The following is a 53367-nucleotide window of genomic DNA, read 5'->3' as shown; positions in this document are numbered from 1 at the left end:
TGTATACCCCGCGGTCTGCGAGGCTCCGACACCCCGCGGTCCTACGCAGAGACGCTCCGCCGGGATCGGTCAGGCCCAGCCGTAGGCCGCCGACCAGCGCACGATCTCCCCGAAAAAGCGGGCGCGCGGCTCAGGAGCCGAGAGCGAGAGGTCGTGCATCCCGCTTGGGATCCTGACGATGGTGACGACCCGACCCAGGTGCGCGGAGCGGCGGGCCAGCGGCTCGACGTCGAGCACGATGTCGGCGGACCGCATGTCCTCGGACCAGCGGGTGCTGAACAGCGACTTCTCGGCGAGGAGCACGAGCACGGGGCAGTCGATGGCGAGTCCGGCCGCGACGCGGGCGTGGCCCGAGATGACCGCGCGCAGCCAGCCGGCGCGGACGGGGAACGACGGCACGGGCCGCCAGGCGTCGTCGATCACCCAGGCGCCGTCGTCGCGGTCGCGCAGCGTCCGGGCGTAGTAGCCGGGGTCGACGTTCGGCAGCGGGGCGCGCGGCTGGAACCGCGCGAGCTGGCGGATCGCGGGGCCCGAGACGGTCCGGGCGACCGACGATCCCTGGAGCTCGAGCCACGGGCTGTTGAGCACGAGCCCCCGGACGACGCCCGGGTGCCGGTGCGCCCAGAGCGCCGCGACGAGCCCTCCGGTGGAGTGCCCCATGAGCATGATCGCGGCGTGCGCGCCGAGGTCCGCCCGGACGACGTCGAGCGCGGCGGCGATGTCGGCGTCGTACTCGGTGAGGTGGTCGGCGTACCCGGGCGTCTGGTGCGGGCGCAGGCTGCGTCCGTACTTGCGGAGGTCGACGGCGTAGAACGCCGCGCCGAGCGCACGCCACGTCTCGGCGAGCTCGGTCTGGAAGAAGTAGTCGCTCCAGCCGTGGAGGTAGAGCACGGCACGCGCCGGCCTGATCGGCTCGTCGGTCTTCGGCGCGTGGCGGACCACGGTCACGACGACCTCGCCCTCGTCGTCAGGCTCCAGCTCGACCGTGCGCTGCTCGTACCCGGCGCCGAGGACGTCCGGGCCCCAGCCCGACGACGTCACGGCGTGAGCACCACCTTGCCGAAGTGCTCCCCGGCGGCGAGCCGCGCGAGACCGTCGCGAGCCTGCTGCAGAGGCAGCACCTGGTCCACGACGGGCCGCACCTCGCTCCGCGCGAGGAACCGCAGCAGCGCCGCGAGGTCGTCGCGCGTCCCCATCGTCACGCCCTGGATGCGGATCTCGTGGAAGAAGACGCGGGTCAGCTCGGCGGGCGACGCGTCCCCGCTCGTGGCGCCCGCGACGACGACGGTGCCGCCCGGGCGGACCGAGCGCAGCGAGTGGCGCCAGGTCGCCTGGCCGACGGTCTCCACGACGACGTCGACCGGCGCGGGCAGACGAGCGCCGTGCTCGAACGTCGCGGCCGCCCCGATCCGCGCGGCCCCGGCGCGCTTGCCCGCAGAGCGGGACGTCACCCACACCTCGAGCCCGGCGGCCGCGCCCAGGGCGACGGCCGCCGTCGCGACGCCGCCGCCCGCGCCCTGGACGAGCACGCGGTCCCCGGGCGCGGCACCACCGGCGGTGAAGAGCATGCGGTACGCCGTCAGCCAGGCGGTCGGCACGCAGGCGGCCTCGACGAACGTGAGCTCCGGGGGCTTGGGGACGAGGTTGCGCGTCGGGACGGCGACGCGCTCGGCGAGCGTGCCGGGGTAGCGCTCGGAGAGGAGCGACCGACGCTCCGTAGGCCCGACCCCGTGCCCGTCGGCCCCGATCACCGCGTGCACGACGACCTCGCTGCCGTCCGGGGCGATGCCCGCGGCGTCGGTCCCGAGGATCATGGGGAGCCGGTCCGCGGGCAGCCCGACCCCGCGCAGCGACCACAGGTCGTGGTGGTTGAGCGATGCGGCGCGCACGTCGACGGTGGTCCAGTGCTCGCGAGGCTCCGGTTCGGGACGGTCCCCGACGACCAGCCCGGCCAGGGGGTCGTCGGGGTCGAGGTGGTCGGCGTAGGCGGCGAGCATGCCCCCAACCTACGGTCCGGTCCGCGGCTCAACCACGGGAGAGTGCGTGCCGCGCGTCACCTCACCGGTGTCGCCGTCAGAGCAGCGGGAGCATGCGGCCGAGGTCGGGGACCGCCTCGGAGGTGTGCACGGGCTCGAGGGCACGCGCGAGCTCGTCGACGTCGTAGGGGACGCGGCCGCACGCGAGCCGCAGCCACAGGCGAGGGTCGCGGACTTCGAGCGCCCAGCCGCCGCGCGTGACGACGACGTGCAGCAGCTCGGCCGCGACGGCGTCGAGCGCGCGGCGGTCCACCGGGTCGGTCACGACGCCCGGGAACGTACGCGCGAGGTCGTCGGCGTGGACGACGAGCTCGAGGACGCGCGAGCGCACCATGTCCTGCAGGGTGATGGGGCCGCGGCGCGCCTGCACGACGTGCTGGTCGCCGAGCTCGTCGAGCCGGGCGAAGCCGGCCGCGGCGAAGGCCTCGACGCGCCCGAGGCGGTCGTCGGCGATCTCCGCGTCGAGGGCTCGCGTCGCGTGCTCGATCTCGTCCGCCCGCTCCGGGTACGTGCCGAGGTACTCCGCGAGCGTGAGGGGCACCGTCCCGGCGGGGACCGGACCGCACAGCGCGAGGGTCTCCATGACGCGGCCGAGGTGGGTGACCAGCTCGCCCACGGTCCAGCCGTCGAGCGCGCTCGCGCGACCGGCGTCGCGGTCCAGCTCGGCCCCGAGGTCCGCCAGCCACCGGTCGAGCCGGTCCCACTGGGTGCGCAGGTGCTGGGCCGCCTCGGTCACGTCGCCGTCCATCTCTTCATCGTGCCAGGACGGGGCGGGCGCGCCCGCCACGGCGCCATCTCGTGGACAGGTCGGTCGACCGGTCAGTCGCGGACGCGCGCCGGCTCGCCGAGGAAGTCCGCGACGATCGGGCCGAGCTGGTCGAACTCGATGAGGAACCCGTCGTGCCCGAAGTCGCTTCTGAGCGTGCGCAGCGGCTCGGCGCGGGGGATCCCGGCAGCGATGCGCGCGCAGTCCGCGGGCAGGAAGAGCCGGTCGGAGTCGACCGCGACGACGAGCGCGTGCGCGGCGATCTGCGCGAGCGCCGCCTCGACCCCGCCGCGGTCGCGACCGAGGTCGTGCGTGAGCATCGACTCGGTGAGCACGACGTACGAGTTGGCGTCGAAGCGGCGCGCGAGCTTGTCGCCGTGGTGGTCGAGGTACGACTGCACGGCGTACCGGCCGTCGGTGAAGGGGTCCTCGCCGCCCTGCGGGAGCCGGCCGAACCGCTCGTCGAGCTCGCGCGCGGACCGGTAGGTCGCGTGCGCGATCTGCCGCGCGATCCCGAGCCCGATGTGCGGGCCGTCGCCGTCCGCGGCGTCGTAGTAGTCCCCGCCGCGGAAGCCGGGGTCGGCGCGGACCGCGCCGAGCTGCGGGTGCGCCCAGGCGATCTGGTCGCCGGTCGTCTGCGCGGTCGTCGCGATCGCGGCGAGCGAGACGACGTCGATCCCCGCCTCCGGCCCGAGCAGCGCCCACTCGAGGACGCGGTGCCCGCCCATCGAGGCACCGACGACGAACGCCCACGACGTGATGCCGAGCGACCTGGCGAGCTCGATCTCGACCGCGACCTGGTCGCGGGTCGTGACGCGCGGGAAGCGGCTGCCCCACGGGCGGCCGTCGGGCGCGGTGGACGCCGGGCCGGTGGTTCCCTGGCACCCGCCGAGCACGTTGGGCGCGACGACGAACCAGCGGTCGGTGTCGATCGGCGCGCCAGGACCCACGAGCGACTCCCACCAGCCCGCGGTGGCGTGCCCCTCCCCGGCGGGACCGCTGACGTGGGAGTCGCCGGTGAGGGCGTGCAGCACGAGGACGGCGTTGGAACCGTCCGGCGCGAGCGTGCCCCACGTCTCGTACGCGACGCGGACGTCGGGCAGCCGAGCGCCGGACTCGAGGTCGAACGTGCCGACGTCGGCGAACTGCCGCCGCCCCGCCGGGTCCCCGTCCCGCCAGGCGCCGGTCGCCGGGACCGGAGCCTTCACCCGCGCGCGCGACGGCGCGACGCCGCGCCCCGAGGGGTCCGCGCGGTGGTCGCGCCGGGCGCCGGGGGCGGGGGAGAGGAGGTCGTCGTTCGCAGGGCTCACCGTCGGCCACTGTACGGCCGGGGCGCGCAGGGCGCCCCGGCTGTCCAGATCCGTCATCGCAGTCCTCGTCGTCGTCCTGGCGGGCGTGCTGGCGCCGCCGCTCAGGCGCCGAGCGACGACTTGGCGGCGGTGAACCCGAGCTCGAGGTCGGCGAGGATGTCGTCGACGTGCTCGATGCCGACGGCGAGCCGGACGAGGCCCGGCGTCACGCCGGACTTCGCCTGCTCCTCGGGGCTGAGCTGGGCGTGGGTGGTCGAGGCCGGGTGGATGACGAGCGAGCGGACGTCGCCGATGTTCGCCACGTTGGAGTGGAGCTGCAGCGCCGAGACGAAGGCCTGGCCCGCCTCGCTGCCGCCGTCGAGCTCGAACGCGAGCACCGCACCGGCGCCACGCGGCAGGTACTTCTGCGCGTTGGCGTGCCACGGGCTCGACGCCAGTCCGGCGTAGTGCACGGTGCGGACGTCGTCGCGCGCCTCGAGCCACTCGGCGACCTTCTTCGCGTTCGCGACGTGGCGCTCCACGCGCAGCGACAGCGTCTCGATGCCCTGCGCGATGAGGAACGCGTTGAACGGCGAGATCGCCGAGCCCAGGTCGCGCAGGAGCTGCACGCGCGCCTTGAGCACGTAGGCGAGGTTCGCGCCGAGGATGCCGTCCACGCCGAGGTCGCGTGCGTACACGAGGCCGTTGTACGACGGGTCGGGCGTGTTGAAGTTCGGGAACCGCTCCGGGTACGCCGCGTAGTCGAACGTGCCGCCGTCGACGATCACGCCGCCGATCGCCGAGCCGTGCCCGCCGAGGTACTTCGTCGCCGAGTGCACGACGACGTCCGCGCCGTGCTCGAGCGGCCGCAGCAGGTAGGGGGTCGCGACGGTGTTGTCGACGATCAGCGGCACGCCCACCTCGTGCGCGACCGCCGCGACGGCCTCGATGTCGAGGACGTCGGCCTGCGGGTTGGGGATCGTCTCGCCGAAGAACAGCTTCGTGTTCGGGCGCACGGCGTCGCGCCAGGCCTGGGGGTCGTGCGGGTCGGTGACGAACGTCGTCTCGACCCCGAGCTTGGCGAGCGAGTACTGCAGCAGGTTGTAGGTGCCCCCGTACAGGCTCGGCGAGGCGACGACGTGGTCGCCCGCCTCGGCGACGTTGAGGATCGCGAACGTCGTCGCGGCCTGCCCGGACGCGAGGAGGAGCGCGCCGACGCCGCCCTCGAGCGACGCGATGCGGTTCTCCACGACCTCCTGGGTCGGGTTACCGATGCGCGTGTAGATCGGGCCGAGGTCCTTGAGCGCGAAGCGGTCGGCGGCGACCGACGCGTCGGGGAAGACGAACGACGTGGTCTGGTAGATCGGCAGCGCGCGGGCGCCGGTCGTCGGGTCGGCGGTCTGGCCGGCGTGGACCTGGCGCGTCTCGAAGGACCAGGCGGGGGCGTTCTCGGTGCTCATGGTGCTCTCCTACGGGGTGGTGGGGTGGGACGACGGCGCACGGTGCGCCGGGCGGACGGGTGCCGTGGGAGACGAGGAGGCGGGAGGCCGGCCGTCGACCGCGGCGAGGGGCGCACACGGGACGGGATCGCACGGCGAGGGCGTCGTCGACGACGGCTCGCGGGCAGGCGAACGTGTGCTGGGGTCAGCGACACATTCGACGGGACATGCTGGTGAGGCTAGGCCCGATCCGCGCCGCCCGACAGGGGTGTCTCGCGATGCGAGACCACATCCTGAGAAGGGCGGCAGCACTCCGATGGCGCATCGCGGACCTTCTGGGCAGACTCGTGCGAGTGCTGTCAACGGGACACGCCGAGCGACCGGTCGAAGGAGGATCGATGGACGACGCGACGTCGGCGCACGCTGCCCGGCCGGAGGCGCTCGGCGAGGCGCGGCGTCGCCCGGCCGCCGGGCCCCGCCGGTTCGCGTCCGCGACCGCGGCGGGCCTGCTCGCGCTCGTGCTCGGCGTCGGGCTCGCGCCCTCCGCGTCGTCCGACCCGCCGTCGGACGACGACGTCCGCGCGGCGCGCGAGGCCGCGGACGGCGCCGCCCGGGACGTCGAGTCCGTCGAGCGCGAGCTCGCGTCGCTGCGGGACCGCCGGTCCAGCGCCGAGGCGGCCGTCGAGACCGCGGCGGAGGAGTACGCAGCCGCCCAGGACGCGCTCGCGACGGCCGACGCGGAGGTCCGCGACGCCCAGGAGGCGCTCGCGGCCGCCCGGACGGGAGAGTCGGAGTCCCGCGCCGCGGTCGGTGCGCTGTTCCGCGCGTCCCGGCAGGGGTCGACCGACCTCGACGCGTTGCGTGCCGTCCTCGACGCGGACGGGGTGGGCCAGGTCGTCGAGCGGGAGAACGCCGAGCGTGTCGCCGGCCGCACCGCGGGACGCGCGGTCGACGCGCACGCGACCGCGCGCGCCGTCGCCGACACCGCTCGTGCCCGGGCCGACGCGGCGCTCGCGCACCAGGGCGAGGTCGAGGACCGGGCGCGGGACGCGCTCGCCGCCGCCCAGGTCTCGTCCGACGCGCTCGACGACGCGGTGCAGGAGTCCGCGACCCGGCGGGAGGCGCTCCTCGCCGAGCTCGCCCGCGCGCGGGCCACGAGCGTCGACGTCGAGCGCCAGCGCCAGGACGCCCTCGACGCGCAGGCAGCGAGCGAGCGCGAGGCCGCGGCCCGGGCGCGCGTCGAGGCCCCGTCGGGGGCGTCGTCGGGCGCGCCCGCGGCGCCCCCGACGAGCAGCCCCGCACCTGCGAACCCGGCGCCGGCACCCGCGCCGGCCCCGGATCCCGCACCTGCGCCGGCCCCGGATCCCGCACCCGCGCCGAACCCCGCACCCGCGCCGACCCCCGCACCCGCCCCGACGCCCGACCCGCCGCCGGTCGTCACCCCGCCCCCGGGCACGGGCGTCGGCAGCGCGGCGCAGGGCCGGGCCGCCGTCGCCTGGGCGCGCACCAAGATCGGCGCCCCGTACGTGTTCGGCGGGACCGGGCCGGGCTACGACTGCTCGGGCCTCACGTCGCGCGCCTGGGCCGCGGCGGGCGTGGACATCACGCGCACGTCGCGCTCGCAGTACCAGCGCGTGCAGAAGATCTCCTACGACCGGCTCCGCCCGGGCGACCTCATCTTCTACGCGAACGACACCGGGAACCCGTCGACCATCCGCCACGTCGCCATGTACACCGGGAACGGCAGGATGATCGAGGCCCGTCAGCCCGGCAGCCCCGTGCACGAGGTCGCGATGCGCTGGGCCGACGCGATGCCCTACGCCGGTCGTCCCTGACGGACGGCCGCCCGGGCCCCGTGGTCAGGTGCGGGACGTGCCGGACGCGACGGGGAGGTCGACCCCGACGAGATCTTCGAGGTGGCGCCAGACGGAGGCGACGTCCTGCGGTGCGGGCGAGGCGGTGAGCGTCCCGGGCCGCACCCGGACGGGCAGGCCGCGCCGGCCGTTCGCCGGAGCGTAGAGCTCGCCGCCGCGTGCGCCCGGGTCGGTGAGCGCCCGCACCGCCGACCACGACGCGGAGTCCTTGCCCTGAGCCCAGGGCGTGTAGGGGTTGGGCCGCGCCGGGACGCTCGCGTCGCGGATCCCGGGGCGGTGCGGCGTGCGTGCGTCCACCCCGACGCCCGGCCGGGAGACGAGGCTCTCCGTCGGCGCACCCGCCGAGCGCAGCCGCCGGTCGAGCTCGAACGCGAAGACCTCGGTCACGGCCTTCGCCCGGGTGTACGCGACGACGCCGGACCGTGAGGTCGGCAGCGCGTCGACGACGGGTCGCCGAAGGCGGTCGACGAACCCTGACGACGTGTGGACGACGCGCGTGCGCACGTCGTGGCGTGCTCCGGTGCGGAGCAGGGCGGGCAGGGTGCGCGCCACGAGAGCCGCGTTGGCGACGACGTGCGTGCCCGCGAGCAGCGGGAGGCCGTCCACGGTGCGGTCTCGCGCGCGCATCGCCATCGAGCCGCCGTTGAGCAGGAGGCCGTCGAGCCGGTCGAGCGCGGCCAGCTCCGCTCCGGCGTCACGAACCGAGGCCAGGGACGACAGGTCGACGACGACCGTGCCCAGCGACGCCGTGGGGACCTGCTCGCGGATCGCGGTCGCCGCGATCTCGAGGCGTTCGGGCGACCGGCCGGCGAGCACGACGTGGGCGCCGGCCGCGGCGAGCTGCTCGGCGGCGAAGTAGCCGATGCCCGCCGTCGCACCCGTGACCACCAGGGTGCGCCCGCTCTGGTCGGGGAGGTCGTGCGGGTCCCACGTGCTGGCGGTGTCGTTCTCAATCGGATAGTCCATCCGGTGACGGTACCTCATCCGGATAGACCATCCGTTTGGGGGTAGGCTGGGGCCATGACCACGCTCCGCGCCGACGCCGTCCGCAGCCGCGACCGGATCCTCCAGGTCGCGCGTGGTGCCGACCCGAGGGACCTGCGGCTCAACGAGATCGCGCGTGCGGCGGGAGTGGGGGTCGGGACGGTCTACCGCCACTTCGCGACCTCGCACGCGCTCCTCGAGGAGCTCACGCGCGACGCCCTGCGCCGGTTGCGCGACCGTGCCCGTGCGGCGCTCGCCGACCCGGACCCCGGTCCTGCCTTCGAGTCGCTCGTGCGCGACGTGGTGGGCCTGCACGTCGAGGCGGGCGGGCTCCAGGCGGTCCTGCTCGCGCCCGCGGACGTGAGCCCCGACGTCGCCGCACTCAAGGCCGAGGTGCTCGGCGAGCTCGCCGACGTGCTCGCGCGCGCCCAGCGGGCCGGCGCCGTGCGTCCCGAGCTCTCGCCGGCCCAGGTGGAGCACCTCGTGTGCGGCATCGAGCACGCCGTGCGCCTCGGGTCACCCGAGGACCGGGACGTCGTCGTCGATACCCTGGTCGACGGCCTGCGGGCGCGGTGAGCCAGGGACCTGGGTCGCGCGCCGTCGCGACCTGAGGGCGATGCGCACCGGGAGACCGGGTGGTGAGGCTGGTCCCATGACCGACACGACCGACACGACCTCGTCCCCGTTCCGTCCCGCCGCGCCAGTCAGGCCCGCCCGCCCCACCGGACCCGCCGCGCACGCCGCGACGACGGCGGTCACCGCATCCGTGACCCTCGTCGCGGGCGTCGTGCGCTGGTCGGGGCCGCCACCGGACGGGTACTCGGCGATCTTCGCGCCGCCCTGGGTGGCACCCGTCGCCGCAGGGCTCGCGCTGCTCGCGGTCGCCACCGCCCGCGGGCACCGTGCCGCGTCCCGGCGCCGGACGGCCGGCCTCGGTGGGGTCGCCGCCGTCCTGCTCTTCTGGGCGGCCGGAGGTCTCGCGCTCGACGCGTTCCGGGCGTTCTTCGCGGTGACGGGGATCCCGGCCGGCGACTTCTCCGTGGTCGACGTCCCGGGGGCGCTGGTGCGGTCGCTCGCCGCGGTGACGGCCGTCGTCACGACGCTGAGCACGTGGTCGGTCGCCACCGCGGGAGCCTGGCCCGTCCGGCGCCGGTGGCCGCGGGTGCTCGGCCTGGCGATGTGCGTGCCCTACCCGGCGCTCAAGGCCTACTGGTGGCTGGGCGGTACGCTCGGACGGCCCGAGCCGCACACGGGGGGAGCGCCGGTGATGGAGGTCGCCTTGTTCGCGACGGCGGCCGCCCTGGTGCTCGCGCTGACGCACCGCCCGGTCCCCGGCCGGGTCGTCCGTGCCGCGCTGAGGGCCGGCGGGTGGGTCGCGGCGTCCGCGGGCCTCACGATGGGGGCGCTCATGGTGTTCGGGACCGCCGCGCAGCTTCTGGGCCTGGACGACGGTCCGGTCGACCTCGGCGCCGGGGCGATCACCGTCATCGTCGCCCTGACCTACGGCACCTGGCTCGTGATCGGCGTGGCGCTGCTCGTCGCGACGCTGGACGCGCGTGACGCCGCCCCTCGCCCCGCCCTCCGTGGCGCCGGAACGGTCGCCGTCCCGTGAGCGTGCGGCCTGCACGCGGGGACGTGCTCGTCGCGACGGCGGCGGCGCTCGCCCTGCTGCCCGCGACGTGCGTGGTCGCGCTGGGGTCGCTCCCCGCCGCCCGTGCCTGGGCCCTGGTCGCGCTCGCCGCGCTGGCGCACGCCGCCTTCGTCGCTCGCCGGTCGGCCACGGTGCTCTCGCACGTGCTCGTCGCGCTCGCCGTGGCGGGGATGCTCGCCGTCTCCGGCCTCTACTTCCTGCTGCCGTCGGCGCTCGTGTTCCTGCTCTCCGTCTACGCCTGCACGGCATGGGGGCCGCGCCCGCTCGGGCTGGTGACCGGCGTCGTCGGCACTGCCGCGACCGTGCTCCGGTACCGCGGGGACCCGAGCGTGGCGGCGTCGCCGGTCGGTCCGAGCCCCTGGCTGCTGGGCGTGCTCCTCGTTGCGCTCGTCCTGGTCGCCTGGGCCGCCGGCCTGCTCCGGCGGTCGCAGGAGCAGGTGCGGCGCGAGGCGCTGGCCGGGCGCGAGCGCGCGGAGGCCGAGCGCGAGGAGCGGGCCGAGCGGGCCGTGCTCGCCGAGCGCGCCAGGATCGCGCGCGAGATGCACGACGTCGTCGCGCACTCCCTCTCGGTCGTCGTCGCCCAGGCGCGGGTGGGCCGCGCCGACCCGGCGCGCGCGGCGCAGGCGCTCGCGGTCGTCGAGGAGACCGGACGCGAGGCGCTGCGGGACATGCGGGGGATCGTGCACGTGCTGCGCGCCGAGCCGACGGGCACCCCCGTCGGTGCGGCGGCCGCGGTGCCGATGCCGACGCTCCGGGACGTGCCCGACCTCGTCGACCGCGTTCGCGGGGCAGGTCGGGCCGTGCGCGTCGTCGAGTCGGGTGCCCCCGTGCCGCTCGGGCCGACGGCCGAGCTCGCCGCGTTCCGCACCGTCCAGGAGGCACTGACCAACAGCGCGCGCCACGCGATGCCCGGCTCGTCGACGGTGGTCACCCTCGCGTGGCGCGACGCCGGGCTCCACGTGGAGGTGGCCGACGTCCCGTCGTCCGACGACGCGGGCGCCACCCGACCCGCTCCCGGCCCGGACTCCGCTCCGGCGAGCGGCGCAGGCCTGGGGCTCGTAGGGATGCGGGAGCGGATCGAGGCGGCGGGCGGGACGCTCGAGATCCGCGCGGGCGACGCGTGGACGGTCGCGGCCACGGTCCCGACCTCGAACCTCGCATCGCCCCGGCACGTGGACGGTGGCCCGTGATCCGCGTGCTGGTCGTCGACGACCAGCCGCTCGTCCGCGCCGGGGCGGTCGCCGTGATCGACGCCGCACCGGACCTGGCCGTCGTCGGCGAGGCCGCCGACGGTGCACAGGCGCTGAGCGTGCAGCGCGAGCGACGGGCCGACGTCGTCGTCCTGGACGTGCGCATGCCGGTCATGGACGGCATCGAGACGACGGCGCGGCTGCTGGACGCGTCGATGCCTCCGTGCCGGGTGCTCGTCCTGACGACGTTCGACCTGGACGAGTACGTCTACGCCGCGCTGCGCGCGGGCGCCGCCGGGTTCCTGCTCAAGGACGCGCCGACCGAGGACCTGCTCGCCGCCGTCCGCACCGTGCACCGGGGAGACGCCGTCATCGCGCCGTCGGCGACGCGACGGCTCCTCGCCGAGGTCGTCCCCGCGCTCCCCGACGTCGCCGCGCGCGACCGAGCCCTCGCAGGACTCACGGAGCGCGAGCGCGACGTGGTCGTGCTGCTCGCGGACGGGTTGTCGAACGCAGAGATCGGCGCGCGGACGTACCTCTCCGAGGCGACCGTCAAGACCCACGTCGGCCGGGTCCTCGCCAAGCTCGGGCTGCGCGACCGGGTCCAGGTCGTCGTCTGGGCCTACCGGAACGGCCTGGTCCGCCCGTGACGCACGACGGCGCCCCTCACCCCGTGGGGTGAGGGGCGCCGTCGGGCCAGGCGCGCGCCGCGGTCAGTGACCCGGCGTGTGGTACCCGGAGTCGATGGCGCGCTGGAGCGAGCGCTCGATCTCGGCCTCGGCGTCGGCGCGGCCGACCCAGTGGGCGCCCTCGACCGACTTGCCGGGCTCGAGGTCCTTGTAGACCTCGAAGAAGTGCTGGATCTCCAGGCGGTGGAAGTCGGAGACGTCGTCGATGTCCTGGCGCCACGCGGCGCGCTGGTCGCCCGTGGGGACGCAGAGGACCTTGTCGTCACCGCCGGCCTCGTCGCGCATGCGGAACATGCCGAGCGCGCGGCAGCGGATCAGGCAGCCGGGGAACGTGGGCTCCTCGAGCAGGACGAGCGCGTCCAGCGGGTCGCCGTCCTCGCCGAGCGTCCCCTCGATGAACCCGTAGTCGTCGGGGTACCGCGTCGAGGTGAAGAGCATGCGGTCGAGGCGGATGCGACCGGTCGCGTGGTCCACCTCGTACTTGTTGCGCTGCCCCTTGGGGATCTCGATCGTGACGTCGAACTCCACTGCTTCCTCCAGTCGTACCGGCACCGCGACGCTCGGGCGGTGGCTGGGTCTGTGGACGACGGACCACGCCGTCGTGCGGGAACTAGTGTGACACGTGCCGTCCGCGCGGGAGGGTTCCTACCGGGCTCCCGGGCGGGCCGGCTGAGTGATAATGCGCACGTGCCCGCACCCGACGTCCCGGTCCAGGCACCGGTGCCCGCCGGTGCCCCGGAGGCGCGCGCGCACGGGACGGGACGAGGGAGACGCATGGGCTGGGGGACGCGCACGGGCGTGGCCGTCGGTGTCGTGCTCGTCCTCGCGGGCGGCTACGTCGTGGCGGACGCGTACGACGTCGTCCCCGGCGTGCTCACGACCGCAGCGCCCTACCCGGAGCCGAACCCGTTCCCCGAGGCGCCGGGCGCCGTCGCGGCGCCACCGCTCGAGGTCGAGCTGCCGGCCCTCGACCCTGCGGCCCCGGTCCCGGCCACGGGGAGCGTGCAGGACCTCGCGGACGACCTCGCCGCCGACACCCGGCTCGGGCCGCGCGTCGGCGTCCTGGTGACCGACGCCGTGACGGGGGACGTGCTCGCGGCGAGCGGCGACACCGTGGGTCACGTCCCCGCCTCGACCCTCAAGACGCTCACCGCGGCGGCGGCCCTCACGTCTCCCGGGTCGCACGCGACCCTCCCGACCCGCGCCGTCCTCGAGGGGCAGGAGACCGTGTACCTCGTGGGCGGCGGCGACATGATGCTCGCCGCCGGCGCGGGCGACCCGACGGCCGTCAACGGCCGGGCGGGCCTCGGCGACCTCGCCGCGCAGGTCGCGGGCGAGCTCCGGCTCACGGGCCGCACGACGATCTCGCTCCGCCTCGACGACACGCTCTTCACGGGCACCGCGGTCGCGCCGACCGTCGACCCGGCGAGCGTGCGCAACGGCTACGTCGCGCCCGTCGCCGCGCTCGCGGTCGACATCGCGCGGCTCGAGGACGAGGAGTACGCGCCGCGCGCGGAGGACCCGGCGATGGCGGCCGCCGACGCGTTCGTCGCCGCGCTCGCCGAGCAGGGGGTCGCCGTGGCGGGGGACGTGGTGCGCGCGCCGGCGCCCGACGACGGCCGCACGGTCGGCGAGGTGGAGTCCGCGCCGCTGAGCGAGGTCGTCGCGTACCTGCTCCAGCACTCCGACAACACCATCACGGAGGTGGTGGGCCGCGTCGTCGCGATCGACGCGGGGCTGCCCGGCTCCGCGGCGGGCGCGACGCAGGCCGTGCGGTCGGCGGTCGAAGGGCTCGGGGTCGACCTCACGGGCGCGACGCTCGCCGACCTCTCGGGCCTCGGCGACGGCTCGGTCGTCACGCCCGCCCAGCTCGACGAGGTCGTCGGCCTGCTCGCGGACCCGGCGCACCCGCAGCTGCGGCCCGGCGCCGTCGGGCTGCCGGTCGCGGGCCTGTCCGGGACGCTCGGCGAGCGCTACCTCGAGAACGCGGGCCGCGGCGTCGTGCGGGCCAAGACGGGCAGCCTGCCGAACGTCACGTCCCTCGCGGGGACGGTCGTCACGGCCGACGACCGCCTCCTCGTGTTCTCGCTCATGGCCGACGCCGTCCCTGACGGCGGCACGTACGGCGCGCGCCTCATCTTCGACGACTTCGTCGCGTCGCTCGCGGAGTGTGGCTGCACCGCCTGACCCGGTGGGGCTCAGCGATCGCTCGGTGCTTGCGCCAGCCAGTCCTCGACCTCGAGGCCGGGGACGCGGGAGAACTCGCGGACGTTGTTCGTCACCATGACGAGCCCGAGCGAACGGGCATGCCCGGCGAGGAGGGCGTCATAGGGTCCGACGGGCGTGCCGCGGGCCGCGAGGCGCGCGCGGACGCGGCCGGCGTGCATCGCCGCGAGCCCATCGAAGGGGAGTACGTCCACGAGCGACAACAGGTCGTCGACAGCCTGACGGTTGCGATGCGGGTCGTCTGACCGCTCGATGCCGTACTCGAGCTCCATCTCGCTCACCGTCGAGACCGCGACGCGCCCCTCCGCCTCCCGAAGCCTCGGTCGCGCGGCCACGCCGTTCCCACGCAACAACGCGATCAGGACGTTCGTGTCCAGCAGGTAGAGCGTGCTCACAGGGCGCCGCGCTCCTCGGCGTTCCCCTGGTCGCGGTCGGGCAGGAAGTCGTCGGCGACGCGGAGCCCGTGGTCGAACCACTCGTCCCACCCGGTGCCAGCCGGCGTGATCACGCGGGACCTGCCGACGGTCCGGACCTCGACCTCGCGGACGTCGTCGGGCAGCGCGACCGCCTTGGGCAGGCGGACTGCCTGCGTCCTGTTGCTACGGAACACCGTCGTGCGGACCATCGGGGAGCCTCCTCGGTCGTATATCCCTGGAGTATATCCCCGTCCCTCACATGACCACCGGTCCCGGGATACGGTGAGACGGTGACACTCGTCGAGCAGGACGGCCGTTCGGGCAGCGACCCGTCACGTGGTGACACCTCGATCGTCGACTGGTCGGCCGCCGCCCAGATCGCGGGTCGGCTCGCGCGCCCGGGCCCGCAGGCGTCGCGCGACGAGCTCGCCGACCTGGTCGAGGGGCTGCGCACCGCGGCGGAGGCCGCCGTGCCCCACGTGCTCGACGTGACGCGCATGAGTCCCGCCGCGGGCGGTCCGACGACGGGGCGGACGGCTGGGCCGACGACCGAACTCGGCACCGTGTACGTGGTGGACCGCGCGCGCTGGGCGCGCGCCAACACCGAGATCATGGCGTCGCTCACCGACGGCGTGACGGACGCGCTCGTCGGCGAGCGCGGACGCGTCCCGCAGGCGACGGCGCTCGTCGGGGCCGCCCAGGTCGGGTCGGTCCTCGCGGTCCTGTCCAGCCGGGTCCTCGGCCAGTTCGACCCCTACAGCGGGCTGGGCGGCACCGCGGCCGCGACCGGCACCGCGACCGGCACCGTGCCCGACGGCGGCCCGTCGCCCGCGGCCACCGGCTCGCCCGGGCGGCTCGTGCTCGTGGCGCCGAACGTCCTGCAGGTCGAGCGCGCGCTCGACCTCAAGCCCGCCGACTTCCGCCTCTGGGTCTGCCTGCACGAGCAGACCCACGCGCTCCAGTTCGCCGCCGCCCCTTGGCTCGCGGACCACCTGCGCGCGCGGGCGAGCGCGCTCCTCACCGAGCTCTCCGCGTCGTCGCGCCGGCTCGCCGAGGCGCGCCTGCGCGAGAAGCTCGCCACCGTGGGGCGCACCGTCCTCCACGCCGTGCGCGGCGAGGACGGGACGTTCGTCGACGGACTCCTCACACCCGAGGAGCAGGACCGCCTCGCTGACGTCACCGCCGTCATGGCCCTGCTGGAGGGCCACGCCGACGTGGCGATGGACGCCGTCGGGCCGCGCACCGTGCGCACGGTGCGCAGCATCCGGCGCAAGTTCGAGGCCCGGCGCGACGGCGAGGGGCGCTCCGGGTTCGACGTCGTGCTCCGGCGCGTGCTCGGCATGGACGCCAAGATCGCCCAGTACCGCGACGGCGCGGCGTTCGTGCGCGCGGTCGAGAAGGAGGTCGGGCGGGACGGGTTCAACGCCGTGTGGGCGTCACCCGAGAACCTGCCGACCGCCCGCGAGATCGCCGACGCGCGCGCCTGGGTGCGCCGCGTCCACGGCTGAGCCGGTGGGCGGGCCGGCACCCGTCGTCGCCGCCGCGCGCCGGGCCGTGCGGGGTGCGCTCGGGGACCTGGACCCCGGGTCCCTCGTGCTCGTCGCATGCTCGGGCGGGGCGGACTCGACGGCGCTCGCGGCCGCCACGGCGTTCGTCGCGCCCCGGCTCGGGCTGCGCGCGGGCGCCGTCGTCGTGGACCACGGGCTCCAGGCCGGCAGCGCCGGCGTCGCGGCGGACGCCGCGGAGCGCTGCCGGGGGCTCGGGCTCGACCCGGTCGAGGTGCGCCGCGTCCTCGTCCCGGCGTCGGGCGACGGTCCGGAGGGGGACGCGCGGGCGGCCCGCTACGCGGCGCTCGACGCCGCGGCGACCGATCACGGTGCCGCCGCGGTGCTCCTGGGTCACACGCTCGACGACCAGGCGGAGACGGTGCTGCTCGGGCTAGCGCGCGGCGCGGGCGCCCGCTCGCTCGCGGGGATGCCGGCACGACGCGGCGTCCACCGGCGCCCGTTCCTCGCGCTGCGGCGCGCGGACACCGAGGCGGTATGCCGGACCCTCGGGCTCGCGTGGTGGGACGACCCCACGAACGGACCGGCGGCGTCGGGCGACGCCCCGGGGCCGCCCGGCACCGCGCCGCTTCCCCTGCGCTCGAGAGTGCGCGCGCGCGTCGTGCCCGCACTGGTCGACGTGCTCGGGCCCGGTGCGGTGCCGGCGCTCGCGCGTACCGCGGGCCTCCTGCGCGACGACGCGGACCTGCTCGACGCGCTCGCCGCAGACCTCCTCGCCGCGGCACTCGTCGTGCCCGCGGGGGGCGAGGACGGCCCGGTGGACGAGCCGACGGCGTCGGGCGCCCGCGCCGTGGTGCTCGACGCCGAGGTGCTCGCCACTGCGCACCCGGCCCTGCGCCGTCGGGCGCTGCGGACGGCGGCGCTGCGCGCGGGCTGCCCCGCGGGCGACCTGTTCGCCGTGCACGTCGACGCGCTCGACGCGCTCGTCACGGCGTGGCGCGGCCAGGGCCCCGTGCACCTGCCGGGCGACCTGAGGGCCGCGCGCGCGTGTGGCAGGCTTTCCCTGGGCCCGGAGACGACGCCCCGGCGCAGCATCCCCCCGCGAGCCCTCACCACCCTCAGCACCCCCACCACCCCCACACCTCAGGAGTGACCCCCGTGGAAGCATCGGACGTCGCAGGCGACCTCGAGAACATCCTGCTCACCGAGGAGCAGCTCGGTGCGCGGCTCGACGAGATCGCCGCGCAGATCGACCGCGACTACGCGGGCAAGGACCTCCTGCTCGTCGGCGTCCTCAAGGGTGCCGTCATGGTCATGGCGGACCTCGCGCGCCGCCTGCACAGCCACGTCGAGATGGACTGGATGGCGGTCTCGTCGTACGGGTCGGGCACCAAGTCCTCGGGCGTCGTGCGGATCCTCAAGGACCTCGACGCCGACCTCACGGGCCGCAACGTGCTCATCGTGGAGGACATCATCGACTCGGGCCTCACGCTCTCCTGGCTCCTGTCGAACCTGCGCTCGCGCGGTCCGGCGTCGGTCGAGATCGCGGCGATGCTGCGCAAGCCCGACGCCGCGAAGACGGACGTCGACGTCCGGTACGTCGGGTTCGACATCCCGAACGAGTTCGTCGTGGGCTACGGCCTCGACTACGCGGAGAAGTACCGCAACCTGCCGTTCGTCGGGACGCTCGCGCCCCACGTGTACTCGAGCTGAACGGGAGGCGGGGACGCCCGTCGCCGCGATGGTGCGACGGCGTCCCGCGTCCGGGCGCCGTGGCGCCCGCGCCCAGGGGACGTGGGCCACGCCCTGGGCGAACAGAGGCGTGATCCCCAGCAGGCGTCAAGGTCCAGAGTGTAGTTTCGAGCCCGAACACTTGCGCGAGCGGAGGGATCCGGGGCGCACGCCCCGTCGCCGATGAACATCAAGAAGATTCTCAGTGGGCCGATCGTCTGGATCGTCCTGGGCCTCGTGATCCTGTGGATCGCGTTCGCGACGCTGTCGCGCCCGACGGTCCAGCGCATCGACACGTCCCAGGGCCTCGAGCTGCTCTCGGGCGACACGGTCGAGCAGGCCCTCATCGTGGACGGCGACCAACGCGTGCGTCTCACGCTGTCCGACGACTACGTGGTCGACGAGGGCACGGACACCGAGGAGAACAAGGGCAAGAACGTCGAGTTCTACTACGTCCAGCCCCAGGGCGAGGCGGTGGTCGACGCGGTCGTCGCGGCGGAGCCCAAGGACGGGTACAACTCCGAGGTCGCGCAGCCGTCGTTCTGGTCGTCCCTGCTCGGCCTGCTCATCCCGTTCCTCATCATCGGCGTGCTGTTCTGGTTCCTGCTCTCGCGCATGCAGGGCGGCGGCTCGCGCGTCATGGGCTTCGGCAAGTCGCGCGCCAAGCTGGTCTCCAAGGACACCCCGCAGGTGACGTTCGCGGACGTCGCCGGTGCGGACGAGGCGGTCGAGGAGCTCCACGAGATCAAGGAGTTCCTCGCGGAGCCGGACAAGTTCCAGGCCGTCGGCGCCAAGATCCCCAAGGGCGTGCTCCTCTACGGCCCGCCCGGGACCGGCAAGACGCTGCTCGCGCGCGCCGTGGCCGGCGAGGCGGGCGTGCCGTTCTACTCCATCTCCGGCTCGGACTTCGTCGAGATGTTCGTCGGCGTCGGCGCGAGCCGCGTCCGCGACCTGTTCACCCAGGCCAAGGAGAACTCGCCCGCGATCATCTTCGTCGACGAGATCGACGCCGTCGGCCGTCACCGCGGTGCCGGCATGGGAGGCGGGCACGACGAGCGCGAGCAGACGCTCAACCAGCTCCTCGTCGAGATGGACGGCTTCGACGTCAAGACGAACGTCATCCTCATCGCGGCGACGAACCGTCCCGACATCCTCGACCCGGCGCTCCTGCGCCCGGGCCGCTTCGACCGCCAGGTCGCCGTCGAGGCGCCGGACCTCAAGGGCCGCGAGGCGATCCTGCGCGTGCACGCCCAGGGCAAGCCGATCGTCCCCGAGATCGACCTCGCCGCGGTCGCGCGCCGGACGCCGGGCTTCACCGGCGCCGACCTCGCGAACGTGCTCAACGAGGCCGCGCTCCTCACCGCCCGCAGCGGCGCGCAGCTCATCGACGACCGCGCGCTCGACGAGGCGATCGACCGCGTCGTGGCCGGGCCGCAGAAGCGCACGCGCGTCATGAACGTCAAGGAGCAGAAGATCACGGCGTACCACGAGGGTGGGCACGCCCTCGTCGCCGCGGCGATGCGCTACACGGACCCCGTCACCAAGGTGACGATCCTGCCGCGCGGCCGCGCGCTCGGGTACACGATGGTCATGCCGACCGAGGACAAGTACTCGACGACGCGCAACGAGCTGCTCGACCAGCTGGCCTACGCGATGGGCGGGCGTGTCGCCGAGGAGCTCGTCTTCCACGACCCGACGACGGGCGCCTCGAACGACATCGAGAAGGCCACGGCGATCGCCAAGAAGATGGTCACCGAGTACGGCATGAGCGAGCGTGTCGGCGCGATCAAGCTGGGCACCGGCTCGGGCGAGCCGTTCATGGGTCGCGACATGGGTCACACGCGCGACTACTCCGAGTCCGTCGCGGGCACCGTCGACCACGAGGTGCGCAAGCTCGTCGAGGCCGCGCACGACGAGGCGTGGGAGGTGCTCACGCAGTACCGCGACGTGCTCGACGCGCTCGTGCTCGAGCTCCTCGAGAAGGAGACGCTGAACCAGGCGGAGCTCGCGCGGGTCTTCGAGCCGGTCGTCAAGCGCGATGCGCGCGACGTGTGGCTCTCGAGCGAGCAGCGCTCCGTGTCCCAGCGCGGGCCCGTCCTCACGGACGCCGAGAGGGTGGCGCAGAACGGTGCCCCGGTGATCCCGCAGGACGAGGCCGCGGCCGCGAACGACGAGCTGCCGCCCGAGCGCATCGGCGAGGTCCCGGCCGACAGCCCGCTCGACCGGGCGCTCGGCCGCGACGGCACGGTCGACGCGACGGACGTGCGCGAGCCGGGGCAGGACTGATGGGCACCTCCACGCACCCTGCTCCGGGCACGGGCGCCGCACCGACCGCCATCACGCGGGCTCGTGCGGCCGAGGACCTGCGCGCCCCGGCGGACGTGCCGCCGTACGACCAGGAGCGCGCCGAGGCCGCCGTCCGCGAGCTCCTGCTCGCGGTGGGGGAGGACCCGGACCGCGAGGGCCTGCGGGACACCCCCGCCCGCGTGGCGCGCGCGTACCGCGAGATCTTCGCGGGCCTGCGCCAGGAGGCCGCGGACGTCCTCACGACGACGTTCGACCTCGGCCACGAGGAGATGGTGCTCGTCAAGGACATCGAGGTGTACTCGACGTGCGAGCACCACCTCGTGCCGTTCCACGGCGTCGCGCACATCGGCTACATCCCCAACGTCGACGGCCGCATCACCGGTCTGTCGAAGCTCGCGCGACTCGTCGAGGTCTACGCGCGCCGCCCGCAGGTGCAGGAGCGGCTCACGTCGCAGATCGCCGACGCGCTCGTGGAGCACCTCCAGCCGCGCGGTGCGATCGTCGTCGTCGAGTGCGAGCACCTGTGCATGTCGATGCGTGGCGTGCGCAAGCCGGGGTCACGCACGGTGACGTCGGCGGTGCGTGGCCAGATGCGCGACGGCGCGACGCGGGCCGAGGCGATGAGCCTCATCCTGGGGCGCTAGTCCCGTGGACCGCTTCGTGGTCGCCGGGCTCGAGGAGCTGGCCGACGTCGGCCGGACGCTCGTCATGGGCGTCGTCAACGTCACGCCGGACTCGTTCTCCGACGGCGGCGAGTGGTACGAGCCCGACGCCGCGATCGCGCACGGGCGTGAGCTGCTGGGCGAGGGCGCGGACATCCTCGACGTGGGCGGCGAGTCGACCCGGCCCGGTGCCGGGCGCGTCCCCGTCGAGGCGGAGCTCGCGCGCGTGCTGCCCGTGATCTCCGCGCTCGCCGCGGAGGGCGCGGTCGTCAGCGTCGACACGACGCGCGCCGTCGTCGCCGAGCGCGCGGTCGCGGCGGGGGCGCGGATCGTCAACGACGTCTCCGGCGGGCTCGCCGACCCGGCGATGGCCGACGTGGTCGCGCGCACCGGCGTCGCGTACGTGTGCATGCACTGGCGCGGTCACGCCGACGTCATGGACGACCTCGAGGACTACGACGACGTCGTGACGGACGTGCGCGACGAGCTCGCGGCGCGCGTCGAGACCCTGCTCGCTGCGGGGGTGCGGCGCGACCAGGTCGTCCTCGACCCGGGCCTCGGGTTCTCGAAGGCCGGGTCGTCCAACTGGCCCCTGCTCGCCCGCCTCGACGAGCTCGAGGAGCTCGGCCTGCCGGTGCTGGTCGGCGCGTCCCGCAAGCGGTTCCTGGGGCACCTCCTCGCGAGGTCCGACGGGCGGCCCGTGCCGCCCCTGCTGCGCGACGACGCGACCGCCGCGATCACGACGCTCGCCGCCGCCGCGGGCGCGTGGTGCGTGCGGGTCCACACCGTCCGGGCGTCGGCCGACGCCGTGCGCGTCGCGGCGGCATGGTCCCGCGCGGCCGAGGCAGGGTCGGGTCCGCGGGACGGGAGCGTGGGCGCGACCGACCGACCGAGGACCGGGAGCGACTCGACGGCGCGGCCCACGACCTAGCAGGATGGGTGACGGGCCCCGCGGCGCGGCCGGCCCGGCGCAGCACGACACACGTAACGAGACACGGTGCCGAGAGGTCCGTCCGCCCGACCGGCGGGCGGCGACGGAGCACCGGACGGGAGCACGACGTGACCACAGCGTTCGCAGGAGCGGTCCTCGACGCGGACGGACGGCCGTTCGACCGGATCCGGCTCACGGGCCTGAGCGCCACGGGGCATCACGGCGTCTTCGAGCACGAGAAGGTCGAGGGCCAGCTCTTCCGCGCCGACATCGTGCTCCACCTGGACACGCGCGCCGCGGCGAGCGGGGACGACCTCGACCAGACCGTCAGCTACGCGGGCGTCGCCGAGGACGTCGTGGCCGTCCTCGCGGGCTCGCCCGCCGATCTCGTCGAGACGGTGGCCGAGCGCATCGCAGCGACGATCCTCACGCACGACGAGGTCGTCGCGGTCGACGTCGCCGTGCACAAGCCGCAGGCGCCGATCACGGTCCCGTTCGAGGACGTCGAGGTCGTCATCCGCCGCGACCGCGTCGTCGTGCCGGTCGTCGCGCCGCTCTCCCGCCGGTCCGAGCAGCTCGTCGCGCCGATCCCCGTGGGCTCGGTCGCGCCCGCCCTCATCCACGGTGTCGGGGACGCCCCGGTCGCCGAGGAGCGGGTCGAGCTCGCCCCGGCGCCCGACGTCATGCCGCCGAGCATCCCCCCGGGCGCGACCGCGGTCCCCCTCGAGCCCTCGTCGCCCGAGCCGGGGCACGAGGTCGCGGGAGACTCCTCCGACCTCGACGACGAGCGCGACGCCACGCGCGAGGCCCCCGTGGTGCCCGGGCCGGCCGCACCGGCGTACGAGGAGCCGACGGACGCCGCGCCCGCCCCCGAACCGGCCCCCGCGCCGGAGCCGTACGACGCGCTGCTCGAGGCCTCGTCACCCCCGGCGCCCGCCGAGCCCTCCACGGAGGGCCAGCCGGGCGCAGGCCCGGTGCCGACGCCGGCCGAGGCGCCCGAGCAGCCGGGGCCCGTCCTCTCCGCCGCCGCACCCCTCGCGGAGCTCGAGCCGGAGCCGGTCCACGACCAGGCGCCCGCGGCTCCTGCCGAGCCGCTTCCCGCGCCCTTCGCCGAGCCGACGTACGAGTCGGCGTACGAGGGACATGATGACGCGGCACCCGAGGTGCCCGTCGCCGCCGCCCCGGTCGCGGCGGCAGCGCCCGACGCCGGTGCCCCGGTCGCGTCGTCCGAGGAGCCTGCCGCGCCGGTCGCCGCCCCGGAGGAGATCCTCGCCCCGCCCGTCGAGCACGACCGCATGGACGACGTGCCCGCAGGCTTCGTCGAGGTGGTGCTCGCCCTCGGGTCGAACCTCGGCGACGCCCAGCAGACGCTGCGCGACGCGATCACCGACCTCGACCGGATCTCCGGGCTCGAGATCACCGAGGTCTCGCCGCTCGCGCGGACGGCGGCGGTGGGCGGTCCCGACCAGCCCGACTTCCTCAACACGGTCCTGCTCGCCCGCACGCGCCTCTCGGCCCGTGACCTGCTGCACGCGTGCCAGGCCGTCGAGCAGGCGCACGGCCGGGTGCGCGACGAGCGGTGGGGGCCCCGCACCCTCGACGTGGACCTCATCGTGTACGGCACGCTCACGGCCGTCGCCGACGACCTGGAGCTGCCGCACCCCCGCGCCCACGAGCGGGCGTTCGTGCTCGAGCCGTGGTCGCAGATCGACCCGGACGCGGTGCTGCCCGGCCTCGGTGGGGGTCCGGTCGCCGCGCTCGCGGCGACCGCGCCCGACCGCGGCGGCATCCGGTGGCTCGCGCTGGACTGGCTGACCGACGCGGCCCCCGAGCCCACGGGCGCGGTCCCGCTCGCGACCGGAGGCTCGGACGCGGCCCCCGTGCCCGCGCCCGCGGAGCCCGTGGTCTCCGACGACCCGTACCGGCAGCCGTCGGCCGACGCCGTCCCCGGACCGCACGAGGCGCCGTCGACGTCCGGGCCGGTCGGCGTCCTGGCGGTCCCGGAGGACGTCCCCGGACCGGCCGGGCCCCAGCACCCGCCCGTCCCGCCGCACCAGGCGCTGCCCCAGCGACCTGCCGCGCCGCAGCAGCCGCTGCCCGCGCAGCCCGTGCCGCCGCAGGAGCCCTCCGCCCCGGGCGCGGTGCTCCCCGTCGCCCCGCCGCAGGCCGCGATCCCGCCGCAGGCGGTCCCGACGGAGCCCACCGTGGCCCGCCCGGTCTTCGCCCCGGTGTCCGACGGCGTGGCGCCCTCGGTCGAAGGCGCCCCGACGGTCGTCCCGGACGGTTCGTTCGGCTCGCACGAGGCCGGGTCGCCGCATGTCGCACCGTTCCCCGGCCCGTCGCACCGTCCGGCGGCGCTGCCCGACCCCGAGCCGCCGGCGCAGGACGGCGGGCAGCCCTCGGAGCCGGCAGCCCCCGCCTTCCCCGCCTTCGCGCCCGTCCGCCCGGCAGAGCCCCCGGTCGCCGTGCACCCGGCGGTGGCGGTCCCGCCCGCGCAGGCCCCCGCCGACCCGGCCGACGACGGCATCATCCGGTCCGTGCCGTTCGCCCCGGTCTCGGGGCCCGGCCAGTCGCCGGCCCAGCAGCCCGCCCACCCAGCGGCTCAGCAGTCGGCCCAGGGGTCGGCGCCCGGGCCGCTCGCCGACGCGTCGCTGCACCCGGCGACCGACCCGTGGCCGCCGTTCGGGCCGGTCTCGGGCGGCGCGCACGACGCCCAGCGCTGATGCGGCGCACCTCGGTCCGCACCCTGCTGCTCGTGGCCGTCGCGACGGCGGTCGTGGGCTGGTTCGTCGTGCGGCTCCTCCAGGGCCGCGGCACGCACCTGCCGGCGGTGCCGTGGATCGTCGACGTGGCGGTCGTCGCGCTCGCGGCGGCGGTGTTCTGGGCGGGGTGGACCGTCCGCGCCTACCAGCGGGGCAAGCGGCCCTCGCTCGACGCGATCCGGGCGGCCCGCACGTTCGTGCTCGCCAAGGCCGCAGCTCTCACGGGCGCCCTGCTCGCGGGCTGGTACGGCGCGCAGGTGCTCGTGGCCCTGCCCGACCTCTCGATCGAGGCGCAGCGCGACCGCGCGGTGGCGGCGGGGGTCGCGGTCGCGTGCGCGGTGCTGCTGGCCGTCGTCGGGCTCGTGGCCGAGCGGTTCTGCCAGCTCCCGCCCGACGACCGTGGCGAGGGCCGCGAGGGCTCGACGACGCGCGAGGACCCGGAGACACCGGGCGCGAGCACGCCCGCCTGACGCTCCGCGCTCCGCGGCGTGACCGCGCACCGCGATCTGCCGGCACGGGCAGCGCCCCGGCCGGGCGTGACGCGCGACACGCGACCCCGGGCGCACCGGGACGGGATGGGAGAATCGACGCATGACCGACCCTGCACGGGACCTGGACGCCCGCGGCACCGGCCCCTTCGACCCGCCCGGCATCGAGTGGACGCGCGTGTCGCCCCGGCTGATCACCGCACGCCTGCTGTCGGTCGGCATCACGCTCGCGGTGCCGGCCGTCGCGGCGATCGTGCTGGCGATCCTCTTCCCGCACTGGTGGCAGTGGCTCGTGCTCGGGGTGCTCGTGCTCCTCGGGCTGTGGGCGCTCGTGCTCGTCCCGCGCCAGGTGCGCGCGATCGGGTACGCCGAGCGCGACGACGACCTGCTGATCCGCCACGGCATCATGTTCCGCCAGCTCGTCGTCGTGCCCTACGGCCGCATGCAGTACGTCGACGTGCAGGCCGGGCCGCTCGCGCGCAAGCTCGGCATCGCGCAGGTGCAGCTGCACACGGCGTCCGCGTCCACGGACGCGACGATCGACGGCCTCGAGCCCGCCGAGGCGGAGCGCCTGCGCGACCGCCTCGCGTCGCGCGGCGAGGCGAGGCTGGCGGGCCTGTGAGCGAAGCACCGGCCACCGACGACCTCGTGTGGCACCGGGTGCACCCGGTCACCCCGCTCGTGCGCGGCTGGACCGTCATCGCGGTGCTGCTCGTCGTCGTCGGGCAGCAGACGCTCAACGGGCTGCCCGAGGGGGAGAACCTCCTCGAGGGGAACCGCTGGTGGGTGATCCTCCTCGGCATCCTCGCGGTCGGGCTCGTGGGGCTGGGGTACTCGGCGCTCGCGTGGCGCATGACGAGCTACGCGGTCGACGACGAGTCGGTCCACCTGCGCACCGGCGTGCTGTTCCGGCAGCAGCGCAAGGCACGGCTGGACCGGCTCCAGGCGGTCGACGTCGTGCAGCCGCTCCTCGCGCGGTTCTTCGGCCTCGCGGAGCTCAAGCTCGAGGTCGCCGGGGGCGCGGACTCGGGCGTGAAGCTCGGCTTCCTCAAGGAGGTCGAGGCCAACCGGCTGCGCAACGACCTCCTCGCGCGCGCCGCCGGCCTGCGGGTCGCGCGCGAGCGTCCGGCCGGCGTCCCGACGGCGGTCGCGGAGGGGAGCGCGACGGGCGTCGGGGCCACGTCCCCGGCGGCCGACCCGAGCGCCCCGTCGACGGCGCGGCCGGTCGGCGGAGCGGCCGCGGGCGACGAGGTGCTGGTCGCCCCGGAGGCGCCCGAGCAGCCGGTCACCGCGGTCGGTCCGGGGCGGCTCGTCGCCTCGCTCGTGCGGTCGGGCGCGACGGTCGGCCTCGTCCTCGGTGTGCTGGGGATCGCCGGGGTCGTCATCGGCACGCGCGAGATCGGGGTGCTGTTCAGCGCGCTGCCCGCGGTCCTCGGGTTCGGCGGCTTCCTCTTCTCCCGGTTCTCCGGCGAGTTCGGCTTCCGCTCGGCGATCTCGCCGGACGGCATCCGCCTGCGGCACGGCCTCCTGGAGACCCGGTCGCAGACCATCCCGCCCGGCCGCGTCCAGGCCGTGCGGCTGCGGCAGGGACCGTTCTGGCGCGGGCCGGACTGGTGGCGGGTCGACGTCAACGTCGCGGGCTACGGCGTGAGCTCCGACGGGTCGGACACGACGAGCGTGCTCCTGCCCGTCGGGACGCGCGACGAGGCGCTCGCCGCGCTGTGGCTCGTGCTGCCCGACCTGGGCACGTCCGACCCGCGAGCCCTCCTCGACGAGGGCCTGTCCGGTCTCGACGCGGGCGAGCACTTCACGGTGACCCCGCGGCGCGCGCGACTGCTCGACCTCGTGTCGTGGCGGCGCAACGGCTTCACGGTGACCGACCGCGCGCTCGTGCTGCGCGGCGGGCGGGTGTTCCGCAGCCTCGTCGTCGTGCCGCACGAGCGGACGCAGTCGCTCGGGCTGGAGCAGGGCCCGCTGCAGCGCCGGTTCGACGTCGCGACGTTCGCGGTGCACTCGACCCCCGGCCCGGTCTCGCCGAAGGTCTGGCACCTCGACTCGGGCGACGCCGCGCGCCTCCTCGACACGCAGGCCGAGCGCGCCCGCGAGGCGCGTGCCCACGCCGGCCCGGAGCTGTGGATGCGGCGCGACGACGTGCCCCTGGTGCCCGCGGCCGAGCCCGACCCCGTGCCTGGTGCGGAGACCGCCGAACGCCGGGCCGAGGACGGGGAGCGGCCGTGAGCGCGGCGGGCGCGCGGCCCGGGCGTCTCGGCGTGGGCGTCGTGGGGGCGGGGCGCGTGGGTGCGGTCCTCGGCAGCGCGCTGCGCGCCACCGGGCACGCGGTCGTCGGCGCGAGCGGCGTGTCCGACGCGTCGCGCGAGCGCATCGAGACTCTCCTGCCGGGCGTGCCGGTGCTCGAGGTCACGCAGGTCGTGGAGCGCGCGGAGCTCGTGCTCCTCGCCGTGCCCGACGACGCGCTGGGCGACCTCGTCCGTGGCCTCGCCGACGTCGGGGCCTGGCAGCCGGGGCAGATCGTCGTGCACACGTCCGGTCGTTACGGGACCGCCGTGCTCGATCCGGCCCGCGCCGCCGGCGCGATCCCGCTCGCGCTGCACCCCGCCATGACGTTCACCGGCACGTCGCTCGACCTCGCGCGGCTCGAGGGCACGACGTTCGCCGTCACCGCGCCGGGGCCGGTCCTGCCGATCGGGCAGGCGCTCGTGGTCGAGCTCGGCGGGGAGCCCGTGGTCGTGGCGGAGGAGTCCCGCGGGCTGTACCACGCGGCCCTCGCGCACGGTGCGAACCACCTCGTCGTGCTCGTCGCGCAGGCTGCGCAGGCGCTCGAGGCCGCAGGCGTCGACCAGCCCGGTCGGGCGCTCGCCCCCCTGCTGGCCGCCGCGCTCGACGGTGCGACCCGCGGTGCCGACGCCGGCGCCGAGGCGGGCACCGGGGCGGGGGCGGGCGCGCTCCTCGGCCTCACCGGCCCCGTCGTGCGCGGCGACGTCGGCACGGTGCGCGAGCACCTGGACGCCTTGGAGGCGCTCGCCGCGACGAGCGACGCGTCCGACGTGCCGCCGTCGTACCGTGCGCTGGGCCGCGCGGCGACCCACCGGGCGCTCGCGGGCGGGCGCCTCGACGAGCAGACCGCCCGCACCCTCCTCGACGCGCTCGGGGAGGGGACCGGCACACCGCCCCACGACGCGACGCACACCCCGCCCCACGACGCGCCGCACGACGACGAAGGAACGGCATGACCACCACCCCCGCCCCGGGCGTCCCCTCGACGCCCCGGCCGGACGCCCCGCGCGTCGCGACGACGCGCGCCGACCTCCGCGCCGCGCTCGACGGCTGGGCCGCCGCGCACCCGGGCGCGCGCCGCGCCGTCGTCATGACGATGGGCGCGCTGCACGCCGGGCACCTCGAGCTCGTGCGCCGCGCGCGGGCCGAGGTCGGCCCGGACGGGCAGGTCGTCGTCACGGACTTCGTCAACCCGCTCCAGTTCGGTCCCGGCGAGGACTTCGAGCGCTACCCGCGCGACGTCGCGGCCGACGTCGCGCTGCTCGCCGCCGCGGGCGACGACGTCGCGGTGGACGTCGTGTTCGCACCGGCCGTCGAGGAGCTGTACCCGGACCTCGGACCGGCGGAAGGAGGCGCCGGCCCGATCGTCCGGGTCACCGCGGGCCGGATCGGCACCGTGCTGGAGGGCGCGTCGCGGCCAGGTCACTTCGACGGCGTGCTCACGGTCGTGCTCAAGCTGCTCCACCTCGTGCGGCCCGACGTCGCGGTGTTCGGCGCCAAGGACGCGCAGCAGCTCCTCGCGGTCCGGCGCCTGGTCGCCGACCTCGACGTGGACGTGGAGATCCTCGCGGTGCCCACGGTGCGCGAGGCCGACGGGATCGCGCGCTCGTCGCGCAACGCCTACCTGTCGCCCGCGGAGCGCGACGAGGCGCTCGCGCTGAGCCGCGCGCTGCGCGCCGGTCGGGACGCGGCGGACGCGGGCGCCGACGCGCCGGGCGTCCTCGCCGCCGCGCGGGGAATCCTGGACGCCGCCGAGGGCGTTGACCTGGATTACGTGGTGCTCGTCGATCCCGCTACCGTGGAGGACCTGGCGCCCGGCGCCGTCGGCCCCGGGCTCCTCCTGGTCGCGGCGCGCGTGGGCACCACCCGTCTCATCGACAACGCGGCCGTCGAGATCGCGCCGCCCGCGACCCGGGCCGCCGACCCCGCCGACCGTGCCCCCGCACCTGGAGGTACCGCGTGACCGCGCAGACCCCGTCGAGCCCGCAGCGTCGTCCGGCGTCCTTGCAGCGCCCCATGATGATCGGCAAGATCCACCGCGCGACGGTGACGCAGGCCGACCTGCACTACGTCGGCTCGATCACCGTGGACGCCGACCTGCTCGACGCCGCGGACCTCTACCCGGGCCAGCAGGTCGACGTCGTGGACGTCACCAACGGCGCGCGCCTGACGACGTACGTCATCCCGGGCGAGCGCGGCGCCGGTGAGGTGTGCATCAACGGCGCCGCCGCGCACCTCGTGAAGCCGGGCGACGTCGTCATCCTCATCGCCTACGGCATGCTCGACGACGCCGACGCGCGCACCTACCTGCCGAACGTCGTCTTCGTGGACGAGCAGAACCGGATCGTCGAGCTCTCGGACGAGCCCGGCCTCGTGCCCGCGGGCCACGGTCTCGAGGCGAGCGGCCTGCCGTTCGCCCCGTTCCGCGGCGCGGGCGACGGGGTCGACACGGGCAGGACCGCGTCCGTGGTGCGCCCCGCGTGAGCGGGCGCGGCGGGTTCGTGGCTCCCGTGCTCGCCCGGACCCTCGCCGCCCCGGCACCCGGCTGGACGACGACGACGGACGTCGTCGTCGTCGGGTCCGGCATCGCGGGCCTCACCGCGGCGCTCGAGCTGCGCACGCGCGTGCCGCGCGTCCTGCTCGTCACCAAGGGCGAGCTGTCGTCGGGCTCGACGGTGTGGGCGCAGGGCGGCATCGCAGCGGCGCTCGACCCCGAGGACTCGCCCGAGGCGCACCTCGCGGACACGCTCGTCGCAGGCGTCGGGGTGTGCGACCCGGCCGCGGTCGAGGTGCTGGTCACCGAGGGGCCGGCGCGCGTGCGCGAGCTCGTGGCGCGCGGCGCGAACTTCGACCGCGCCGAGAACGGCGACATCGCGTTGACCCGCGAGGGCGGCCACCACGCGGACCGCATCGCGCACGCGGGCGGCGACGCGACGGGGGCCGAGATCTCGCGCGCGCTCGTCGCGCAGCTCGACGCGGTGCGCAGCGACCCGGGCATCGAGGTCATCGAGAACGCGCTCGTGCTCGACGTCCTCACGGGAGAGGGGCCCGACGGCGCGCCGCGCGCGTGCGGGGTCACGCTCCACGTGCGCGGCGAGGGCACGCGCGACGGCGTCGGGGCGGTGCTCGCGCGTGCGGTCGTGCTCGCGACCGGGGGAGTGGGCCAGGTGTTCCGCTCCTCGACCAACCCGCCGCAGGCGACGGGCGACGGCATCGCGGCGGCCCTGCGCGCGGGCGCGACGCTCGGCGACCTCGAGTTCGTCCAGTTCCACCCGACGGTCCTGTGGCTCGGGCTCGGCGCGCGGGGCCAGCTCCCGCTCATCTCCGAGGCGGTGCGCGGGGAGGGCGCGATCCTCCTCGACACCGACGGCCACCGGTTCATGCCGGCGCAGCACCCCATGGCCGAGCTCGCGCCGCGCGACGTCGTCGCGCACGCGATCGTGCGGCAGATGGCTGCCACGGGCTCGGACCACGTGCTGCTCGACGCGCGACACCTCGGCGCCGACTTCCTGCGCTCGCGCTTCCCGACGATCACCGAGCGGCTCGCGGAGAACGGTCTCGACTGGACCGAGGAGCCGGTCCCCGTGGCGCCCGCCCAGCACTACCACTCGGGCGGCGTCGTGACCGACCTGCACGGGAAGTCGACCGTCGACGGGCTCTACGCCATCGGCGAGGTCGCGTGCACGGGGGTCCACGGTGCCAACCGGCTCGCGTCCAACTCGTTGCTCGAGGGCCTCGTGTTCGCTCACCGCGCCGCTCGCCAGATCACCGACCGGGTCGCGGCGGGCGAGCTCGAGCCGGTCGAGCCCGTCCGACGTCCCGGCCCGTCGGCGCTCGTCGCGGCCGCGGCGCGCTCGCGGATCCAGTCGATCGCCTCGGCCGGTCCCGGCGTGATCCGCGACGGCGCCGGTCTCGCCGCCGCCGCGGCCCGCCTCGCCGCGGTCCGCACCGACGCGCACGAGGCGAGCGACGTCGTCGCGCAGCCGCAGGCCGCGGAGTGGGAGACGACGAACGTGCACCAGGTCGCGACCGCGCTCACGGCGGCGGCGGCGCTGCGCACGGAGAGCCGCGGCGGCCACTTCCGCACCGACTTCCCGGACACCGACCCGGCGTGGGAGCGCCGCGTGCTCGTCTCCCTCGACGCTGACGGGGCGCTGCGCGTCCGCTGACGAGTCCTCGCCTCCCGCCGCGGACGGCCCGGGCGACGCGAACCGCGGGAGGACCACACCCATGTCGTGCTCGGCGGCGGAGGCCGGACCGGTGCATCGGGCTGCCGAGGTCGGTCCGCCCTTGTCCCCTGGGATGTGCCCGACGAGCGGAGGCCGGCAGTGACGGACGGGTGGTCCGCCGCGATCGTCCTGGTCGGCCTCGTCGGGTGGACACTGCTCGCCGACGTGTGCTGGGGCGCGGAGGAGCGGCTCGCCGGATGGTGGGTGGCCCGCGCCCGATCGCGGGGCGCGTGGGCCGGCCCGTGGTCGTTCCTCGTCTCGATGACGGCGCTCGTGGGCTACGGCCTGGTCGTCTGGCTCGGTGAGGTCCTGGCAGCGACGCTCGACAGCCCCACATCGGTGCTGCTCGTCGTCGTGCCGGCGGCGCTCGCCTACTCGCCCTTCGCCGTCACGACCGCGCCGCTGAGCCCGAGCGGCTACCTGCGGTGGCGAGCCTCGCTGGAGTCGGCCGGCGCCGACACGCGTGAGCAGCGGAACATCGCGTGGTGGGCGGGGCCACCGTCCCTCCTCGGGCTGGGCGCGATCGTCCTCACGCTGTTCCAGGGCCTCCTGGGCTGATCGGGGACGGCGGCCTGCGCCCGTGCGGGGCACCCCGAGGCTCGGTGCGCTCGCGACCCGATACCGTGGGTGATCGTGAGCAGCCACGTCGAGCCCGTTCCCGCCCGCCCGTCCGACGCCGGAGCACGGTCGGTCCCGACGCGCGTCGAGCCGGGGCTCGACCCGGCGTGGATCGCCGAGACCGTCGCGCGGGCGCTCGACGAGGACCTGGGCGTCGCGCCGGGGCGCGACGTCACGACGCAGGCGACCGTGCCGCCGTCGGCCACCGGGACCGCGCACCTCGTGGCGCGCGCGGACGGGGTCGTGGCGGGGCTCGTCGTCGTCGAGGAGGTCACGCGGCAGGTCGCCGAGCGGTTCGGGCTCCCACCCGTCGAGGTGACGTTCGTCGCGTCCGACGGCGCGGCCGTGGGTCGCGGCCGCGTCCTCGCCGCGCTCACGGGGCCGGTCCAGGTGCTCCTCGCGGCCGAGCGCACCCTGCTCAACCTCGCGAGCCGCGCGTCCGGCGTCGCGACGGCGACGCGCGCGTGGGCGCGCGAGCTCGCCGGCACGGGCGCGCAGGTGCTCGACACGCGCAAGACGACCCCCGGCCTCCGCGCCCTGGAGAAGTACGCGGTGCGCGCCGGCGGCGGCACGAACAAGCGCATGGGTCTCTACGACGTCGCGATGGTCAAGGACAACCACGTCGTGGCCGCCGGGTCGGTGAGCGCCGCGATCGACGCGATCCGCCGCACGTTCCCCGACGTGCTGGTACAGGTCGAGGCGGACACGACCGCCCAGGCGCTCGAGGCCGTCTCGGCGGGCGCGGACTTCCTCCTGCTCGACAACATGCCGACGCCGGTGCTCGCCGAGACGGTCGCGGCCGTCCGGGCGCGCGAGGGGACGGACGGCGTCCCGGCGAAGATCGAGCTCGAGGCCACGGGCAACCTCACGCTGGACCGTGCGCGCGAGGTCGCGGGCACCGGCGTCGACTACCTCTCGGTCGGCGCGCTCACCCACTCCGCCCCGATCCTCGACCTCGCCCTCGACCTCCTGCCCACCCTCCCGCCGAGGTAGAGCCCTGGTAGCGCGAGGTAGAGCCCTGGTACCGCGAGGTTGAGCCCTGGTACCGCGAGGTTGAGCCCTGGTCGTGACCACGCCTCTACCTCGCGGGACCATGCCTCTACCTCGACGGCGTGCGGGCGTCGGTAGAATCCTCGGGTGACCTCCCCCGCCGGAACCCCTTCTCCTGACGCGCGCGAGCCCGAGGAGCACGTCGACGACGTGCCGGAGCAGATGCAGGTCCGCCGCGAGAAGCGCGAGCGGATCCTCGCGCGCGGCGACCAGCCGTACCCCGTGTCCGTCCCGCGCACGACGACGATCGCCGCCGTCCGGGCCGCGTACGCGCACCTGGAGACGGGCGAGGAGACGCAGGACGAGGTCGGCGTCGCCGGACGCGTCGTGTTCCTGCGCAACACCGGCAAGCTGTGCTTCGCCACGCTCCAGGACGGCGAGGGCAACCGCCTGCAGGTCATGCTGAGCCAGGCCGTCGTGGGCGAGGAGTCGCTCGCGTCGTTCAAGACGGACGTCGACCTGGGCGACCACCTGTTCGCGCACGGCCGCGTCATCAGCTCGCGCCGCGGCGAGCTGAGCGTGTTCGCCGACGCGTGGCAGATCGCCGCGAAGGCGCTGCGCCCGCTCCCGGTGCTCCACAAGGAGCTCTCGGAGGAGGCGCGCGTGCGCCAGCGCTACGTCGACCTCATCGCGCGCCCGGCCGCCCGGGACACGGTGCGCCTGCGCGCCGCCGTCGTGCGCTCGATCCGCGAGAACTTCTGGGAGCGCGGCTTCGTCGAGGTCGAGACGCCGATGCTCCAGACGCGTCCGGAAGGCGCGGCGGCGCGCCAGTTCGAGACGCACATGAATGCATTCGACATCGACCTGTTCCTGCGCATCGCCCCGGAGCTGTTCCTCAAGCGCGCGGCCGTCGGCGGCGTCGAGAAGGTGTTCGAGATCAACCGCAACTTCCGCAACGAGGGCGTGGACTCCACGCACTCCCCGGAATTCGCGATGCTCGAGGCGTACGAGGCCTATGGCGACTACGACACCATGGCGGTGCTCACCCAGAACCTGGTGCAGCGGGCCGCGCAGGACGCGCTCGGGAAGACCCTGGTCACGCTCGCCGACGGCACGGAATACGACCTCGGCGGCGAATGGACGCAGCTGAGGATGTACGACTCGCTCTCGGAGGCGCTCGGCGAGGCGATCACGCCCGAGACGTCGGTCGAGTCGCTACTGACGTACGCGGACAAGTTCGAGCTCACCTTCGACCCGAAGAACGTCAACCACGGAAAGCTCGTCGAGGGCCTGTGGGAGCACCTGGTGGGCGACCACCTCGTCGCGCCGACGTTCGTGCGCGACTTCCCCGTCGAGACCTCCCCGCTCACGCGCGACCACCGGACGGTGCGCGGCCAGGTCGAGAAGTGGGACCTCTACGTGCGGGGCGTGGAGCTCGCGACGGCGTACTCCGAGCTGGTGGACCCGGTGGTCCAGCGCCAGCGCTTCGAGGCGCAGGCACTGCTCGCGGCCGCCGGCGACGAGGAGGCCATGCGCATCGACGAGGACTTCCTCACCGCGATGGAGTACGCGATGCCCCCGTCGGGCGGCATGGGCCTGGGCATCGACCGCCTGCTCATGGCGATCACCGGCCTCGGCATCCGCGAGACCATCCTCTTCCCGCTCGTGAAGCCGGCGCAGCAATAGCGCGCCGCCCAGCACCTAGGATCGACAGCATGGACATCTGGCCCACCGTCGCGGCACTGATCCCCTCGATCGGTGTCGGCGTGCTCTTCTACGTCGCGATGCGCGCCATCGTGCGCGCGGACCGCAACGAGCGCGCCGCGCTCGCGCGCCTGGACGCGGAGCAGGAATCGAGCGTCGACGGGAATGCCGCGCCCGCGCGCGACGCCTGAGCATCGCCCGTTATCGCGTGCAAAGAGCCACGAAATGATGCACCTGCGTCCAAGAATGGTGGGCCTTGCCCCGGGAGACGCGTGCCGGACAACGGCGCGTCCAATTGACGGTCGCGACTTTTCGATGGCATCCTGACGAGGACAATCATCCTGTGAAGCGTGAGGTAACCACAGTGGCCCAGAAAGTCCAGGTAATTCTCGTCGACGACCTCGACGGGGGCGCGGCCGACGAGACCGTCACGTTCGCGCTCGACGGCGTCTCCTACGAGATCGACCTCAGCACCAAGAATGCCCAGGAGCTGCGCGACGCTCTCGCGTCCTGGGTCGCCAACGCGCGCAAGGTCTCGTCCCGCACGAGCGCGGCCCGTCCCGCGCGTCGCAGCAGCCGCTCCTCCGGCTCGGCCCGTGCGACCGAGGTCCGCGAGTGGGCGCGCTCCAACGGCTACACGGTGAACGACCGTGGACGCATCTCCCAGGAGATCCAGACGGCGTACGACGCCGCGCACTGACGCGACGCCGCACGAGCACCGGGGCGCCCCGCCGACGAGCCCGTCGGCGGGGCGCTCTCGCGTGCGCGGGTGCCGTGCAGCCGGCCGGTCGAGGGCGGGTGGGTGCCGGAGGCACGCGTCCGGAGAACTAGGCTCGGGTCATGACCCCCGCGACCCGCGCCCTCTGGATCGGCACCTACCCGCACCCGGCGAACGGCGGTGCGGAGGGCGTGTGGCGCGTCGGGCTCGACGTCGACGCCGCGGCCGGGACCGGGTCGTTCGTGGGTGGGGTGCTGGCGGCGGAGTCGCCCTCACCGTCGTTCCTTGCGGTCGACGGGGAGACGCTGTACGCGGTGGGGGAGACGGAGTCCGGCTCGGTGACGGCGTTCGCGGTCGGGCCCGACGGTGGTCTCGCGCCCCGGGGCGAGCGCGTCGCGACGGGCGGCTCGTACCCGTGCCACGTCGTCGTGAGCGGCGACGTGCTCGTCGCCAACTACGGGGACGGCGTCCTCACGGCCGTCGCGACCGCCGCGGACGGCGCGCTCGCCGCAGCGACGGACGACCTGCCCGGCACCGCGGTGCGCCGCCAGGGCCACGCGGGCACGGGTCCGGTCACCGATCGCCAGGAAGGGCCGCACGCCCACTTCGTCGCCCCGTTCGCGCACCTCGGCGCCGCCGACGACGGCAGCGGCGACGTGCTCGTCGTCGACCTGGGCACCGACGAGCTGCGCCGGCACGACCCCGCGGCCGCCGACGGCTCGGCCCCACGCGTCGTCGCGACCTTCCCGCCGGGGACCGGCCCGCGCCACCTCGCCGCGCTGCCGTCCGGGCACCTCGTCGTGGTCGGCGAGCTCGACCCGGCCCTGTTCGTCCTCGCCCCGGTGGACGGCCCCGACGGCGTGCGCACGTACGACGTGGTCGCGCGCTACGACGTCACGCACGCCGCGGCCCCCGCCGGAGGCGGGAACTACCCCTCGCACGTGGCGGTGTCTGCGGACGGCGCGCGCGTCCTCGCCGCCGTGCGCGGCGCCGACGTGCTCGCCGTGCACGCCGTCGAGCCCGGGCCCGACGGCGGCGTCCCCTCGCTGCGCCACCTCGCGGACTCCCCGGTCGGCGGCGCCTGGCCCCGACACTTCGCCGTCCTCGCCGGCTCCGGGGCGCCCGACGAGCCCCTGCACGACCTCGTCGTCGTCGCGAACCAGAACGACGACCCGCTCATCGAGCGTCCGGAAGCCGTCTCCGCGGGGGAGGAGCCGACGTCGAACCTCGCGCTCCTGCGCGTGCGCCGCTCGGACGGTGCCGCCCACGTGGTCGACGTGCTCGCGCTGCCCGCCCCGGCGTGCGTCGTGGAGGCCTGACCCGCCGTGACCGCGCTCGAGCTGCCGGAGGGCGTCTCCCCGGACCTGTCGACCCCGCTGCGGGTCGCCATGCTCTCGGTGCACACGTCGCCCCTGGACCAGCCCGGCACGGGCGACGCGGGCGGCATGAACGTGTACGTCACGGAGCTCGCGCACGCGCTCGCCCGCCGCGGCACGCAGGTCGAGATCTTCACGCGCGCGACGGCGTCGAGCCAGCCCCGCAAGGTCGAGGTGTCCGACGGCGTGACGGTGCGCCACGTCGTCGCCGGGCCCTTCGAGGGGCTCGACAAGAACGACCTGCCCGGCCAGCTCTGCGCCTTCACGGCGGGGGTGCTGCGCGCGGAGGCGCGGCACCACGAGGGCTGGTACGACGTCGTCCACACCCACTACTGGCTCTCGGGCCAGGTGGGCTGGCTCGCGGCCGACCGCTGGGACGTCCCGCTCGTGCACACCATGCACACGCTCGCGCGCGTGAAGAACGCCGCGCTCGCCCCGGGCGACGCGCCCGAGCCGCTGGGCCGGATCATCGGGGAGGAGCAGGTCGTCGCCGAGGCGGACGCGCTCGTCGCGAGCACGGACGCCGAGGCGGACGACCTCGTGCGCGACTACGCCGCGGACCCCGCGCGCGTGCACGTCGTGCCGCCGGGCGTCGACCTCGACCTGTTCTCCCCGGACCCCGGCAGCGCGTCGGCGGGCGACGGCACCGCACGGCGGGAGCGGCGCCGGGCGCTGCGCGCCGGGCTGGGGCTGCCCACCGACGGCGGCCTCGTGCTCTTCGCGGGGCGGGTGCAGCCGCTCAAGGGTCCGGACGTGCTCGTCCGGGCGCTCGGCGTCCTCGCCGAGCGGGGAGAGCCCGTGCCGACGCTCGTCGTGCTGGGCGGCCCGAGCGGGCGCCCGACGGCGGTGCGCGAGCTCGAGGCGCTCGCCTACCAGGTCGGGGTGAGTGACCGGCTCGTCGTGCGCCCGCCGGTCCCGCGCGACGAGCTCGCGCGGTGGTACCGCGCTGCCGACGTCGTCGCGGTGCCGTCGCACAACGAGTCGTTCGGTCTCGTCGCGGCCGAGGCCGAGGCGAGCGGCACGCCCGTCGTCGCGGCCGCCGTCGGCGGGCTGCGGACGGTCGTGGAGGACCAGGTCTCCGGCGTCCTCGTGCCCGACCACGACCCGGGGACGTGGGCGCGCGTGCTGGGCGACCTGCTGGCCGACGACGAGCGCCTCGCCGCCCTCGGCGACGGCGCCCGGCGCGCGGGCGAGCGGTTCGGCTGGGACACCGCCGCGCTGCGCATGCTCGACGTCTACGCGCAGGCGCGCAAGGTCCGCGCGGCGCGCTGACGCGGCGCGGCCCTCGCTGCGGGTCAGGCGTCCGGAGCGGTGCGCTCCAGGACCAGGACGGGGATCTCTCGCGACGTCCTCGTCTGGTAGTCCGCGTACGGCGGGTAGGCGGCGACGGCGCGCTCCCACCAGAGCGCCCGCTCCTCGCCGTGGACCTCGCGCGCGACGTAGTCGTGGCGCTCGGCCTCGTCCTGGAGCTCGACCTGCGGGTGCGCCAGGACGTTGTGGTACCAGACCGGGTGCTTCGGGGCGCCGCCCAGGGACGCGACGATCGCGTACACGCCGTCGTGCTCGACCCGCATGAGCGGCGTCTTGCGGACCTTGCCGGTGCGCCGCCCCAGGGTCGTGAGCACCACCACCGGCATCCCGTTCAGGGTCGTGCTGCGCGTCCCCCCGGACGACTCGTAGGACTCGGCCTGCTTGCGGGACCAGGCGCTCGGGCTGGGGGCGTACTCTCCGTCGATCGGCATGTCCGGGGCAACGTGCGTGCCGTCCGCCCGATTCCCGGACCTTCGTCCCACGCCCGACGGCGACGGTCACCACCACGTGGGACGCGGGTGCCCGCGTGGCGGGCCGTGCGGCAGGATGGAACCCATGACCTACACCCTCGTGCTGCTCCGCCACGGCGAGAGCGAATGGAACGCCAAGAACCTGTTCACCGGCTGGGTGGACGTCGCCCTGTCGGAGAAGGGGACCGAGGAGGCGAAGCGCGGCGGTCAGCTCCTCACGGAGGCCGGCGTCCTGCCCGACGTCGTGCACACCTCGCTCCTGCGCCGCGCCATCACGACGGCGAACCTGTCGCTCGACGCCGCGGACCGCCACTGGATCCCCGTGAAGCGGTCGTGGCGCCTCAACGAGCGGCACTACGGCGCGCTCCAGGGCAAGAACAAGAAGCAGACGCTCGAGGAGTTCGGCGAGGAGCAGTTCATGCTCTGGCGCCGCTCGTACGACGTCCCGCCGCCGGAGATCGAGCTCGGCTCCGAGTTCTCGCAGGACGCGGACCCGCGCTACGCCGACGCCCCCGTCGTGCGCACCGAGTGCCTCAAGGACGTGCTCGAGCGCGCCCTGCCGTACTGGGACGGCGAGGTCGTCCCGGACCTGAAGGCCGGCAAGACCGTCCTCGTCGCGGCGCACGGCAACTCGCTGCGCGCGATCGTCAAGCACCTCGACGGCATCTCCGACGAGGACATCGCCGCGCTCAACATCCCGACCGGCATCCCGCTGCTCTACGAGCTCGACGAGGACCTCAAGCCGATCACCCAGGGCGGCCGCTACCTCGACCCCGAGGCCGCCGCCGAGGCCGCCGCCGCAGTCGCCAACCAGGGCCGCTGACCGCCCCTCCTGCACAGACGGCCGTGGCCCGTCCGGAGATCCGGACGGGCCACGGCCGTCTGCGCGTGCGAGACGGTTCCGACCGGCGGTCGAGGTAGTACCGGAGTCCGCCGAGGGAGAACCGTGATCGGCCGAGGTCGATCCGCGGTCGCCCGACAGAGAACCGTGGTTGCGCGAGGTAGAGCCGTGGTTGCGCGAGGTAGAGCCGTGGTTCCGCGAGGTAGAGCCGTGGTTGCGCGGGGTAGAGCCGTGGTTGCGCGAGGTAGAGCCGTGGTTGCGCGAGGTAGAGCCGTGGTCGGCCGAGGGAGAACGGTGGTCACCGTGGTCGACGGCGGTCGGCGGCCCGTGCTGCTGAGTCGCCCGTGCGTCGTCGTGCCCGACGACGGTCGGTCACCCGCCGTCGTCGGTGTCCGCGGCCCCGCGGCGACAGGTTCGCGGACGGCGACCGGGTCACTCGGCGAGGCTGGGAGCGGTGAGGCTCCGGGGCGGGCCGCACGGTCTGGCGGGGACCAGGCGGACCGCGCCGGCTGAGCTGGGCGACCGACCGAGTCAGGCGACCGCGACGCACCGGCGGGGCGCCCGCCCGCAGGCCCGCAGCGCACCTGGGTCACCGTACGGGCCGGGCCTGCGATGTACCTGAGCCACCACCACCCACCCTGCCCACCCAGGGCGACCACACGCCGTCGGGCACAGGAACCACGGCTCTACCTCGCCGGACCACGGCTCTACCTCGCGCGACCAGGGTTCTCTCTCGCGCGACGGGGGTTCTCCCTCGGCCGACCAGGGTCCGCTCTCGACCGACCGAGGCACGACCTCGCGCGGACGATCGTCAGGCGGTGGCGCGGGCGGAGCCGGCGGGGGTGCCGCGGTCGTCGGCGAAGTCCCCGGTGACGAGGTACGTCACGCGCTTCGCGATGGAGACGCCGTGGTCGCCGAAGCGCTCGTAGTAGCGGCCCACGAGCGTGACGTCGACCGTCTCCTGCGGGGTGCCGGTCCACGTGCCGTCGAGCAGCGCGGTGAAGGTGTCCTGGTGGAGCTTGTCGAGCAGGTCGTCGTCGCGCTCGATGTTCGCGGCGACGGTGAGGTCGCGCGTCGTGAGGAGCGTCGTCGTCCGGCGGGCGACGCGCACGGCGGCGTCGTGCATCTGCTCGAACGTCCGGTGGAGCGACGGCTCGATGGCGCGCGCCGGGTAGCGGCCGCGCGCGACCTGCGCGATGTGGCGGGCGAGGTCGCCCATGCGCTCCAGCGTGGCGCTCATGCGCAGCGCGCTGACCACGACCCGCAGGTCGGTGGCGACGGGCTGCTGCTGCGCGAGGAGGAGCACGCACCGCTCGTCGAGCTCGCGCTCGAGGGCGTCGATCGTGTGATCGTCGCCGATGACCGACTGCGCGAGCTGCAGGTCCGCCGTGAGGAGCGCCTGCCCGGCGCGGTTCACAGCGGACTCCACCAGCCGGCTCATCTCGGCCAGGTCGTCGCCGACCTGCTTCAGCTCGGCCTCGAAGATCTCCCGCATCGCTTCCCTCTCGTCGTGACCGGTCGGTCCGGTCCGTGACGGCGTGCACCCCTGCGCGCCGGGCGGCGCCCGGGCACGCCGTCGGCTCCTGTCACGCTCGCAGGCGCGGTCGACCGGGCGGTGAACTCCAGGGCGCCGCCAGGTGAACTCTTGGCGGCTCGCGCCCGTGCGAGCGCCTGTTCGGCCGGTGGGGTCCGTGTGCGACCGTACGCTGGACGTGTGCAAGCCGAGAGTCTGTTCGAGGGCGCGACCGTGCTCCTCGCCGGTGTCGTGGGCGTCGTGGTCGGCGTGATCGCGGCCATCGCGTTCCGCGTGAGCGAGCGCCAGCAGCGTGCCGCGCGGGCGGAGCCGGCGCCCGAGCTCGACGAGGGTCTCGTCCGGGTGCTGGCCGTGCTGCGGTCCGCCGCCGTCGTCCTGGACGAGGAGGGCGAGGTGGTGCGGGCCAGCCCGCCGGCGTACGCGCTGGGCGTGGTGCGGGGCGACGCGATCGCGCACGCGGCGATCCGGGACATGATCGACGACGTGCGTCGGGACGGCGTGATCCGCGACGAGGAGCTCGAGCTCCCGCGCGGTCCGGTCGGCCGGGGCACGGTCATGCTCCAGGTCCGCGTCGCGCAGGTGGGCCCGCAGCACATGCTCGTCCTCGCGGAGGACCGCACGGAGGCGCGGCGCGTCGAGGCGATCCGCCGCGACTTCGTCGTGAACGTGTCCCACGAGCTGAAGACGCCGGTCGGGGCGCTCGCGCTGCTCGCCGAGACGGTGCAGGACGCCGCCGACGACCCGGTGGCGGTGCGGCGGTTCTCCGCGCGCATGCAGTCGGAGGCGACGCGCCTCTCCGCGCTCGTGCAGGAGATCATCGAGCTCTCGCGGCTCCAGGTCGCGGGCGCGCTCCAGGAGGTCACGGTGGTGCCGGTGCGGGGCGTGATCGAGGAGGCGGTGGACCGCGCGCGCACGACCGCGCAGGGCAAGGGCATCACGCTCACGACCGGGGGAGAGCTCGACGCCGCCGTGTACGGCGACCACAACCTGCTCGTGACCGCGGTGCGCAACCTGCTCGACAACGCGGTCGCCTACTCGGGCGAGAACACGCGCGTGGGCGTCGGCGTCTCGCTCGCGGACGACCTGGTCGAGATCGCCGTCGTGGACCAGGGCATCGGCATCTCGGCCGACGAGCAGGCCCGCGTGTTCGAGCGCTTCTACCGGGTGGACCCCGCGCGCTCGCGCGACACCGGCGGGACGGGCCTCGGCCTCAGCATCGTCAAGCACGTCGCCGCCGACCACGGTGGCGAGGTCACGATGTGGTCCGAGCCGGGGCGCGGGTCGACCTTCACGCTCCGGATCCCCGCGGCGGACGTCCCGACCGGGCAGCCGCACGACGCGCCGTCGGGCACGACCCCCGGCGCGGTGCAGGACGAGGGCACGGCCGGGGCGGACCCCGCGCCCGTGCAGCACGACGTGCGGCGGGCCGTGGAGACCCCCGCACCCGACGACGTTCAGAACAAGGAGGTAGGCGCGTGACGCGCATCCTGGTGGTGGAGGACGAGGAGTCGTACCGCGACCCGTTGACGTACCAGCTGCGACGCGAGGGCTTCGACGTCGTCGAGGCGGCGACGGGCACCGAGGCGCTGGAGCGGTTCGACGCGGACGGGGCGGACCTGGTCCTGCTCGACCTCATGCTCCCCGGGCTGAGCGGCACCGAGGTGTGCCGCGAGCTGCGGCAGCGCGGTGACGTGCCGGTCATCATGCTCACGGCGAAGGACTCGGAGATCGACAAGGTCGTGGGCCTCGAGCTGGGTGCCGACGACTACGTGACGAAGCCGTACTCGTTCCGCGAGCTGCTCGCGCGCGTGCGCGCCGTGCTGCGCCGCAAGGGCGGGGAGAGCGGGGGCGAGATCGTCGCGGAGAGCGCGCTGGAGGTCGGTCCGGTCCGCATGGACGTCGAGCGGCACACGGTGAGCGTCGACGGCCAGGTCGTGCCGTTCCCCCTCAAGGAGTTCGAGCTCCTCGAGCTGCTCCTGCGCAACGCGGGGCGCGTGCTCACGCGCGGGCAGCTCATCGACCGGGTCTGGGGCACGGACTACGTGGGCGACACGAAGACGCTCGACGTCCACGTCAAGCGCATCCGGTCGAAGATCGAGCCGGAGCCCGCGAGCCCCCGCTACCTGCTCACGGTACGCGGCCTGGGCTACAAGATCGCGGACGGGGTCGCCCAGGCCTGACCCCCCGGCACTGCGCACGACGGCCCCGGCGCGTCCCCTCCCGGACGCTCCGGGGCCGTCGTCGTGCGGCGTCGGAGCCCCGGCCAAGCCCGCCGAACCGGCCGGGAGCGTGGCACGGAAGGTCTGTGCACTGTTCATCCCTCGTTCACCCGCTCTCGGGGAACGCGTCACCCGGCGCTCCTAGCGTCGGGATCGTCACCGGCGCTCGCTGGTGCCACGAGACGCTTGAACAGGATGGAACGAAGAGTGAAGCTCAGCCGATTCTCCCGTGCTGGATCCGCCGTCGCGATCGGTGCGCTCGCGCTGACCCTCGCCGCCTGCGGGTCGGACGACCCCGTCGGCAGCGCCGACGGCGCCACCGACGGTTCCTCCGAGGGCTCGTCCGAGACCGCGAGCGACCTCAGCGGTGAGCTCAACGGTGCGGGCGCGAGCTCGCAGGAGTCCGCCATGGAGGCGTGGCGTGCCGGGTTCCAGAGCGCGAACCCCGACGTCACCGTGAACTACGACCCCGTCGGCTCCGGTGGCGGTCGCACCCAGTTCCTCGAGGGCGGCGTCGCGTTCGCCGGCTCGGACGCGGTGCTCAAGGAGGAGGAGATCACGCAGTCGCAGGCCGTGTGCGGCCCCGACGGCGCGATCGACCTCCCCGTCTACGTCAGCCCGATCGCCATCATCTACAACCTGCCGGACGTCGCGGAGCTCAACCTCGCGCCGGCCACGATCGCGGGCATCTTCAACGGCACCATCACGCAGTGGAACGCGCCGGAGATCGCCGCCGACAACCCCGACGCGACGCTCCCGGACCTCGCGATCACGCCGGTCCACCGCTCCGACGAGTCGGGCACGACCGAGAACTTCACCGAGTACCTCGCCGCGACCGCCGGCGACGCGTGGGGCCACGAGCCGAGCGGCGACTGGCCGACACAGGGCGGGGAGTCCGCGCAGGGCACCTCCGGCGTCGTGCAGACGGTCCAGGGCGGCGAGGGCACGATCGGCTACGCGGACGCCTCGAAGGCCGGCGACCTCGGCACCGCGAGCATCAAGGTCGGCGAGGAGTGGGTCGCGTACTCGCCCGAGGCCGCCGCGAAGGTCGTCGACGCGTCGCCGCGCGTCGAGGGCCGTGGCGAGCACGACATCGCGGTCGAGCTGGACCGCACGACGACCGAGGCCGGCGCCTACCCGCTGGTGCTCGTCTCGTACGCGATCGCGTGCACCAGCTACGAGGACGAGGCGGCGGGCAACCTCGTCAAGGCGTTCCTCACGTACATCTCGAGCGAGGAGGGCCAGTCGGCCTCCGCGTCGGCCGCGGGCAACGCGCCGATCTCGGAGGACCTGCGCACGGACGTCCACGCGGCGATCGAGTCCATCACGGTCGGCGCCGCCGGCTGACGATCTCGGACCAGGGGGGCGGCGGGGCCTGCGGGCCCCGTCGCCCCTGATCCGCGAGATCGTCCGCGAACCAGACCTCACGCAGCAGGACCGCATGCACCGGGAGCACGAGTGACCACCACAGCCCCACCCACGACGCCGGGCCCCGCGCCGGGCGGCCCGTCCGGCGCGTCGCGCCCGGGCGCCCCGCGCCGTCGTGCGCGGAACTCCGACCGCGGCGTGAACCGTGCGTTCCGCTGGACGGCGACCGGCGCCGGGGGGCTCATCCTCGCCGTCCTCGCCGCGGTCGCGATCTTCCTCGTGATCCGCGCGTGGCCCGCGCTCACCGCGGGCGGGGACGCGCTCTCCGAGGAGGTGTCCTGGTTCCCGGAGGGCGCGTCGCTCGTGTCCTTCGTGGGGCCGCTGATCTTCGGCACGCTCCTCGCGGCAGCGCTCTCGCTCCTGCTCGCGACACCGGTCGCCATGGGGATCGCCCTCTTCATCTCGCACTACGCGCCGCGCCGGCTCGCGTCGACCCTCGGGTACGTCGTCGACCTGCTCGCGGCGATCCCCAGCGTCGTCTACGGCCTGTGGGGCTCGCTCGTGCTCCCGCCGATCGTCGTCCCGGTGTGGTCGTGGCTCGCCGACACGTTCGGCTGGTTCCCGCTCTTCGCCGGCCCGGCCTCGCCGACCGGCCGCGTCCTGCTCACCGTCGCGCTCGTGCTCGCGGTGATGATCCTGCCGATCATCACCGCCGTGAGCCGCGAGGTGTTCCTCCAGACGCCGAAGCTCCACGAGGAGGCGGCGCTCGCGCTCGGCGCGACACGCTGGGAGATGATCCGCACGGCGGTCGTCCCGTTCGGGCGCTCGGGCGTCATCTCGGCCGCGATGCTCGGCCTCGGCCGTGCGCTCGGCGAGACGATGGCCGTGCTCATGATCCTCTCGCCCGGGCTCCTCTACTCGTTCAAGATCCTGCAGGCCGGGCAGCAGCAGACGATCGCCGCGAACATCGCGGCCGACTTCCCCGAGGCCAACCCGCTCGGGGTGAGCGCGCTCATCGCGACCGGCCTCGCGCTGTTCCTCATCACCCTGCTCGTCAACATGGGCGCCCGCGCGATCGTCGCGCGGCGCAAGGACTTCTCGGGAGCCAACTGATGAGCGCCCTCAGCACCAGCCCCGCGCGCGGGGCCTCCGCGCCCGACCCGGAGCGCACCGCGTCCGTCCGCGCGCTCCTGCGCGGCGCGGACGCCGGCCGCCGCCGCAAGGACCGCACCATGACGGTCCTCATGTGGGGCGCGTTCGCCCTCGCGATGGTGCCGCTCGTCTCGGTCGCGTGGACCGTCGTCGTGCACGGCATGGAGCGGTTCGACGTCTACTTCCTCACGCACTCCATGCGCGGGGTGTTCGGCGGCATGGACGCGGGCGGCATCTACCACGCGATCCTCGGCACGCTGCTCATCACGCTGGGCGCCGCGGTGATCTCGGTCCCGATCGGCCTGCTCGCCGCGATCTACCTCGTCGAGTACGGGCGCGGTCCCCTGGCGCGCGCGGTGACGTTCTTCGTCGACGTGATGACGGGCATCCCGTCGATCGTCGCCGGCCTCTTCGCGTACGCGCTCTTCGCGGTGATCTTCGGGCCGGGTGTGCGCATGGGCATCGTCGGCTCGGTCGCGCTGTCCGTCCTCATGATCCCCGTCGTCGTCCGCTCGTGCGAGGAGATGCTCCGCCTCGTGCCCAACGAGCTGCGCGAGGCGGCGTACGCGCTCGGCGTGCCCAAGTGGCTCACCGTCGTGCGGGTCGTGCTGCGCACGTCGATCGCGGGCATCACGACGGGCGTCATGCTCGCCGTGGCACGCGTCATCGGCGAGACCGCGCCGCTCCTCATCACCGTCGGCGTCGTCGACTCCATCAACGGCAACCTCTTCGAGGGCCGCATGATGACGCTGCCCGTGTACGTGTACCGGCAGTACAGCCAGGGCCTGGTGCCCTGCAGCAACGTCACCGACGTCGTGTGCATCCCCGACATCAACTACGACCGGGCCTGGGCGGCCGCCCTGACGCTGATCCTCATCGTCATGCTGCTCAACCTCGTCGGGCGACTCGTCACCCGCTGGTTCGCCCCCAAGACCCTCCGCTAGAACAGGACAGCTCCGATGGCACAGCGCATCGACGTCAAGGACCTCAACATCTACTACGGCGACTTCCTCGCCGTGCAGGACGTCGGCATGACGATCGACCCCCAGTCCGTGACGGCCTTCATCGGCCCGTCCGGCTGCGGCAAGTCGACGTTCCTGCGGACCCTCAACCGCATGCACGAGGTCATCCCCGGCGCGCGCGTCGAGGGGACGGTCGCGATGGAGGGCGTCGACCTGTACGGGGACGACGTCGACCCGGTCGCCGTCCGTCGTCAGGTCGGCATGGTCTTCCAGCGGCCCAACCCGTTCCCGACGATGTCCATCAAGGAGAACGTCCTCGCCGGGGTGAAGCTCAACAACAAGCGGATCTCGAAGTCCGCGGCGGAGGAGCTCGTCGAGACCTCGCTGCGCGGCGCGAACCTGTGGAACGAGGTGAAGGACCGCCTCGACCGCCCGGGCTCGGGCCTGTCCGGCGGGCAGCAGCAGCGCCTGTGCATCGCGCGCGCCATCGCGGTCAAGCCGCAGGTGCTCCTCATGGACGAGCCCTGCTCGGCGCTCGACCCGATCTCGACGCTCGCGATCGAGGACCTCATCGCGGAGCTCAAGGACGAGTACACGATCGTCATCGTCACGCACAACATGCAGCAGGCGGCGCGCGTGAGCGACCGGACCGCGTTCTTCAACATCGCGGGCACCGGCAAGCCGGGTCGCCTCATCGAGATGGACGACACCGCGACGATGTTCTCCTCGCCCACCCAGCAGGCCACGGAGGACTACATCTCCGGACGCTTCGGGTGACCTGATCCCTGGCGCCCTGGCGGGCCGGGCGAATCGACGACGGCGCCCCTCCCCACGCGGGGAGGGGCGCCGTCGTGCGCGGTGCGCGAGGTCAGGTCGCCGAGCCCTGGAGCGACCCCGTCACGTCGGTGCCGTTGGTGTCGAGGACGCACTGGACGACGCGGTCGCCTTGCGTGTTCCACCCGTCCTCGAGAGGCGTGAAGTACCAGTACTCGTGCGCCGACTCCTCGTACGGCAGGCCGACGAACGGCTCGAACTCCCCGGCGCAGAACTCCTCGGCGCTCGCCGTGATGGCCTCCTCGCCGGGGTAGTCGCCCTCGGGGAGCTCGGACTCGGCGTAGATCTCGAGGTCGTGCGGCTCGGCGCACGGGACGACAGGGACCGACTCGACCTCGGCCGCGTCGTCGAGCCGCGAGGACACGATGCAGTCGCCCACCTGGACGGAGAAGACGTCGGCGTCCGACGCCTCGGTCACCTCGCCACCGGGCTCGTCGCGCTGGGCCTCGGACGGCCCGGAGATCTCGTCGAGGATCGCGCCGCAGCCCGACGCGGTCAGGGCGAGGGCGACGGCACTCACGACGAGGAGGAGCGGCCGACGGGTGGTACGGGACAGGGTCACCTGGGTTCCTTCGTGGAGGTGCCCCGACCACGACGGTCAGGGCGGGCACGCGAAGGCTAGCGGGAGCCGGTGACACGGACCGAGCCCATTTCCCGGCCCGGCCTGCACGTCACGGCAGCAGGTGCGCGTACTCCTCAAGGGTGCCGTCGAGGACGGGGAGCGACAGGGCCTGCTCTTCTCCCGAGGTCACGCTGACCGTCACGGGCAGCATGCCGCCCGGCGCCGCGTCGACGCGGCCGATCTGCGCGTCGAACCCGTCCTCGGTGCCGAGGTAGACGGTCTCGCCGGCGGCGACGGGGATGGTCACGGGGTCGCCGCCCTCGGGCGTCACGTCGAACTCCACGTCCTCGGTCGAGTCGTTCGCGAAGGCTCCGACGAGCGCACCGGCGTCGCCCTCGGCCGCGCTCACGACGAGGAGGTTGAGGCCGCGCAGGTCGTCGGTGAGGTTGACGCGCAGGCCGTCCGACGGCGAGTAGGGGCGGTTCGTCTCGATGGGGGAGCAGGCAGCCGCGACGGCCACGCTCGCGACCACGAGCGGGACTGCCCAGTAGCGCGCGCGGCCGGTCGCTCGGGACGCCGCACGGGTCGCTGCTCGGGGGGTCGGGATGCGGGTCACGTGCACTCCAGGGCTGCGAGAGGGGGACTGGATTCCGCGCCCAGCCTAGTGCGTCGGGCGAGGTGGGGCGGCCGGAACCGGCGCTGCGGGGGGCGGGCGTGAGCGGTGTCACGCGGCGTCGTGCGGGCGTCGGGAGCGCTCGGCGGCCGGCCGCACGGCCCTGTGGCCCTCCCCGCGAGGTTCGTGAGGCGCGCTGACACGGCGCTGACCTGGGAAAACGTCGTCCGGTCCGGCTTGTCAAGGGGCTCAGGGGCTCGGATTTCCGCCCTTCCGCGTGGTAAGGTGGACCACCGCGAAAGGGGACATCTGCAGATGACGTTCACAGTAGGCGAGACCGTTGTCTACCCGCACCACGGAGCCGCACTGATCGAGGAGATCAAGACGCGCACCATCCGCGGAGAGGACAAGATCTACCTCAAGCTCAAGGTCGCGCAGGGCGACCTGACCATCGAAGTCCCAGCCGAGAACGTCGACCTCGTCGGCGTGCGTGACGTCGTCGGTCAGGAGGGTCTCGACCGCGTTTTCGAGGTGCTTCGTGCACCCTACACCGAGGAGCCGACCAACTGGTCGCGTCGGTACAAGGCGAACCTCGAGAAGCTGGCGTCGGGCGACGTGATCAAGGTCGCGGAGGTCGTGCGCGACCTGTCGCGCCGGGACGCCGACCGTGGCCTCTCTGCCGGCGAGAAGCGCATGCTCTCGAAGGCCCGGCAGATCCTCGTCTCGGAGCTCGCGCTGGCCGAGCACACCGAGGAGGAGAAGGCCGAGGCCATCCTCGACGAGGTGCTGGCCTCCTGACGTCCCGGGCCTCGGCCCGAGCGACAGACCACCGGGGAGGGCGCCGTCCGTGCGGACGGCGCCCTCCCCGTCGTCGTGCCCGGGTAGCGTGTGCCCGTGCCGACTCTTGCCGTCCTCACCGCCGCGGGCTCCGGGACCCGTCTCGGGCTCGACCTGCCCAAGGCCCTCGTCGAGCTCGACGGCCTGCCGCTGGTCGTGCACGCCGCGCGGCGGCTGTGCGCGTCCGGTGCGGTCGACACGATCGTCGTCACGGCACCGCCCGGCCTGCGGGAGCACGTCGCGGCGCTGCTCCAGGACGACCCGGTGGTCGACCGGCCGGTGCGGGTCGTCGAGGGCGCGGGCACCCGCCAGGCCTCCGTCGCCGCGGGCCTGAGCGCGGGGCTGGACGCCGACACGCTCGTCGCCGCGACCGCGGGGCCCTCGGCCCTCGCGCAGCCGGCGGTCGACGTCGTGCTCGTCCACGACGCGGCGCGGCCGCTCGCGCCGCCCGCGCTGGTCCGCCGCGTCGTCGAGGCCGTGCGTGCGGGTCACGCCGCGGTCGTGCCCGGGCTGCCGGTCACGGACACGATCAAGCGCGTGACGCCCGCGCGGGAGGGCGACCCGTCGGGCGCGGAACCCGTGGCCGAGACCGTGGACCGGGCGGCGCTGCGCGCCGTGCAGACCCCGCAGGGGTTCGACCGGGCGCTCCTCGTCCGGGCGCACGAGTCGGCAGCCCACCGGGCGGACGACGAGCGGTCCGCCGCGACCGACGACGCCGGACTCGTCGAGGCGCTCGGGCTCCCCGTCCACGTCGTGCCCGGGGACGCCGCGGCGGCCAAGATCACCACCGCCCACGACCTGCGCGTCGCCGCGCTGATCCTCCGGGAGGAACGATGACGACGCCCGCCGAGCACCCCGAGGGTGCGCCGCCGCGCGCCGCCGTGCCCCCGTTGCCGCGCACCGGCGTCGGCGTCGACGTGCACGCGTTCGCCCCCGAGGGCGAGGAGCGGGAGCTGTGGCTCGGCGGGCTGCTCTGGCCGGGCGAGCGTGGCCTCGCCGGGCACTCGGACGCGGACGTCGCGGCGCACGCCGCCGCCGACGCGCTGTTCTCGGCGACGGGCCTCGGAGACCTGGGGTCGAACTTCGGCACGAGCGCGCCCGAGTGGGCCGGGGCGAGCGGGTCGCGACTGCTCGCCGAGGCGGCCCGCCGGGTGCGCGCGGCGGGGTTCGAGATCGGGAACGTGGCCGTCCAGGTCATCGGCAACCGTCCGCGCCTCGGACCCCGGCGTGCGGAGGCCGAGGCGGCCCTCGGGGCCGCCGCGGGGGCCCCGGTGACGCTCACGGCCACGACGACCGACGGGCTCGGCCTCACGGGCCGTGGGGAGGGCGTCGCGGCCGTCGCGACGGCTCTCGTCGTCGCGGTCGGGACGCCGACCGCGTGAGCTCAGCCCGTGGGGGCGAGCTGCACGCTCTCGAGGATCGCGCGCGTCTGCGCGGCGGCGTCGGCGTCACCGTCGGCGTACGAGGCCGTGAGGTCGACGACCCAGTCGTCCGGCGCGTCGCCGGTCCGGACCGCCAGGATCTCCTGGACGACGACCGTCCCGGCCGTCTCGTACGTGCCCGCGACCCGGAAGGCGGGGAGCTCGCCGAGGGTGGTGGTGCCCTGACCGTCGGCGTCCAGGATCCAGCCGGGGATCGCGTCGACGGACGTGGCGGTCCGTGCGCCGGCCTGCTCGAGAGTGGCCGCGGACCGCGTGCCCGTCACGACGACGTTCGCCCGGAAGTCCGCCGACCCCGACCCGCTCGGTGCACGCAGCACGAAGGCCCCGTCGCGGGTGACGCGCTCCCAGCCCGGGGGAGCGGTGACCCGGACGGGGACCTCGGGGACGTCGTACGTGACCGGCGCGTCGTCCGCCCCGGCATCCGCGGGACCGCCGCAGCCCGTGAGGGCGAGCGCCGCGGTCGCGAGGGTCGCGAGGGTCCGGAGGGTGCGAGGGGGGCGCGGTCGGGGCACGGTCGTCCTTCGTCGGGGGGCAGGGGCGTGACGGGTGCAGCGGGTTCGGCTCGCCATTCTCGCCTCCCGGCGTCCCGGGTGCCAGGCCCACGAGCAGGCACTACGATCGCCGAGAGCGCATCGATGTGTTTGACTTTCCCAAGAACGACACATGGGATGAATCGCACATGAACCGAATGTCCGTCGAAGAACGCCGAGCCCAGCTCGTCGACGCGGCGATGACCATCGCCGTCCGCGAGGGCGTCGAGGCCGTCACGATCCGCGGCGTCGCGGCCGAGGCCGGCGTGTCGCTCGGAGTCGTGCACTACTGCTTCGAGGACAAGGACGAGCTCCTCCAGGCGATGGGCAACAGCCTCGCGCTCGTCGCGTCCGAGCCGGTGCGCGCCGCCCTCGACGTCGACGGCGACGTCGTCCAGCTCGCGCACGCGGCGGCCGACGGGCTCTGGAGCGGGCTCACCCCGCGCCGGCACATGCGCCTCCTCACGTTCGAGTTCGCGACGGCGGGCGTGCGCAGCCGCGCGCTGCGGTCCGTCGCGCACACGCACCTGGAGCAGACGTGGGCGATGACCCGCGGCTTCCTCGAGAACGTCGCCGAGCGCGGGAACGTCAGCTACTCGATGGACATGGGCTTCCTCTCGCGCATCGTCGCCGGGTACATCGACGGCATCGAGATCGCGTGGCTCGTCGAGCAGGACGACGAGACCGCGGTCCGCAGCTTCCACGCGCTGGCCGAATACGTGCTGTCGCTCATGGTCCGTCCCGACGGCTCGCCCGTGCGCGCGGACGGACCGGAGCCCGTCGCCTGACCCGCGGTCCCGGGGGCCGTGGGAGCGGCCGTCAGGCGCGCGCGGACGCTCCCGGCGCACGCCCGAGCACCCGGTCCGTGTAAGCGTTCGCGAACACCCCGGCGGGGTCCGCCGCGTCGCGGACCGCCACCGCGTCGTCGAACCGGGGGTAGAGCTCGCGGAACCGGTCGGCGCCCAGCCCGTGGAGCTTGCCCCAGTGAGGGCGCCCGCCGACCTCGGCGACGATGCGCTCGACGGCGTCGAAGTACCGCTCGTGCGGCAGGCGCGCGTACTGGTGGACCGCGACGTACGCGGTCTCGCGCCCGTGCGCCGTGGAGAGCCAGACGTCGTCGGGCGCCGCGAACCGGACCTCGACCGGGAAGGGCACGTGCTCGCCGGACCGGTTCAGCCAGTCGTCGATGCTCGCGAGCACGTCCACCAGGCGCTCGCGCGGCACGGCGTACTCCATCTCGCGGAACCGGACGCGGCGCGACGTGACGAAGACCTGGTGCGACGGCGCGACGTAGGTCCGCGGCGCGAGCGCACGGGCCGAGACGGCGTTGAGCCGCGGGGTCACGCGCGGGACCGCGGTCGCGAGCCGGTTGACGAGCTCGAACGCGCCGTTGGACAGCAGCTCCTCGTCGACCCAGGTGCGCGCCCGCGCGACCGGCCCGGGCCCGGTGGTCCGCAGGCGCTCGAGCTCCGCCGCCTCCTCGTCGGGCGCGAGCCGGTTGTTGCGCTTGGTCAGGGCCCGGCGCGTGTGGGGGAACCAGTAGAACTCGAAGTGGTCGTTGCCCCCGACGAGCCCGTCGGCGTCGTCCGGCGCGCCGAGTCCCTCCAGCACGCGGTCCAGCGGCCAGGGCTCCTCCTGTGCGCGGAGCAGGAACGCCGGCACCACCTCGAGCGTGACCGCCGACAGGATGCCCGTGACACCGAGCCCCAGGCGGCTCAGCTCGAACAGGTCGCGGTCCTGCGCGGCCGACCGCCTCGCGCACCTCGCCGTCCGCCCCGACGACGCGGACGCCGCGCACCTGCGTGGCGAGCCCGCC

The 53367-nt window shown here is 74.9% G+C and carries 52 protein-coding genes and 1 pseudogene; 38 read left to right on the top strand and 15 right to left on the bottom strand.

What is annotated here, in order from left to right:
- Positions 1-69 precede the first annotated feature (69 nt).
- The 5 genes from CCE02nite_RS18345 to CCE02nite_RS18325 form a co-directional block, all read right to left on the bottom strand.
- Positions 70-1041, bottom strand: a complete 972-nt coding sequence (locus tag CCE02nite_RS18345; RefSeq protein ID WP_141391040.1) for an alpha/beta hydrolase — start codon at positions 1039-1041, stop codon at positions 70-72.
- Positions 1038-1997: a zinc-binding dehydrogenase gene (locus CCE02nite_RS18340; protein ID WP_141391039.1), complete on the bottom strand. Its 960-nt coding sequence runs from the start codon at positions 1995-1997 to the stop codon at positions 1038-1040. The genes CCE02nite_RS18345 and CCE02nite_RS18340 overlap by 4 nt, the downstream gene beginning before the upstream one ends.
- Before the next feature lie 76 nt (positions 1998-2073).
- A complete protein-coding gene (locus CCE02nite_RS18335) occupies positions 2074-2784 on the bottom strand; it encodes a maleylpyruvate isomerase N-terminal domain-containing protein (protein WP_141391038.1) in 711 nt (236 codons plus the stop codon).
- A 71-nt stretch (positions 2785-2855) separates the two neighbouring features.
- Positions 2856-4169 (bottom strand): homoserine O-acetyltransferase MetX, encoded by a 1314-nt coding sequence (metX, locus tag CCE02nite_RS18330; protein ID WP_141391037.1) that lies wholly within the window; start codon positions 4167-4169, stop codon positions 2856-2858.
- Between the two features lie 44 nt (positions 4170-4213).
- Positions 4214-5551: a bifunctional o-acetylhomoserine/o-acetylserine sulfhydrylase gene (locus tag CCE02nite_RS18325; protein ID WP_141391036.1), complete on the bottom strand. Its 1338-nt coding sequence runs from the start codon at positions 5549-5551 to the stop codon at positions 4214-4216.
- 377 nt (positions 5552-5928) lie between these two features.
- Between CCE02nite_RS18325 and CCE02nite_RS18320 the strand changes: the two genes are divergently transcribed.
- Positions 5929-7365, top strand: a complete 1437-nt coding sequence (locus tag CCE02nite_RS18320; protein ID WP_141391035.1) for a C40 family peptidase — start codon at positions 5929-5931, stop codon at positions 7363-7365.
- Between the two features lie 24 nt (positions 7366-7389).
- Here CCE02nite_RS18320 and CCE02nite_RS18315 read toward each other — a convergent pair whose 3' ends face one another.
- Complete coding sequence (locus CCE02nite_RS18315; protein WP_141391034.1) at positions 7390-8370, bottom strand: SDR family NAD(P)-dependent oxidoreductase; 981 nt, start codon at positions 8368-8370, stop codon at positions 7390-7392.
- A 54-nt stretch (positions 8371-8424) separates the two neighbouring features.
- Here CCE02nite_RS18315 and CCE02nite_RS18310 point away from each other — a divergent pair, with 54 nt between their 5' ends.
- The 4 genes from CCE02nite_RS18310 to CCE02nite_RS18295 all read left to right on the top strand — a co-directional run bounded on the left by CCE02nite_RS18310 (position 8425) and on the right by CCE02nite_RS18295 (position 11879).
- Positions 8425-8964 carry a TetR/AcrR family transcriptional regulator gene (locus CCE02nite_RS18310; protein WP_141391033.1) on the top strand — a complete coding sequence of 180 codons (540 nt, stop codon included), beginning with the start codon at positions 8425-8427 and terminating at the stop codon, positions 8962-8964.
- 76 nt (positions 8965-9040) lie between these two features.
- Positions 9041-10000, top strand: coding sequence for a hypothetical protein (locus CCE02nite_RS18305; RefSeq protein ID WP_141391032.1), 960 nt, complete (start codon positions 9041-9043; stop codon positions 9998-10000).
- The gene (locus CCE02nite_RS18300; protein WP_141391031.1) at positions 9997-11229 is read left to right on the top strand and encodes a sensor histidine kinase; all 1233 of its coding nucleotides are present in this window, start codon (positions 9997-9999) and stop codon (positions 11227-11229) included. The genes CCE02nite_RS18305 and CCE02nite_RS18300 overlap by 4 nt, the downstream gene beginning before the upstream one ends.
- Entirely contained in the window at positions 11226-11879 is a 654-nt protein-coding gene (locus CCE02nite_RS18295) for a response regulator (protein WP_141391030.1), read from the top strand. Before CCE02nite_RS18300 ends, CCE02nite_RS18295 begins: the two co-directional genes overlap by 4 nt.
- 63 nt (positions 11880-11942) lie before the next feature.
- Here CCE02nite_RS18295 and CCE02nite_RS18290 read toward each other — a convergent pair whose 3' ends face one another.
- Positions 11943-12446 carry an inorganic diphosphatase gene (locus tag CCE02nite_RS18290; RefSeq protein WP_034655165.1) on the bottom strand — a complete coding sequence of 168 codons (504 nt, stop codon included), beginning with the start codon at positions 12444-12446 and terminating at the stop codon, positions 11943-11945.
- Between the two features lie 159 nt (positions 12447-12605).
- On the opposite strand from CCE02nite_RS18290, the gene dacB reads away from it, so the two are divergent.
- Complete coding sequence (gene dacB, locus CCE02nite_RS18285; protein ID WP_308463702.1) at positions 12606-14105, top strand: D-alanyl-D-alanine carboxypeptidase/D-alanyl-D-alanine endopeptidase; 1500 nt, start codon at positions 12606-12608, stop codon at positions 14103-14105.
- An 11-nt stretch (positions 14106-14116) separates the two neighbouring features.
- On the opposite strand, the gene CCE02nite_RS18280 is transcribed toward dacB, so the two are convergent.
- Together CCE02nite_RS18280 and vapB are read right to left on the bottom strand one after the other, a co-directional pair.
- The gene (locus CCE02nite_RS18280) at positions 14117-14539 is read right to left on the bottom strand and encodes a type II toxin-antitoxin system VapC family toxin (protein ID WP_141391029.1); all 423 of its coding nucleotides are present in this window, start codon (positions 14537-14539) and stop codon (positions 14117-14119) included.
- Entirely contained in the window at positions 14536-14769 is a 234-nt protein-coding gene (gene vapB / locus CCE02nite_RS18275) for a type II toxin-antitoxin system VapB family antitoxin (protein WP_141391028.1), read from the bottom strand. Before vapB ends, CCE02nite_RS18280 begins: the two co-directional genes overlap by 4 nt.
- A gap of 81 nt (positions 14770-14850) precedes the next feature.
- On the opposite strand from vapB, the gene CCE02nite_RS18270 reads away from it, so the two are divergent.
- The 21 genes from CCE02nite_RS18270 (at position 14851) to mshA (ending at position 38148) form a co-directional block, all read left to right on the top strand.
- Positions 14851-16068 carry an Rv3626c family coenzyme F420 biosynthesis-associated protein gene (locus CCE02nite_RS18270; RefSeq protein ID WP_255318957.1) on the top strand — a complete coding sequence of 406 codons (1218 nt, stop codon included), beginning with the start codon at positions 14851-14853 and terminating at the stop codon, positions 16066-16068.
- A 4-nt stretch (positions 16069-16072) separates the two neighbouring features.
- Positions 16073-17218 carry a tRNA lysidine(34) synthetase TilS gene (gene tilS / locus CCE02nite_RS18265; RefSeq protein ID WP_141391027.1) on the top strand — a complete coding sequence of 382 codons (1146 nt, stop codon included), beginning with the start codon at positions 16073-16075 and terminating at the stop codon, positions 17216-17218.
- A gap of 5 nt (positions 17219-17223) precedes the next feature.
- Positions 17224-17778: a hypoxanthine phosphoribosyltransferase gene (gene hpt / locus CCE02nite_RS18260; protein WP_047233909.1), complete on the top strand. Its 555-nt coding sequence runs from the start codon at positions 17224-17226 to the stop codon at positions 17776-17778.
- Between the two features lie 201 nt (positions 17779-17979).
- Positions 17980-20082: an ATP-dependent zinc metalloprotease FtsH gene (ftsH, locus tag CCE02nite_RS18255; protein WP_141391026.1), complete on the top strand. Its 2103-nt coding sequence runs from the start codon at positions 17980-17982 to the stop codon at positions 20080-20082.
- Positions 20082-20747, top strand: coding sequence for a GTP cyclohydrolase I FolE (gene folE / locus CCE02nite_RS18250; RefSeq protein ID WP_255318956.1), 666 nt, complete (start codon positions 20082-20084; stop codon positions 20745-20747). Before ftsH ends, folE begins: the two co-directional genes overlap by 1 nt.
- Positions 20748-20811: 64 nt before the next feature.
- Positions 20812-21696 (top strand): dihydropteroate synthase, encoded by an 885-nt coding sequence (gene folP / locus CCE02nite_RS18245; protein WP_141391046.1) that lies wholly within the window; start codon positions 20812-20814, stop codon positions 21694-21696.
- A 128-nt stretch (positions 21697-21824) separates the two neighbouring features.
- Positions 21825-24419, top strand: a complete 2595-nt coding sequence (gene folK, locus CCE02nite_RS21115; protein ID WP_255318955.1) for a 2-amino-4-hydroxy-6-hydroxymethyldihydropteridine diphosphokinase — start codon at positions 21825-21827, stop codon at positions 24417-24419.
- Positions 24419-24928 (top strand): DUF3180 domain-containing protein, encoded by a 510-nt coding sequence (locus tag CCE02nite_RS18230; protein ID WP_141391025.1) that lies wholly within the window; start codon positions 24419-24421, stop codon positions 24926-24928. Before folK ends, CCE02nite_RS18230 begins: the two co-directional genes overlap by 1 nt.
- Positions 24929-25049: 121 nt before the next feature.
- Entirely contained in the window at positions 25050-25568 is a 519-nt protein-coding gene (locus tag CCE02nite_RS18225) for a PH domain-containing protein (protein ID WP_141391024.1), read from the top strand.
- Positions 25565-27184 (top strand): PH domain-containing protein, encoded by a 1620-nt coding sequence (locus tag CCE02nite_RS18220; protein WP_141391023.1) that lies wholly within the window; start codon positions 25565-25567, stop codon positions 27182-27184. Before CCE02nite_RS18225 ends, CCE02nite_RS18220 begins: the two co-directional genes overlap by 4 nt.
- Positions 27181-28197 carry a Rossmann-like and DUF2520 domain-containing protein gene (locus CCE02nite_RS18215; protein ID WP_141391022.1) on the top strand — a complete coding sequence of 339 codons (1017 nt, stop codon included), beginning with the start codon at positions 27181-27183 and terminating at the stop codon, positions 28195-28197. The genes CCE02nite_RS18220 and CCE02nite_RS18215 overlap by 4 nt, the downstream gene beginning before the upstream one ends.
- Positions 28194-29204: a pantoate--beta-alanine ligase gene (panC, locus tag CCE02nite_RS18210; protein WP_141391021.1), complete on the top strand. Its 1011-nt coding sequence runs from the start codon at positions 28194-28196 to the stop codon at positions 29202-29204. Before CCE02nite_RS18215 ends, panC begins: the two co-directional genes overlap by 4 nt.
- 53 nt (positions 29205-29257) lie before the next feature.
- The gene (gene panD / locus CCE02nite_RS18205; protein WP_141391044.1) at positions 29258-29725 is read left to right on the top strand and encodes an aspartate 1-decarboxylase; all 468 of its coding nucleotides are present in this window, start codon (positions 29258-29260) and stop codon (positions 29723-29725) included.
- Positions 29722-31410 (top strand): L-aspartate oxidase, encoded by a 1689-nt coding sequence (locus CCE02nite_RS18200; RefSeq protein WP_141391020.1) that lies wholly within the window; start codon positions 29722-29724, stop codon positions 31408-31410. Before panD ends, CCE02nite_RS18200 begins: the two co-directional genes overlap by 4 nt.
- A gap of 159 nt (positions 31411-31569) precedes the next feature.
- Entirely contained in the window at positions 31570-32028 is a 459-nt protein-coding gene (locus tag CCE02nite_RS18195) for a hypothetical protein (protein WP_141391019.1), read from the top strand.
- 171 nt (positions 32029-32199) lie between these two features.
- Positions 32200-33081 carry a carboxylating nicotinate-nucleotide diphosphorylase gene (gene nadC / locus CCE02nite_RS18190; RefSeq protein ID WP_237843720.1) on the top strand — a complete coding sequence of 294 codons (882 nt, stop codon included), beginning with the start codon at positions 32200-32202 and terminating at the stop codon, positions 33079-33081.
- Between the two features lie 219 nt (positions 33082-33300).
- The gene (gene lysS, locus CCE02nite_RS18185) at positions 33301-34764 is read left to right on the top strand and encodes a lysine--tRNA ligase (RefSeq protein ID WP_141391043.1); all 1464 of its coding nucleotides are present in this window, start codon (positions 33301-33303) and stop codon (positions 34762-34764) included.
- Positions 34765-34793: 29 nt separating this feature from the next.
- A complete protein-coding gene (locus tag CCE02nite_RS18180) occupies positions 34794-34973 on the top strand; it encodes a hypothetical protein (RefSeq protein ID WP_141391017.1) in 180 nt (59 codons plus the stop codon).
- Positions 34974-35146: 173 nt separating this feature from the next.
- On the top strand, positions 35147-35482 hold the full coding sequence (locus CCE02nite_RS18175; protein WP_141391016.1) for a histone-like nucleoid-structuring protein Lsr2: 336 nt from the start codon (positions 35147-35149) through the stop codon (positions 35480-35482).
- A 140-nt stretch (positions 35483-35622) separates the two neighbouring features.
- Positions 35623-36819: a lactonase family protein gene (locus tag CCE02nite_RS18170; protein WP_141391015.1), complete on the top strand. Its 1197-nt coding sequence runs from the start codon at positions 35623-35625 to the stop codon at positions 36817-36819.
- A 69-nt stretch (positions 36820-36888) separates the two neighbouring features.
- A complete protein-coding gene (gene mshA / locus CCE02nite_RS18165) occupies positions 36889-38148 on the top strand; it encodes a D-inositol-3-phosphate glycosyltransferase (protein WP_141391042.1) in 1260 nt (419 codons plus the stop codon).
- 23 nt (positions 38149-38171) lie between these two features.
- Here mshA and CCE02nite_RS18160 read toward each other — a convergent pair whose 3' ends face one another.
- Complete coding sequence (locus CCE02nite_RS18160) at positions 38172-38618, bottom strand: nitroreductase family deazaflavin-dependent oxidoreductase (RefSeq protein ID WP_141391014.1); 447 nt, start codon at positions 38616-38618, stop codon at positions 38172-38174.
- A gap of 124 nt (positions 38619-38742) precedes the next feature.
- Here CCE02nite_RS18160 and CCE02nite_RS18155 point away from each other — a divergent pair, with 124 nt between their 5' ends.
- Positions 38743-39480 carry a phosphoglyceromutase gene (locus tag CCE02nite_RS18155; protein ID WP_141391013.1) on the top strand — a complete coding sequence of 246 codons (738 nt, stop codon included), beginning with the start codon at positions 38743-38745 and terminating at the stop codon, positions 39478-39480.
- Positions 39481-40309: 829 nt separating this feature from the next.
- Here CCE02nite_RS18155 and phoU read toward each other — a convergent pair.
- A complete protein-coding gene (gene phoU, locus CCE02nite_RS18150) occupies positions 40310-40993 on the bottom strand; it encodes a phosphate signaling complex protein PhoU (protein ID WP_087469848.1) in 684 nt (227 codons plus the stop codon).
- Between the two features lie 219 nt (positions 40994-41212).
- Between phoU and CCE02nite_RS18145 the strand changes: the two genes are divergently transcribed.
- From CCE02nite_RS18145 to pstB, 6 genes are all read left to right on the top strand, one after another.
- Complete coding sequence (locus tag CCE02nite_RS18145; RefSeq protein ID WP_141391012.1) at positions 41213-42511, top strand: sensor histidine kinase; 1299 nt, start codon at positions 41213-41215, stop codon at positions 42509-42511.
- Positions 42508-43212: a response regulator transcription factor gene (locus CCE02nite_RS18140; RefSeq protein ID WP_141391011.1), complete on the top strand. Its 705-nt coding sequence runs from the start codon at positions 42508-42510 to the stop codon at positions 43210-43212. The genes CCE02nite_RS18145 and CCE02nite_RS18140 overlap by 4 nt, the downstream gene beginning before the upstream one ends.
- A 246-nt stretch (positions 43213-43458) precedes the next feature.
- A complete protein-coding gene (gene pstS / locus CCE02nite_RS18135; protein ID WP_255318954.1) occupies positions 43459-44598 on the top strand; it encodes a phosphate ABC transporter substrate-binding protein PstS in 1140 nt (379 codons plus the stop codon).
- A gap of 111 nt (positions 44599-44709) precedes the next feature.
- A complete protein-coding gene (gene pstC, locus CCE02nite_RS18130; RefSeq protein WP_141391009.1) occupies positions 44710-45732 on the top strand; it encodes a phosphate ABC transporter permease subunit PstC in 1023 nt (340 codons plus the stop codon).
- Positions 45732-46715: a phosphate ABC transporter permease PstA gene (pstA, locus tag CCE02nite_RS18125; RefSeq protein ID WP_087469844.1), complete on the top strand. Its 984-nt coding sequence runs from the start codon at positions 45732-45734 to the stop codon at positions 46713-46715. Before pstC ends, pstA begins: the two co-directional genes overlap by 1 nt.
- Before the next feature lie 15 nt (positions 46716-46730).
- Positions 46731-47510 carry a phosphate ABC transporter ATP-binding protein PstB gene (gene pstB / locus CCE02nite_RS18120; RefSeq protein WP_141391008.1) on the top strand — a complete coding sequence of 260 codons (780 nt, stop codon included), beginning with the start codon at positions 46731-46733 and terminating at the stop codon, positions 47508-47510.
- A 91-nt stretch (positions 47511-47601) separates the two neighbouring features.
- Here the strand turns inward: pstB and CCE02nite_RS18115 are convergent, their stop codons facing one another.
- Positions 47602-48129, bottom strand: coding sequence for a septum formation family protein (locus tag CCE02nite_RS18115; protein WP_141391007.1), 528 nt, complete (start codon positions 48127-48129; stop codon positions 47602-47604).
- Between the two features lie 109 nt (positions 48130-48238).
- Positions 48239-48745 (bottom strand): hypothetical protein, encoded by a 507-nt coding sequence (locus CCE02nite_RS18110; RefSeq protein WP_255318953.1) that lies wholly within the window; start codon positions 48743-48745, stop codon positions 48239-48241.
- Between the two features lie 312 nt (positions 48746-49057).
- Between CCE02nite_RS18110 and CCE02nite_RS18105 the strand changes: the two genes are divergently transcribed.
- From CCE02nite_RS18105 to ispF, 3 genes are all read left to right on the top strand, one after another.
- Positions 49058-49540, top strand: a complete 483-nt coding sequence (locus CCE02nite_RS18105) for a CarD family transcriptional regulator (RefSeq protein ID WP_024841917.1) — start codon at positions 49058-49060, stop codon at positions 49538-49540.
- Between the two features lie 96 nt (positions 49541-49636).
- The gene (ispD, locus tag CCE02nite_RS18100) at positions 49637-50416 is read left to right on the top strand and encodes a 2-C-methyl-D-erythritol 4-phosphate cytidylyltransferase (RefSeq protein WP_141391006.1); all 780 of its coding nucleotides are present in this window, start codon (positions 49637-49639) and stop codon (positions 50414-50416) included.
- A complete protein-coding gene (ispF, locus tag CCE02nite_RS18095; protein WP_141391005.1) occupies positions 50413-50961 on the top strand; it encodes a 2-C-methyl-D-erythritol 2,4-cyclodiphosphate synthase in 549 nt (182 codons plus the stop codon). Before ispD ends, ispF begins: the two co-directional genes overlap by 4 nt.
- Before the next feature lie 2 nt (positions 50962-50963).
- Here ispF and CCE02nite_RS18090 read toward each other — a convergent pair whose 3' ends face one another.
- Positions 50964-51533, bottom strand: a complete 570-nt coding sequence (locus tag CCE02nite_RS18090) for an LpqN/LpqT family lipoprotein (RefSeq protein WP_170227376.1) — start codon at positions 51531-51533, stop codon at positions 50964-50966.
- Positions 51534-51700: 167 nt separating this feature from the next.
- On the opposite strand from CCE02nite_RS18090, the gene CCE02nite_RS18085 reads away from it, so the two are divergent.
- Positions 51701-52339: a TetR/AcrR family transcriptional regulator gene (locus CCE02nite_RS18085; RefSeq protein WP_141391003.1), complete on the top strand. Its 639-nt coding sequence runs from the start codon at positions 51701-51703 to the stop codon at positions 52337-52339.
- Between the two features lie 31 nt (positions 52340-52370).
- Here the strand turns inward: CCE02nite_RS18085 and CCE02nite_RS18080 are convergent.
- Positions 52371-53367 (bottom strand): annotated as a pseudogene (locus CCE02nite_RS18080) (D-arabinono-1,4-lactone oxidase); the annotation flags it as partial.

Origin of the sequence: Cellulosimicrobium cellulans, assembly GCF_006539945.1 — a bacterium.
Lineage (GTDB): Bacteria > Actinomycetota > Actinomycetes > Actinomycetales > Cellulomonadaceae > Cellulosimicrobium > Cellulosimicrobium cellulans.
The sequence above is the reverse complement of the archived record's forward strand: the minus strand, read 5'-3'. Positions and strand labels throughout refer to the sequence as shown.

Coding starts and splice junctions, on each gene's coding strand:
- CCE02nite_RS18340 (WP_141391039.1), bottom strand. CDS start 1,997: ATGCTCGCCGCCTACGCCGACCACCTCGACCCCGACGACCCCCTGGCC.
- CCE02nite_RS18335 (WP_141391038.1), bottom strand. CDS start 2,784: ATGGACGGCGACGTGACCGAGGCGGCCCAGCACCTGCGCACCCAGTGG.
- metX (WP_141391037.1), bottom strand. CDS start 4,169: ATGACGGATCTGGACAGCCGGGGCGCCCTGCGCGCCCCGGCCGTACAG.
- CCE02nite_RS18325 (WP_141391036.1), bottom strand. CDS start 5,551: ATGAGCACCGAGAACGCCCCCGCCTGGTCCTTCGAGACGCGCCAGGTC.
- CCE02nite_RS18320 (WP_141391035.1), top strand. CDS start 5,929: ATGGACGACGCGACGTCGGCGCACGCTGCCCGGCCGGAGGCGCTCGGC.
- CCE02nite_RS18315 (WP_141391034.1), bottom strand. CDS start 8,370: ATGGACTATCCGATTGAGAACGACACCGCCAGCACGTGGGACCCGCAC.
- CCE02nite_RS18310 (WP_141391033.1), top strand. CDS start 8,425: ATGACCACGCTCCGCGCCGACGCCGTCCGCAGCCGCGACCGGATCCTC.
- CCE02nite_RS18305 (WP_141391032.1), top strand. CDS start 9,041: ATGACCGACACGACCGACACGACCTCGTCCCCGTTCCGTCCCGCCGCG.
- vapB (WP_141391028.1), bottom strand. CDS start 14,769: ATGGTCCGCACGACGGTGTTCCGTAGCAACAGGACGCAGGCAGTCCGC.
- ftsH (WP_141391026.1), top strand. CDS start 17,980: ATGAACATCAAGAAGATTCTCAGTGGGCCGATCGTCTGGATCGTCCTG.
- folE (WP_255318956.1), top strand. CDS start 20,082: ATGGGCACCTCCACGCACCCTGCTCCGGGCACGGGCGCCGCACCGACC.
- folP (WP_141391046.1), top strand. CDS start 20,812: ATGGGCGTCGTCAACGTCACGCCGGACTCGTTCTCCGACGGCGGCGAG.
- CCE02nite_RS18230 (WP_141391025.1), top strand. CDS start 24,419: ATGCGGCGCACCTCGGTCCGCACCCTGCTGCTCGTGGCCGTCGCGACG.
- CCE02nite_RS18225 (WP_141391024.1), top strand. CDS start 25,050: ATGACCGACCCTGCACGGGACCTGGACGCCCGCGGCACCGGCCCCTTC.
- panC (WP_141391021.1), top strand. CDS start 28,194: ATGACCACCACCCCCGCCCCGGGCGTCCCCTCGACGCCCCGGCCGGAC.
- panD (WP_141391044.1), top strand. CDS start 29,258: ATGATGATCGGCAAGATCCACCGCGCGACGGTGACGCAGGCCGACCTG.
- lysS (WP_141391043.1), top strand. CDS start 33,301: ATGCAGGTCCGCCGCGAGAAGCGCGAGCGGATCCTCGCGCGCGGCGAC.
- CCE02nite_RS18180 (WP_141391017.1), top strand. CDS start 34,794: ATGGACATCTGGCCCACCGTCGCGGCACTGATCCCCTCGATCGGTGTC.
- CCE02nite_RS18170 (WP_141391015.1), top strand. CDS start 35,623: ATGACCCCCGCGACCCGCGCCCTCTGGATCGGCACCTACCCGCACCCG.
- mshA (WP_141391042.1), top strand. CDS start 36,889: ATGCTCTCGGTGCACACGTCGCCCCTGGACCAGCCCGGCACGGGCGAC.
- CCE02nite_RS18160 (WP_141391014.1), bottom strand. CDS start 38,618: ATGCCGATCGACGGAGAGTACGCCCCCAGCCCGAGCGCCTGGTCCCGC.
- CCE02nite_RS18155 (WP_141391013.1), top strand. CDS start 38,743: ATGACCTACACCCTCGTGCTGCTCCGCCACGGCGAGAGCGAATGGAAC.
- phoU (WP_087469848.1), bottom strand. CDS start 40,993: ATGCGGGAGATCTTCGAGGCCGAGCTGAAGCAGGTCGGCGACGACCTG.
- pstA (WP_087469844.1), top strand. CDS start 45,732: ATGAGCGCCCTCAGCACCAGCCCCGCGCGCGGGGCCTCCGCGCCCGAC.
- pstB (WP_141391008.1), top strand. CDS start 46,731: ATGGCACAGCGCATCGACGTCAAGGACCTCAACATCTACTACGGCGAC.
- CCE02nite_RS18105 (WP_024841917.1), top strand. CDS start 49,058: ATGACGTTCACAGTAGGCGAGACCGTTGTCTACCCGCACCACGGAGCC.
- ispF (WP_141391005.1), top strand. CDS start 50,413: ATGACGACGCCCGCCGAGCACCCCGAGGGTGCGCCGCCGCGCGCCGCC.
- CCE02nite_RS18085 (WP_141391003.1), top strand. CDS start 51,701: ATGAACCGAATGTCCGTCGAAGAACGCCGAGCCCAGCTCGTCGACGCG.